Genomic DNA, 57,671 nt, shown 5'->3' with positions numbered 1-57,671 from the left:
GATTATGATGACCTTACGCTGATAGCGGCCGAAATTTGTGATGCCCCCATAGCTCTAATCACCTTGATTGATGAAAACAGGCAGTTTTTTAAATCAAGAATAGGGGTTGATATCGAAGATACACCCAGGGAATATTCTTTTTGTTCTCACGCGATTAACTTGCCAGATCAGCTGATGCAGGTAGAAGATACTTCCATGGATCAGCGATTTGTAGATAACCCTTATGTGATCGGTGAACCAAAAATAACATTTTATGCAGGAGTTCCTTTAGTCAATCCGGAAGGTTACGCCTTTGGTACCCTTTGTGTTTTGGATAGCAAAGCCAAGAGGCTAAATGAAAGACAGGAAAGGGCATTGAAAAGTCTGGCCAATCAGGTGATGCATCTTTTGGAATTAAGGAAGAAAAATAAGGAGTTGGAGCTTTCACGGAAAAAGGTGGATGCCTATGCCCGGGAAACGGAAGAGTTTGTTTATGCGGCTTCCCATGACTTAAAGGAACCGCTTCGCATGATCCGTTCCTTTTTGAAACTATTAAAGAAAAAACACAGTCAACACTTGAATGAGGAGGGCTTAAAATATTTAAGTTATGCTTCGGACGGTGTCAAAAGAATGCAAATGATGATAGCTGACATGTTGGAGTATTATCGTTTGAATATGGATGAACTGACCGCTGAAAAAGTAGACATCTCCAAACTTGTAGATGAAGTGAGTGCTTTCTACAAGAGAGAACACCAGGATGCGGAAATCAAACACAGTGGTCTTCCTGCCATTAACGCTTCCGGAAAGGATCTGAGGATGGTTTTTGAAAATTTAATTGGAAATGCGATCAAATACCGTAAGGCTGAAAATCATCCTGTCATCACCGTAAGAGCCGAGGCCAATCCAGGAGAGGACTGGGTTTTTTCGATTGCGGATAATGGTGTAGGCATTCCAGAGGACCATTTGGAAAGAATATTTGGACTATTTCAGCGCGCTCATTCCGGAAAGCAATATCCCGGAACAGGCATAGGGTTGGCCATATGCAAAAAGATAATTGAAAAAGCAGGCGGTAAAATTTGGGTGGAGTCAAAACTTGATGCAGGAAGTACATTTTTCTTTACCTGGCCTGAAAATGTATAAAAAATACCCCGAATCGGGTATTTTTAAGACCCTGCCAGTACCTACCTTTGTTTCAGGTGATAAATAAACTTTTCAAAATGGATTTTTCCATTGCAAATGGTGGGTATTATTTCAGTGATTTTTTTACCCACTGTTTTATCCTTTCCTGACCGGTATAAACGTTAAAACCATCTTTTTTCAAAAAACCGATTAAAGTCATCTTTTTATCTCTTGCCAGGTCAACTGCCAGGCTGGTTGGTGCACCAAAGGCGACCAAAAGAGGGATACCTGCTGTGACTGATTTCTGAACCATCTCAAAACTTACCCTTCCGGAAAGTAAAACCAATTTTCGTTGATCAACAGGGATATTTTCCCTTAAAGCGCCTCCGATTAATTTGTCCAGGGCATTGTGCCTGCCCACATCTTCTCTGATCAATTCCATTTTTCCTCTAGCATCATACAATACCGCAGCATGTAAGCCACCTGTGTATTTAAAGCCTGTTTGGTGCTCGTGAAGTTTACCGGACAGGGACATCAGGGTCTCCGGATCTACCTGCCATTCCGGATCCTCTGACAGGCTTGCTGCCTTACATTTGACAGCACCAATGGCTGTTTTTCCGCATACCCCACAACTGGAATGGGTATAAAAACTTCTATCCAGCCCCAATAAATCCATTTTCGGGTTGGGTGCAAGCCTGACCAGCAATACATTTCCTTTTTCTTCCTCTTTTACCTGCCGGCAGTAACGCATCAGCAAAATGTCCTTTTCCTTACGGATAATCCCTTCTGAATACAGAAAGCCTGTGGCCAAATCAAAATCATCACCAGGACTGCGCATGGTGACCAAAAGGTCTTTTTTGTGCCAGATTCCCGATTTTTCAAACTCCAACCTGATTTGCAGGGGCTCTTCCATGGCCATCAAATCCTGAAAGGATGTAGCGTTCTCCTTTTCATACTTAACGACCAAACCATGTACTACCAAACTGCTGCTACCCATCATGCCTTCATCTTTTCCAAAAACACTTCTATATATTTGGAGGCTGGACAGTGACTTTCATCAGATTTATTGTTCAGGGCCACTAAAACATTGCCTTCGGGAAAATAGACCGCCAGGCAACCCCTGCTGATATCGTAAGGTACTACTTGAAAACCTTCCAGAACCCTTTTTTCTCCTTCGAAAACACTGGTGATTTTCACCAGATCACCGGTTTGACATCCCGTATTTTTCATGTCTTCCCGGTGCATCATGACCACCTCTCTGCTGTTTTGAATACCCCTGTACCGGTCGTCGTAACCGTAAACGGTGGTATTGAACTGGTCGTGGCTTCTTACCGTCATCAGAATAAAGGGAATTTTTGAGGACTGCCTATTGGATAAGAGGTTGACCGTGAATTGCGCTTTGTTATCAGTTGTATTAAATATACCCTCCCTGGCTCCATTGGGTAAATAAAATCCTCCGGGAACCCTGATTTTTTCATTGTAATCATCAAACCCTGGAATTACTGCTTCGATTTTTTCCCGGATAACGTCATAATCGGCTGCCATGCCTTCCCAATCGGTAGGGTTTTCCCTGCCCAATACCTCTCTGGCAAGGCCACAAATAATACCAACTTCACTTTTTAGTTCTCCTGAGGCAGGCTCAAGGTCGCCGGAAGACATACGGATACGTCCGGCAGTATCTTCTGTACTTACAAATTGTGGGCCTTTTGCCGTAATGTCTGATTCGGTTCTACCCAGGCAGGGAAGAATCAGGGCTGTTTTACCATGTACCAGGTGGCTGCGGTTTAATTTGGTGGAAACATGTACTGTAAGGTCACATTGTCTCATTCCTTCAAATACTTTATTGGTATCGGGAGCTGCCAGAACAAAATTGCCCCCCATGCCAAAAAACACTTTTGCCTGACCTGTTGCCATTGCCTGAACAGCGCCTACCGCATGAACTCCGTGTTGCCTGGGAGGATTAAAGTCAAAAGCCTTCCCCAATTTATCCAGAAATGCATCTGGCATTTTTTCCCAAATACCCATGGTCCTGTCGCCTTGTACATTGCTATGACCACGAACGGGCAGCGTTCCGGCTCCTTTTCTGCCGATAGACCCTTTTAACAACAAGAGGTTGACGATTTCCCGGATGGTGTTTTCGGCATTGCGGTGTTGGGTAATTCCCATGGCCCATGCAATGATGATGTTTTTATTTTCAGCCAACATTTGCACAGCCTCCCTGACCTGATTTTCTGAAAGTCCACTTGCGGCGATGAGCTCATTTAAGTTGCAGGCTTCCAGGTGTTGGAAAAGCGCCTCATGGCCACTTGTGTTTTCTGCTATAAAAGCATGGTCAAGTATTTTGCCCTTATTTTTCTTGTCGGCCTCCAAAAGTAATTTTAGCATGGCTTTTAGCAGAGGCAGGTCTCCATTTACTTTTACCTGCAGGTGCAGGTCATGCAAAGTGGTGGGTTTGCCCAGCCATTCCCAGGGTTTCTGGGGGTTCCTAAACTGTATCAGCCCTGTTTCTGGCAGGGGATTGACCGAAATGATTTTGCCCCCATTTTTCTTGAGTTGTTCCATGGCAGTCAGCATTCTGGGAGCATTGGTGCCAGGGTTCTGACCCAATACCAGTAACAGGTCTGCATGCCGGATATCGTCCAGAATAACGGAGGCTTTGCCTATGCCCAATGTTTCACTCAAAGCCTTTCCGGAGGCTTCATGGCACATATTGGAGCAGTCGGGCAGGTTATTGGTCCCAAATTGGCGGACAAAGCATTGGTAAAGAAAAGCAGCTTCATTGCTAGTTCTTCCGGAGGTATAAAAAATAGCCTGGTCAGGATTTTCCAATTCATGGAGCTTTTTCGCTATCATTGAAAAGGCAGCATCCCAGGAAATGGGGCTGTAATGGCTGGCATTTTCTTCCAGGACCATGGGTTGAGTCAGGCGGCCTTGCTTTTCCAGCCAATGATCCGATTTTTCTACCAATTCCTTGACGCTGAATTGCTCGAAGAAGGAAGGTGTTATTCTTTTGTAACCACTTTCCCAGGCCACAGCTTTGGCGCCATTTTCGCAATATTCTGCAATTTTAGATACATTCTTTGGGTCAGGGTCCGGCCAGGCACAACTTGGGCAGTCAAAACCCTGGGGCTGATTGATTTTGAACAGCGTTTTCACTCCTCTGCCCACATGTGTTTCCTCCCAGATAGCCCGGGCTACGGATTGGATGGATCTGGGCCCGGCGGCGATCTGGCCGGGCGGGCTAATTTTTACCTTTCTTTTTGGGTTCATGTTTTCAGGGTCGTTTTAGGGTTTTGACTGGAGCTGTTGAAGGGAGTTCGACCTAATTTCCTGATAAATACTTAATTCCGAGGCTCAGAGGGGGTTTTTGAAGAGGAAACCTGTGGAATCCCTGTTTAAACAGGACTGCCACACCCTTTGCTCCTTATGCAACCCACAAAAAAGGCCTGGCAGTGACGTAATAGCCGATTTTTCGGAGGTTCTTAAACCGAACTCACATTGTTTGTAATAAAGAAACGCAATCTTTCTAAAAATCCCATTGATAAACCAAAAAAAAATAATCCTGTTGATTTTTAAATAAAGGATAAAGGTCATGCAAAGGGTTGAACAGGTTTAATTGAGACTTGGTAGGACGAAAATTTAAATTTTTGGGATTGCCACCGTGATGCTTTCCTGTACATTTACCACCATACGGTCAGCCTGCTTTTCATATTCGGTTTTTAGTATACTAGTTTACAGCCACCACTTCTTCTTTAAGGTTATGGAGTAAAGCAGGAGGCAACTGTAAATATTCCAAATTGGTTACCCAAATCCTTTTCAGGTAGGGATGTAAACCCACTAAGCTGAGAAACAGTAAATACCCATTACTCTCAGGTTGTGAGAAATAAAACTTCTCAACCCAACCCTTTCCCTTGTTGAGCCTTTTGTTAAAATCGATTTTATATCAACTCCTCCTCACTGAAAAATCATTTTTCCTACATTTAATGGATTTAGATCTTTTTAAAAGAAATTGCACTTCTCCCTTATAAATCTACTATTTTTAGTTTTTAAAATCTGTTATACTATGAAAACCCACTTTGCGCTCTTCCTTTTCACCCTGGCCATGGCCTGCTCTCCCAAAAAAGAAAAACAGGATGCTGCTCCACAATTTTCCGGAAATCCCATTTTCGAAGGTTGGTATGCCGATCCGGAAGGGGTGGTTTTTGGAGAGGAATACTGGATTTATCCGACTTTTTCAGCTCGCTTTGAAAACCAACTTCATTTCGATGCTTTTTCATCCAAGGATTTGGTCAATTGGGAAAAGCACGATCGAATTCTCGATACTGCTGCCATCAAATGGGCAAGGCAAGCCATGTGGGCTCCTTCCGCCATCCAAAAGGAGGGTAAATATTTTCTATTTTTCGCCGCAAATGACATTCTTACCCCCGAACGGCCCGGATATGATCCCAATAATGATATCAACCATACCGGAGGAATCGGTATCGCTGTCAGCGATTCTCCTGGAGGCCCATTTAAAGATTATCTGGGTAAACCTTTGCTTTCGGACTTTTATCATGGAGCTCAGCCGATTGATCAATCTGTCTTTAAAGATGTAGATGGAACCCATTATTTCTTTTATGGAGGTTGGGGGCATTGCAATTTGGGGAAACTCAATGCGGATTTCACCGGGTTTGATCCTTGGGAAGATGGGCAGTTTTTTCATGAAATCACGCCCGAGGGTTATGTTGAAGGGCCCTTTATGTTTCTCAGAAACGGCATTTATTACCTGATGTGGTCTGAAGGTGGCTGGACAAATGAGAGCTACAAAGTAGCCTATGCCATGGCCGACAAACCAACAGGGCCCTTCGAGCGTATCGGAACCATTTTAGAAAAGGACAGTATCGCAACGGGAGCGGGGCATAATTCGGCGATAAATAAACCCGGTACAGATGACTGGTACATCGTTTACCACCGCCGACCCATTCCTAACGAAGACCGGGATCACCGTGTCACTTGCATTGATGTGATGGAATTTAATGAAGATGGCACCATCAAACCCATTGTAATGACTTTTGAAGGTGTGGCTGCTAATCCTGTTGAATAAGGATAAGTTGATATTGTGGAACTTATTATATCGGGAATCATGCGCTATGTTGACCGGAGAGGCAGGAGGTAGTTCGTTAGACAGGGATTGGAGGGATTGATCATAGTGAGAGCCAATTGAATCCACTTTTCATCAACAGTTTTCTCTTCATAAAAGGTCCGTCATTCCCCTTCAGGCACCCCCGGGATCCGATACCCTTAAATTCAAATTAAGACCAATCCGTTTATAAAAAGTCCCGGAGACCCGGTGCTGCAACACGAGCTTATCATTTTAAGAAGGTGCAGGTCTAAAAATTGAAACTCAGAATTTCCCCGTTTAACACAGCATTATTTTAATTTTACTGATTTCCCCCTATATTTAACCCTGTACTTCACCCTTATTTCAGGATTAATATTCATCCCAATGACCAAAACCTTTGTACTTGCCCTTTGCTGTTTAAGTTTTTTCCTTTTATTTTCCTGTAAGGGGCCAGCCGCCGAAAAGAAGCCCTACAATGTCCTTTTTATTGCCATTGACGACTTGCGCCCCGAACTGGGGGTATATGGCAATGATATCATCCAGACGCCAAATCTGGATGCCATTGGCCTGCAAGGCACCCTATTTGAAAATCATTATGTACAGGTGCCTACCTGCGGAGCCTCCCGCTGCAGCATATTGACCGGCTTATGGCCCCGGTCCAGGCAGCACCTGCAGAATTCCGCAATAGAACAGTTTATGTCCAATGAACCTGAAAGGGAGCGGCCGGAAAGTTTTGTGCATCACTTTAAAAGAAATGGCTACTATACCGTAGGCATCGGGAAAATCAGCCATTCGGTGGATGGCCTCTGGTATGGCTACGAAGAAAGCCCGGAAGGGGCCAAAATGGAAATGCCACATAGCTGGGATGAGATGCTCTTTGATCCAGGAAAATGGGAAACCGGATGGAATGCCTTTTTTGGCTATGCAGATGGCTCCAACAGGCAGGGGAAAAACAAGCAGGTCAAACCCTATGAAGCCGGAGAGGTAGATGACCTGGGTTATCCGGATGGCCTTTCTACCCAACTGGCCGTAAGAAAGCTAAAAGAACTTTCAGATAAGGACCAACCCTTTTTTATGGGATTGGGCTTGTTTAAGCCCCATCTGCCCTTTACAGCACCGAAAAAATACTGGGACCTGTATGATAGGGAGGATATCCCACTTTCACCTTTTCCCGAATTGCCGGAAAACGTACACCCCAACAGCCTTCAGGAGAGCGGGGAATTCAATTCTTACCAATTGGGAGAAGAGAAGGCAGGCCTGGACCAAAAACTTACGGATGATTATGCCCGAAAACTCCGTCATGCCTACTATGCCGCTGTCAGCTACAGCGATGCACTGGTAGGGAAAGTGCTGGAAACCCTGGAATCCGAAGGGTTGGCAGACAACACCATCATCGTGGTCTGGGGAGACCATGGCTGGCATTTGGGAGACCACCGGATTTGGGGCAAGCACACCAATTTTGAAATGGCGCTTCGTAGTCCCCTTCTGATCAAAGTTCCAGGAATGATCCCCAGAAGAATCGGGACGGAAATGCCGGTCAGTAGCATTGACCTGTATCCCACCCTGATGGAACTCACCGGCATTCCAGTTGATTTCCCGCTGGACGGCCAAAGTCTGGTTCCCCTGATTACGGCTGGGGAAGACGGTGCCAGAGCCGCCCAGGCTTTCAGCTACTTTAGAAACGGTATCTCCATGCGTACACAACGGTACCGGCTCGTTAAGTATTTCAGGGAAGCCGAGCCGACCATAGAACTTTATGACCACCAAAACGATCCCATGGAGACAGTAAATGTGGCAGCTGAACATCCTGAAATCGTTGCTCAATTGATGCCGCTCCTGGAAAAAGGAAATACCGGCTTGTATGCCGATTCCTCCAACTAAATAAATAACTCAATATGGAAATCCAATTGCAACAGATTACTGCTAAATTTTTGGTATTTGCCCTGCTATCAGTAGGGGTGGCTGCCTGCGGGCCGGCGACCGAAAAGGCAGAGGATCCGGATAAAAAGCCCAATATCATTTATATCCTGGCCGATGACCTGGGTTATGGAGACCTGAGTTTTCTAGGACAGAAAAAATTCCAGACGCCCCATATTGACCAACTTGCGGCCCGGGGAATGGTTTTTACCCAGCATTATGCGGGATCCACGGTTTGCGCCCCCTCACGCTCTGCCTTAATGACCGGTTTCCACACGGGGCATACCCAGGTCAGGGGCAATCGGGGCCTGAATGGAGGGCAGTTTCCCCTGGCTACTGGTACCCAAACCCTACCTAAGGTCCTTAAAAAGGCAGGCTATGTCACCGGTGCTTTTGGCAAATGGGGATTGGGCTATCCAGGATCCAGCGGAGATCCGCTAAAGCAGGGGTTTGATGTTTTTTTCGGTTACAACAGCCAGACCATTGCCCACAATTATTATCCCAGGGAGCTGTTTGACAATGAGAACATCCTGACTCTCGAGGGAAACCAGGGGACCGATGAAGGTCAGTATGCACCACTTTTGATTCAGCAGCGGAGAATTGAATTTATAAAAAACAATCGAGATACGACCTTTTTCCTGTATATGCCATCCATCATACCTCATGCTGAACTGAAAGCACCTCAGGAATATATGGAGAGGTTTCTTAAAAGAACTACACCAGAGCCACCCTACCAATTTGAAAGTTTGCTTGGCCCCGAACGTCCCTATCAAGGCCTGGATGACCCGGAACATCCTCGCTATAAAATGGGCGGATATGGCTCCCAAACTTATCCCCATGCAGCCTTCGCAGCTATGGTTACTTTATTAGACAATCAGGTAGGGGAGATTGTAGCCAGTCTTGAATCCCTTGGTATTTTGGAAAACACGCTGATCGTATTTACTTCCGACAACGGTCCCCACCTGGAGGGAGGGGCAGATCCCGATTTTTTTGACAGCAATGGTCCCTTTCAGGGTTACAAGCGGGATTTACATGAAGGGGGCATTCACGTACCCATGATAGCCAGCTGGCCTGCTAAAGTAAAGGCGGGAAGCCAAACGGATCATATCAGTGCTTTTTGGGACATTTTGCCCACTTTTGCGGATCTGATTGGCGTTGAATTGGAAAAAAGTGTGGATGGCATTTCGTTTTTGCCCACACTTCTGGGTGAAGGGCAGCAGGAGGCACATGATCGCTTGTATTGGGAATTTCACGAGCAAGGTGGCAAGCAGGCCATTCGGAAAGGCAAATGGAAGGGGATCAAATTGAATGTTTTTGAAGGCAATGAAGACATCCTTTTATTTGACCTGGAAAACGATCCCGGTGAAAAAAATGACCTGAGTGAAGCGCATCCGGAATTGGTAACTGAAATAAAGGCCCTGATGGAGGAGTCAAGGGTGGAGGATCCGGAATGGCCCTTCGAAGAAAAAATCCAATCTGCGAATCAACCCTGATATTAATGGAGCTAATTACACGGATTGCAGGGTAGAGGAAAGGAAGGTATCTTTTTTTCCACCAGTCTGCTTAAATTTTGGCCCTGATGAAAAAATAGGTGCATTTGGTTTTGGTCACTTAATTAAAATATTATGAATACTATGCCAGTAAAGAGCTCTCTAATCCTGATGTTGGCCCTGATTGCTCTGGGCTGTTCTACCGGTAAGCAGGAAGATATCCATCAGACCTGGGAACACTACAGGGGATCTAAAAGCGCTGTCCAATATTCCGGTTTGCAAACCATCAACAAAGACAATGTACACCTGCTCCAACCCGCCTGGACCTTTCATACCGGGGATAAACGGGAACGCACCCCCATGGAATGCAATCCCATAATTCTTGGCAACACCATGTATGTCTCCTCTCCCCAATTGGATTTAATTGCTTTGGAAGCATCGAGTGGAAAAGAACTGTGGCGTTTTGACCCTGAGGCATTTGGGGTATCGGGTGGTGTCAACAGAGGTGTAACGGCTTTTACCGATGGGGGCAAAACCCGGATTTTTATGCCCGTAGGTCATTGGTTGTTTGCTCTGAATGCCGAAACCGGGGAACTGGTGGAGGAATTCGGTGAAGGTGGAAAGCTGGATTTAAGGCAGGATTTGGGCAAAGACCCCGAATCCCTTTCCATTGGATTAAATACTCCCGGAATCATTTACAAAGATTTGCTGATCATTGGGTCCGCTACCGGTGAGGGTTACAATGCCTCACCCGGCCATATCAGGGCCTATTCGGCTAAGACAGGGGAATTCCAATGGATATTCCATACCATTCCCCAGGAAGGAGAATACGGCCACGATACCTGGAGATGGGTGGAGGAAGAAAACTATGGCGGTACCAATAACTGGGGAGGCATGAGCCTGGATGAGGAAAAGGGATGGGTCTATGTGTCCACCGGATCTCCTACCTACGATTTTTATGGGGCAAACAGACTGGGAGAAAACTTGTTTGCCAATTCCATAATTGCGCTGGATGCAGGTACTGGCAAGCGGCAGTGGCACTACCAAGCAGTTACCCATGATGTATGGGATTATGACCTGCCCTGTGCGCCTACCCTTGTGGACTTCTCCATGGACGGAAAGACCGTTCATGCCCTGGTACAACCCAGCAAAATGGGAGAGTTGATCTTGCTGGATCGCATTAGCGGCAAGCCTCTGATGGAGGTGAAAGAAAAGGCTGTTCCTCCGTCTTATGTTCCCGGGGAAGTGGCCCATCCAACCCAAAAGTTTGATCAAGGCATTACCATTGTACCTCAGGGACTGGACAGCAGCTATTTGACCAACATTTCTGAAGCTGCAGCGGAATATGCAAAGGCTGAATTTAAAAAATATCGCAATGAGGGTTTTTATACCCCACCCAGCCTGGAAGGGACACTTACCTTCCCAGCCACCCGGGGAGGTATGTTGTGGGGAGGATTGTCCTATGATCCTGTCAATCAGATGATCTATGTCAACGCCAATGAAATCCCCATGATTTTGCAATTGAGGAGCCTGTCAGAAAATCAGGAAGAAGGGGCTTTCAATAGTTTAAGTCCGGGTCAGCGCATTTACCTGTCCAACTGTGCCAATTGCCACGGAGCGGACCGGCAGGGCTTGGGAGAAGCCTACCCGGCACTCACCGGGCTGCCTGACAGACATGACCGGGAATCAGCCAGGACTATCATCACCGGCGGAAATGGGGTGATGCCTGCTTTTAGTGGCTTCGATACACAGGAGTTGGAGGCACTTTTGGATTACTTGCTGGAAGTGGAAACTGGTAGTTCTAATCAGGAGCAGGTAGCCGTTGAAACACCCTTGGACCGCTATGTTTTGCAGGGTTTCCGTATTTTCACAGATGAGGAAGGCTTTCCTGCCAGCAGGCCTCCCTGGGGAACGCTGAATGCGATAGATTTAAAAACCCAATCCATCAAATGGAAGGTGCCTCTCGGAGAGTATCCCGAGCTGAAAGAAAGGGGAGTAGCCCCTACCGGTACGCAGAATTTTGGGGGTTGTGTCGCTACAGCTGGCGGGATAGTTTTTATTGGAGGATCTGCCGATGAAAAGTTCCGTGCCTTTGACGCAGACACAGGCGAAGTGTTATGGGAATACCAATTACCCGCCGGAGGTTACGCAGTTCCTTCGGTGTATGAGGTGGAAGGCAGGCAATATGTAGTGATTGCCGCAGGAGGAGCCAATCGCCTGGGCACCCCTGCCGGAGATGCTTATGTGGCCTTCGCTTTACCGGAGGAATAAAATTAAAAAATCGAACATGCCAGGATATAAACAAAATATTTCACCACAAATGGACATAGATTAGCACAGATTTTTTTCAAAAGGCTTGACTTCCAGCAGCCCGAATACATTACCCAATTTCAGCAAAAAATTCCCTTTTCAGAAAATCCCCCTTTCCCAAAGGGGGCTGGGGGATTTCTTTCGCAACTGTCAGGTAATTCCGCAACCCTTATTCACTGATATTTCCATTCTCGTCAATGCTGAGCTCTTTCCTTTCTCCGTCTTTTTCCAGGCGAACATTGAAATGCAATATGTCATCTTCTCTTCTTGCTGACACTCGGGTGACTTCATGCCCGGGATATTTTGAGAGCAGGATCGATTCCAGATTTCCCGGGAGAGGATCTTCGTAGGGAATGGTGTTGGAAAACCTTTTTTCCTCAACCGCTTCGGATTTTCTTTCGATAAATTTATTGGTGCCATCTTCCTGCTTTTCCAGATCAAAAGCATCATAGAGCTCTCCAATGGCCGTGTATGATTCAAAACTCAGCTTATCTCCTTCAATGTTGATGACCTGAAAAAGTTGGGTGTTTTCTGCAGCGCGATCCCTTTCGGCTTCATAATCCTCCCAGGCATTTTTTTTCAATCCGTACATTTTCCCCCCGCTCACAGAAACCACATATACGGTTCCTGTTTTGTCCCTGGCATTGACCCCATCCATCACATTGTCTTCCGGAGAGACCCTTCCCCGTGCATAGCTGTGGTCGTGTCCCTGCAAGGCCAGATCCACCTGGTATTTGTCAAATAGCGGTTTCCAGGCTTCTCTGAGCCGGGTGTTTTCCCTGCCCTCTGAAGCTGAAAATAAAGGATGGTGATAAGTGACAATGGTCCATTTCTTTGGATTCTCTGACAGGACCTTCTCCAGCCATGGGATTTGCTCTGCCTGAAATACATTGCTATTCAGGACAATAATCCTCGTGTTTTGGTAATCCATATAATAGACCGTTTCATCCAATTCAGCCACATTTTCGGGCCCATTTTCTGGCAATGTAAATTGAGGCCTCCATTGTACCGACAGGCGGCGATCTGCATCCTCTCCGTCCAGCTCAGGGATACTGCGGTATTCATGGTTTCCCGGAGTTACTACAGAAGGTACCATGCTGTGGATAAAACCTCCGGCTGTAAACCATTCATGCCATTCGGTTTCCCTGTGCGCCACATTGACCAGATCACCTGCATGGATGATAAATTTGGCATCTGGTGCCTTTCGGTAGCCTTCCCGTATCAGCCTGGCCCACAATTCCAATATATAATTCTGTGTATCTCCCACATAGAGGAAGGCAAAAGGACTTTCCTTGTCCTCAGAAGCAGTACTAAATTGAATCCATTCCGACCAGGTTTCTCCATCACCCACACGATAGGCGTATATGGTACCTGGATTCAAGTCCTTAAAACTCACCGAATGATAGTGGGCCTGTACATTGGCCACCTCTACGTCACTGGCATCCAGCAATTCCGTTTTCGCTTCAAAAGTCTTGGCACTTCTCCAGAATTTTGGTGCCCCATCGGCTACGGCGATTTCCGCATAGGCATTTTCTATACTCGTATCTGTTCTCCAGGTTACGCTAGCCTGGCTGGAGGGATCCTCTCCAAAATTAAGGACAATTCGGTCGGGGTAATAGGTAGGCTTGCTCCATTCCTCTCGGAAGGTAGGAGCCTTGTATACCCGGTACTCTTGAGCCAATGCCACTTGAAAGGCCACTATCAAGATCAGGGAGAAAAGCAGGTTTTTCATTTACTTTGGATTTTGTTTGGGCAATAGGTGTTGTAAGTTACGAAATTCAGTTATAGGTTTCAAACCGGGCTTTATTGAGTTCTCCGGGATAAAGCACCTATGCTTATAATCTACTGTCATTTAATAAATGGGACTACCGACAGGGTGATATTTTGGCCCAATGTAATAAGTTTCTCCGCCTGTGCAGTTAATTTTTTGATAAGTTTTGGTTAAGAAGGAAAAATGATTCACCACGGATTGACACAGATGAGCACAGAATTTTTTTAGTGGGATGTTTTTGATAGGAGGAGGCAAGGCTGACCTGTAATCCTTCAAGTGGTCAGACAAGATGCAAAACAGGAACCGTAAACTTTCAACTTTGATGGGTCGTACCTACGGCACTCTAAGGTAGACGGTTGGCGAATAACCATGGGCTGAACCCCATGGTTATTATATCGGCCGCTCCTAACGGAGCTTGTCGCAGCGAGGAAGGTTGACATTGTATCCTTATAGCGGTAATACCAGATGCAAAACCAGAAGCAAACTTCCAAATTTGAAAATCCATACTCCCTCCGCCGCGGCGGAGGGATCAAGGGGGATTTTTACGTAAATTTTACAAAAATTTTTCTCCAAACTCAGAATTTAATCATTTCCGGGGCAAAGGATATGGGTCGTACCTACGGCACTCTGATGTGGGTGGCTGGCCATTAACAATGGGCTAAAACCCATTGTTATTACATCGGCCGCTCCTAACGGAGCTTTTTTGAAGGGGGCATCGAATATAGACAAATTGATCCATCTAAAGATTTACACAGAAATAGTACAGATTTCTTCGAATGGGATCTATCTATTTTCAGGGTGTTTTGTGCCTGGAAGGCTTGGTTAAATAAAAGAGTTGTAGCCAAACTAACAGGAAATCAATCAGTATTTAGAAAGCTTATTTGGGTAAACCGCAAGCGAAATTAGTCTGCACCCAAGCACTGAAAGTGCGCAATATCGAAACCCAGGGTGAAGCCCTGGGATAGTATCCGCTATCGTAGCCCAAGCCCTGTAAGGGCGAAATATGTTCGACGATCCGTACATCAGACCCCGAAAAAAATATCCCGCTTTTGCACTCCTATTTCTTCCTTTTGACACCGCTCACAGCCTGTGCTTCCCAGGGATCATCCGGCCAGTGGTGTTTGGGGTACCTTCTTTTTAGTTCTTTCTTTACCTCATGATACGTTTGATTCCAGAAATTCTCCAGGTCCCGGGTGACTTGTACCGGTTTAAAGCCGGGTGACAAGAGATGTACCAGCAAGGGAGTTTTGTTCTCATTGATCCTTGGTGTTTTACTCCAGCCAAAAAGCTCCTGTAATCTGGCAGCCAGGACGGGTGGTTCTCCGGAGGAGAAATACGAAACCTTTGCATAGGACCCGCTCGGCAGGTGTATTTTTTCCGGAGCCAATTTATTGAGTTCCTGTTGCTGGGTATAACTGAGGCTGTTTTGTAATATTTCCTCCAAAGGTAGCCTGGAAAGCTCCTGACCGGATTTCACATCGCTCAGGTAGGGTTCAAGCCAGTTATCTACCGTTTTTAACAGCTGTATTGTACTCACGTCCGGCCAGTAATCCGGCCCATTCCATACCCGTAGGCTCAGGATCCGGTTCTGCCATTGCTCCACCTTATCGTCGAATTTCAGCCACTTTTTGCCGGAAATTTTTAACATTTCCAAGATAGCCTGCATTACCTCAGCCTTGTCAGGGGAGGCTAGTCTTTTCTTTTGAAGCAGAATCTGACCGATTTTCCATTCCTCTACCGCCAGGACCATTTCCTCCTGCTCGTCCCAGTATATCCGGGGTTTTATTTTGATCATGGGCTTCAAATCCTGGGGAGAAAGCACTGAGGCCAGAAAAATTTTCCCCACTCCTGTTCCTTCATGTAGCTGAGCAATGGCAATCCAGGGTTCCCGGGCCAGGTCATCCTTTCGGTCCATGGCGGCAATTTTCCCATTGGCCAGCTGAAAATGTGCCTGGTTTCCCGGCCTGGCAGAAGCGATCCTTTCCGGAAATGCCTGGGCCAGCAGGATACCTGTCATGTAGGGGTCCACAGGTTTATTGGAGATAGGAGCCCCCAGGATTTTCCGGTAAGCTTGTGCTACTTTCTCAATTTTACTAAAAGCGCTTTGCTTGCCGGAAGATTGCCTGTATCTCCTTAATCCCTCAATTCTCAGATTGATATCCAATCCCAGAGAAGAGGGAAGGGGATCTTTTTCTTCCAGCAAAGCAGCCAGATCAGTGGCCAGACTTTCCTGTCCGATCTCCTGGCTGTAAACCAAAAGATGGGCAATTCTGGGATGTGCGGGAATGACATGTAAGGCCAATCCATGGGGAGTGATCCTTCCATTTTCAATGGCTCCCAGGTGCTCAAGTGAGGATACAGCCTGCTGCCAATGCCCCTGGGGTGGAGGACTGATCCATTGCAGGTGTTGATAATCGTTTATGCCCCATTTGTGAAGCTCCAATGCCAGGGAAGCCAGGTCGGTTTCCAGGATTTCAGGTTGCCTGAAAGGGAGCAGTTTTTCCTGGCTTGCTTTGGACCATAGCCGGTAGCAATGTCCGGGACCAATCCTTCCGGCGCGCCCCGCTCTTTGGGTGGCAGTATCTTGCGTTAGGGGAAGTGTAATCAGCCTGTTGAGTCCGGAATTGGGATTGAAGGTAACTGTGCGCATAAAGCCCCCATCGACCACGATCTGAATCCCCTCTATGGTAAGGCTGGTTTCTGCTATGGCTGTGGCGAGCACGATTTTTCTCCTACCCTCCGGATCTGGGAGTAGGGCAGCTTGCTGTCGGCCAAAAGCGATCTGCCCGTATAAGGTGTAAACTGCCAGTCCGGGAAAGCGAGCTTTTACTATTGCGGCCGCTTTTTTGATCTCTCCCTGTCCGGGAAGAAAGGCAAGCACATCCCCCGGATGGGCAGCCATGGCTTCTCCTATCACTTCCTGGATATTATCCGGTAAATGAAACAGGTCCGTCCCAGGCCTGTAATGAATGGTTACGGGGAACTCCTTTCCTTTACTGGAAATCAGGGGACAGTCTAGCTGATCTGCCAAAACTTCACTGTCCAGGGTGGCGGACATGATCAGCAGCTTGAGGTCGGGCCGCAGGATTTGCTGGATTTCCCGACACAGGGCCAGACCAAGGTCCGCATGGATGCTCCTCTCGTGGAACTCGTCAAATATGACAAGCCCAACACCTTCAAGGGCATTGTCCTGCTGCATCATCCTGGTTAAAATACCTTCGGTGATGACCTCTATCTTGGTTTTTTCTCCCACACAGCTGTCAAACCTCACCCTGTAGCCGATGCGCTGGCCTGCTGTTTCCCCCAAGAGATGGGCCATCCTCTGGGCGATACTTTTGGCGGCCAGTTTCCGCGGTTCCAGCATCAATATTTTTTTGTCGCCTAGCCAGTCTTCATCCAGTAAGGTCAATGGCAAAAGGGTGCTTTTTCCTGCTCCGGGAGGGGCGTGAAGCAGCAGGGTGGGATTTTGTTGGAGATGCTGTTTTAATTCCGGAATGACCTCCAGAATGGGTAATTTGGGGAAAGCCTTCAATGGTGGGAAACGATTATTGGAAAGGGTAAAGATAAAAAAATAAAAAGGCAGCCGGGGATTCCGGCTGCATTGAAATATTATTCTATACCTACTTTGGCCTGGCCATATTCCCATTTGACGAGCATTCCGTCATCATGGATCTCATAGGTCAGGTTTTCTGTAAGAGAACTGGTTTCCTGAGAGGGAACATTTACCCTGAGTGCATCCTGGCTTTCATCGTACTGTGTACCCCATTGGCCGGTTTGCTTGTTGAAAATAAAGGTGCTGCTACCTTCATTGGGGATGATGAAAAAGCTGTACTTTCCGGCAGGCAAGGATTCACCAGCTACTTTAATGTCCTTGCTCGTTTCAAATAGGGTCGCCTCATTGGCACCCGCTCTCCATACTTTTCCCAGAGGAACCAGTCCACCGAAAATTTCCCGGCCTTTTACACCCGGGCTACTGTAATTGACAGTTATTTCGGCTCCGTTTATGGTTCCTTCTGCCGTTTTTGGAGGACTGGCAGGGGTCTGAGCCTTTGAAAGGAATAGGACTGACATCATCAGTAATCCCGAGAGTCCAAGCATTTTAATGGTTGATGTTTTCATTTTGGTTTTTCATTTGGTTTAAAAACAATTTAATAACGACTTAATCCAGCTTTGGGTTATTACCGAACCATTAAATTTTCACCCAGGCTTGTTTTTTATGGCTTTCAATAATGCGTTCACAAATCAACAATTCCCTGTAGCCATCTTCAAAAGTTGGATAAGAGGGATTTTCAGGTTGTTTTCCTTCACTGATGGCCGCATAAACCTCCTTAAACATTTGCTTGGAGGTATCCGGAAACCCCTCGTTGTGCCCTCCGGGAAAACCAATCAATTTCGCCGCTTCCGGTGTAAAGAGTGCAGGGTCCTTCATCAGCTGCTGGTTGGCAGTTTCCCGCTTTCCTATCCAAAGTTCGTTGGGTTTTTCACTGCACCATTCGAAATTGGCTTTAGAACCGGCAATTTCTATGTTCAACCTGTTTTTTCGTCCGGCGTTTACCTGGCTTACGGTAACAGAACCTTTGTGGCCATTGTCAAATCGCAGCATGACGGTGGCGTGGTCTTCCGTATTGATAGGCACCTCCTCATAATCCGATTCCTGCAGCATTTTGCCGCTGTAAGTCTCTATGGCTTTCAGGGGTTTGAGCCGGGTTTTATGCACGGTAGTAAAATCCGCCATTACCTCGGTGATTTTTAAACCGGTCACGTACTCGGTCAGGTCCAGTAAGTGGGACCCAATATCTGCAATGGCCCTGGAATCACCGGATTTGTCCGGCTCCAGCCTCCAATTGTAGTCCGTTTGCAGAAACAACCAATCCTGCAGGTAGGAACCCATAATGCTGTAGATATCTCCCAGCTCACCACTTTCCCGCATGGTCTTCATCTGCCTTACCATGGGATAATAGCGCAGGTTAAAATGAACTGCGTTGACCAGTCCCGATTTTTTGGCCAGCTTGACCAGTTCCTCTGCTTCCTCTATTCTGGTGGCCAGAGGCTTTTCGCAGACCACATGCTTGCCCGCTTCCAGTACGGCTTTGGATTGGGCATAATGCAGAAAATTGGGCGTACAGATATGTACAGCCTTGATGGAAGTATCCTTGAGCATGTCCTCAAAAAGCATGGCTTTGGCTATACCCAGTTGGGCAGCTTTTGCTTTGGCCAGTTCCTCATTCACTTCACAAAGGGCAGCTACTTCAATGTTGGGGTTTCTTCTAAGGGCTTCAATATGGGCAGGACCAATAAATCCGGTACCTACTACCGCTACTTTAATTTTTTCCATGATGTTAGGTTTATTTTAAAAGATTAGCCTTAAAGATAGAAGGTACTTTTGTATTTTTCAATGATAAACCCCTTTTCTGCCGCTGATACCTCAGTACCGTTAAGGCTTTTGGATGTATTTGCTTTTCTTTTTCAGTGCCTTACTTCTGACAATAATGGTCAATGTTTTATTATAGTATCGGATATATGCGGGCTGTTCGACATTTGCAATGTCGAACCCAGATAACCCAGGATTTGCAATCCTGCTTTCGTATCCGTCCGATCGAACGAGAGCCGATACCCTTCTCATCTCATCTGCCAAAAAAATCTATGGAAATCCGTGGTCACCCAACAATTAAACGATTAACCAAATAACCGATTAAACAATTTTATCAGCGTTGCTTTGTCCGCAAGACCAAAATTCCAGACAGCCTCCTATAAAAATTGGATTAAAAAAATGGATAAAATTTGGTAATACAAATCCTTCGAGTAAATTTGTTACTCATACCATGTGGATTACGTGGCGAAGCTGTGAAAGGCTTCAGGTGCATCAATTTTGGATACAGATATTAATGTTTTTTACTTCTAAATTAATGCATTTTAAATTTTTAAGTTGTTTATTTTCTTCTTCCTGATAGCTCCTTGCTGGATTCGTTGATTACCTCAAAAACCAGGATCAAATTATTGGTCAAGTTCTTTTCCAATGCCGGAAACCGGGGCTATTTGCGGGGTCTGGCGGAGGAATTCAATGAGTCCACCAATTCTGTCAGGATAGAATTAAACAGGCTATCTGAAGCGGGATTGCTGCAGTGGAAAGCCAATGGCAAGACAAAAAGTTATCAGGCCAATGTTTCTCATCCACTCTATAAGGAAATCAGAAGCATTGTCAGCAAATACCTGGGTTTTGACCACCTGATCGAGCAGGTGGTCTCCAACCTGGGGAATGTTCAGAAAGCCATTATTCAGGGTGATTATGCAGAAGGAAAAGACACCGGTACCATTGAACTCACCCTCATAGCCGAAAACATTAATCTGGACTACCTTCAATTTCTGATCCGAAAAACAGAAGATAAAATCAACAGAAAACTTCGGGTAGTAGTGCTGGAAAAAGAGCCTCAACCCATGCTCAGTGGCCTGGTAGTTTTTGAAAGGAACCTGGTATGACTAAAGAAAGCAATACATACTTGTCTGTGGTAGTGCCGGTGTACCAGTCCGACAATTCCCTGGAGGCCTTGATTACCCGTTTGCGGTTAGTTCTTGCAGGTATCAGTACGGAGGTTGAACTGATTTTGGTGGATGACCATAGCAGTGACCGGAGTTGGGAGTTGATTTGTGCCGCTGCCGAAACATTTCCGGATGTAAGTGGAATTCGCCTGAGCAGGAATTTTGGCCAGCACCATGCCATTGCTGCAGGTCTGGACGCTGCCCGGGGAAAATGGACGGTGGTCATGGATGCAGACCTACAGGATTTGCCGGAGGAAATTCCCCATTTGCTGAGTAAAGCCAGACATGGTTATGATGTGGTCATGGCCCGAAGAACTAACAGGAAGGACGAACATTGGAAAATTGCCTTTTCGGCGATTTTTTACCGGTTTTTCAGGTACATGACCGGAACCAGACTGGATCCCGCCGTAGGCAATTTTGGCATTTACCACCGGAAAGTCATTCGGGCCATTTCAGAGATGAGGGAGGCCATCCGTTATTTCCCGGCTCAGGTTCAGTGGGTCGGTTTCAGACAGGGATATTACAATGTGGCACATGGAAAATCAGCAGTATTACAATCAGGTTATGGTTTTCGGTCCAGGTTTCACCTTGGCTTAAACGCCTTATTGGCCTATTCTGATAAACCCCTCCGCCTTACCATTAAGCTGGGTTTTTTTATTGCTTCTATAGGCTTTATTTTTGCTTTGGTTACACTGATTCGTTATTTTTCGGGACTGATTGTGATTCCGGGATATGCCAGCCTGATCGTTTCCCTATGGGTATTGTCCGGATTGGTCCTGATGACCATGGGTATGGTAGGCTTGTATGTAGGAAAGACCTTTGAAGGGGTTAAGAACCGGCCCCTTTATATTATTGACCAAAAAACCTGAAATGATACAATTTTTACCTTTTGATACTGCTTTGTTTGGCTACAGGGTAGGGAAGTTGCAATTAGACAAGGCCATTGCTAAGATGGAAGCTATTAAGGATCAGGCCAGCACTTTTGACCTGATTTATGTGATGGGGAAACCCGGACTGGTAAAGATGGGAGGATGGTCTCCGATCAGTACCAGAGTTGACTGGGTAAAAATCATTCAAAAAACAGATCTGGATTCACCAGATGAAAATCAGGACATCATACAACTTTCCGAACAGGAAGCTTCCGGTGCCTTGAGTTTAACAGACCAGGAGCAGCTAAGGGAGTTGGTGCTCAGCAGCGGGCAATGGTCCAGGTTCAGACAAGACCCACTGCTGGCCAATCAGGAATATGAAAAATTGTACAGCACCTGGTGGGAAACGATCAAAGCCCAGAAACACCGGGTAATCGTGGGCAGGAAGGGTGGCGATTTATTGGGCTTTATCACATTCCGTTTGTTGCGGGGCCGTGGATATGTGGATCTATTTGCGGTGAGAGGCAGCGAACAGGGTAAAGGGATAGGCCGAAAATTGATGAACAGGGTATTGCAGGAGGTGCATGCATTGGGTTTTGCCCAAATCGGTCTTTCTACCCAAAAGGCCAATAACCGGGCAATGAACTTTTATAAAAGCGCAGGCTTCCAACCGGTAAAGGAAACCTTGATTGCCCATTGGAGACCCGGTCTGAAAAATTCCCCGGACATCCACTGATTTTTGAAAAAAACCATTTGCGCTGGAAAGTTAAAGCATTTGATCCAGGATTGGAGGCAGACTGGATAAGGGTACTGCAGCAGGCCGCCAATGCCACATTAATGCACCAAAGAAGCTTTTTGGCTTATCATGAAGGACGTTTCAGGGATGCTTCCCTGATTATTTATAAAGATGGTTACCCGGAAGCGGTTTTTCCCGCCCACCGGGAAGATCGGGAGGTTTTCTCTCACAAAGGACTCAGTTATGCCGGCCTGATCCACAGGCCCTGTTCCTTTGATCAGGAATTGCAATTGTATCAACAGCTGCTTCGGTACTATGAAGGGCAGGGAGTTGAAAGGTTACAGATCAAGGCAACTCCTTCTTTCTACAGTATAGAATCAAAAGAATCCCTGCCTTATATCATGCATTTGGTTCAGGCCGAAATCCGCCAAATGGAATTGTCTCTGGCCATAAAATTGCCACTAAAGGTCAAACACAAAGGGAGGAAGGCCAATATTCGTCAGGCTTCTCAATCAGGATTGGAAATCCGGGAGGATGATGATCTTGCTTTATTTTGGGAAGAGCTACTCGAACCTAATTTGAAAAATCGGTATCAAAAAAAGCCCACCCATAGCAGGGAACAGATGCGCTATTTAAAAGACCATCATCCCGAAAATATCAGGCAATATACGGTTTACAGCAAAGGCCTTCCCCTGGCCGGTGCCACCGTTTATTTTACGCCGAATTGTTTGCATACCCAGTACCTGGCCACCAATGAAGCAGGCAGGAAGCAGCATGCGCTGGATTTCCTGATCCATTATCTCTGCACCTCCCAGGCTAGAGGCAGGGAATACCTGGATTTTGGGCATTCCAATGAATGTGGAGGAAAAAAAATCAACAGGGACCTTTTTCGCTGGAAGGAAAGTTTTGGTGCCATTCCTTTTCTCCATTCCCATTATAACATAAGCACGGGTGCCTGGCGGCAGTTGGAGAGGGTATATGACTGGCAAAACGGCGGAGGTGATGCCTAAAAGGTCAGCCATTAGTCCTTCGAGGAGGCAGGAATTGGAGGTCAGGAATGCCTTGTATGTCATTACTTGTTACCAAAATGAGTTTTATTGTGAAAATCACCCACAAGGCATTTGTCCAAGGGGCTTTTTTTCTTTATTCCTGCAAGCCCTTTATGGGATTGGTTTTGCAAAAAGGCATAAGGTTCCCTATTATGTAGATTTTGGCAATGTCAGGTATGCCTATTCCAGCTATCCGACAGATTCCGGCGCTGAGAATTTCTGGAATGAACTGGTGAATCAGGAAAAACCGAAAGGAGATTTTCATGCTGTCTACAACCAGCAATACGAAACGTTTCCGCTGAAAATATGGGCCAGGTCACATCTTAGGGAATTGAACCAAATTTTCAGGGAAGAAATTACCTTAATTGATTCACTGAAGACAAAAATTAAGAAAGTCAAAAAGAGTTTTGGTACATTTAAAGTGTTGGGAGTTCACTGGAGGAAAACAGACCACTACATGGAGGTTTCTCCTGTGCCAGAAAAGGTTTTTATGCACACATTGGAAAGAAAGTTAAAGGGTTTTGACAAGCTTTTTGTGGCGACAGATGACCAGAACTTGTTGGGGAATTTGAAAGATAGGTTTCCCGGTAAAGTTTTGGCTCACGATGTCAGCAGGTCCATCGACGGTGAACCCATTCACGATATCAAAGCGGGAAATGATGGGCCTTGCCTGGCAAAAGAAGCGTTGTTAGATTGCCTGTCCTTGTCTTTCTGTGATGAATTGGTTTTGTCCCCATCCAATTTTTCTTATTCAGCTTTGGTATTTAATCCTGAAGTGAAATATACCATTATGGAAACAGAAATGGCCAGATGGACCCGGATCAAGACATTGTTGGTGTTTTTTTTAAACAGGTGGGGCATTCGAAAATGGTAAGCCTTGATTGAAGTTTTTCCCAAATTGGAGGCACCTGAAAGCCACTGCCCTAAATGTAGTGGTTTGGGCAAACATACCGGGGAGATTTTTTTTCAGGGCATTCATATTTTGGCCATATATGATTGCTCAAATTGTACCATAAAATTTTATTTGACCTTGCCAATAGCTCATGCCGCCCTCTTTCCTGTGGTGGTTTCCCATGAAGGAAAGTATAACCGGTATGATAGGGCAAAAGGGTCCTGGATGGCTCTTCCATTGATAAAATCCTTGCAGGAGAAACCCGAAAGAGAACCGGAGATAAATTTGCTTCAGGTACAAAAAGGGAGGGAGCTGCTACTTGTCAACTGCCTGGATTCCTGCTTTGGCCATGTTTTCACCAAGATTTGGAATGTTTATCTGCTGAAAAAGAAATTCCCCACCAAAACCCTGGCGGTTTTGTTGCCGGCACGATGCAGTTGGTTGATCAATGATGAAAAAGTGGAGATCTGGGCGGTAGACCTGCCTTTGCAGGAAATAGATAAAGGGCTGAAGCATCTGGATTTCTGGGTCAAGGCTCAGTTTAAACGATTTGATAGGGTGACCCTCAGTGAGGTGCCCGTGCATGTGGATCAGGAGCAGCTGGATTTTGGTAAAATTTTGCAGGCCAAACCATTCGATTTAGTGGACTTTGGGCGCTTGCCGGTACAGCTGACCTTTATCTGGAGAAACGATCGGTTTTGGCTGAATAGCCGCCTTTTGGATTTATTGCACAAGGCATCCATTAAGTTTGGGGGCTTATCCCTGCTGAGAGGCCTGTTTTGCTACCAGCAGGCACGTTTGATGGGAAGGCTGTTCCAGAAAATCAGCAAAGTTTTGCCAGATGCCAATTTTTTTGTAACGGGCCTGGGAAAGCAGGGGAGGTTGGGCAGCGGCTGGCAGGATAGGCGGGTGGAGCAGATTGACCTGCCGGTGGAGCGGGAGTGGAATGAGATATACCGGCAAAGCCATCTGGTAATCGGCGTACACGGCTCCCACATGTTGATTCCCACGGCCCTGTCAGCGGGTTTTATAGAAATCCTGCCCCGCCACAAGCTGCCCCATATTACCGAGGACATTGGCCGGCACCACAAAGGCCGGATTGCCCATTTTATGGGCAGGTTTGTGGACGAGTTTTCGGGTCCTGGTTTGGTTGCCAGGCATGTGGAGAGTGTGTTGGGGGAGTTTGGGAGGGTTTCTGAGGCGCTATATATGGAAATTTAATAGAGAAAAAATTGAAAGTAAGGAGTAAAAATTAATTTAAATGGCATACCAAACCCTATAGATGCGTATAAGGGATTACAACTTCCAGATGGCAGTTTTGATTTTACAGCGATTTTTGGATAACGAATAGTGGTTACTTTTAGCAAAAAAACTCAGTAATAAGAAATGATTCCCGTAACAAAACCATTTTTACCTCCCCGGGAGGAATATGACCGGTTCCTGGATGGTATCTGGGAGAGGAATTGGCTGACTAATAATGGCCCACTGGTCAACGAGCTGGAACTCCAGCTTAAAGAACATCTTGGTCTTGATCATTTGCTTTTTGTTTCGAATGGTACCATTGCCCTTCAGTTGGCAATTAAAGCCCTGGGCCTTAGAGGTGAAATAATAACCACTCCCTTTTCCTACGTTGCAACGACCACCTCAATTATCTGGGAGGGCTGCACTCCTGTATTTGTTGATATTTTGGCAGACAGGTTGACCATCGACCCTGATATGATTGAAGCGGCGATTACTCCCAACACATCGGCGATTTTGGCGACTCATGTATATGGAATTCCCTGTGAGGTTGAAGGGATACAACAGATAGCTGACGCCCATGGGCTGAAAGTAATCTATGATGGAGCACATGCATTTGGCGTGAAAGTAAATGGAAAATCAATTTTCGAATTTGGGGATATATCTACCTGTAGCTTTCATGCGACCAAACTCTTTCATACAATTGAAGGAGGAGCAGTAATGACCAAATGCCCGGAAACCTTAAAAAAGATGGCGTATTTAAGAAATTTCGGACACGACGGGTTTGAAAAATTCAATGGGATTGGCATCAATGGAAAGAACTCGGAATTTCATGCAGGGATGGGTCTGGCCGTTATCCCTTATTTGGATGAAATCCAGAAGAAAAAGCAAAATCAGTTTTTTTATTATAAAGAACTACTGAAGGGCTTAAATGTTAGATATCCTGAGACGAATCAAATAGAGAATTACAATTTTGCCTATTTTCCAATTATTTTCACTGACGTTCTTCAGTTAAAAAAATGCATGCATGTTCTTGATGAGAATGGCATTGGGAGTAGAAGGTATTTCTATCCTGCTTTGAATAATATTGGGTTTAATGAGGGAATATGCCCCGTTTCGGATCGGATTTCAGATCGGGTTATTTGTTTGCCGCTTTACCATTCCTTAACAAAGGAAGAGCAACGGATGGTTGCGAGGTTGTTATTGAGGGTTCAAAATAATTGAATATGTTAATAGCTGGTGCAGGCGGACATGCATTGGAGTGTTTTGATATTCTAGCCCAAGACTCTCTTCCGGATTTGTTGGAATTTTTTGATGATATTACTTCTGAGGACCAATTCCTGCACAAATATGTTATAATCAGGGAATTTGCACAAATCGAATTTCATTTTGCCCAGGACCCGAGGTTTATCCTTGCAGTGGGCCAACCCAATTACAGGAAAATGTTTTATGAAAGGTTTATCCAAGCTGGAGGAAAAATGGTCAACCTTTCAGGGTTTCGTAACACCATCAGTCCATTCACCAAAATTGTAGGTGCAGATATATTCAGCCATTGTTTTATCGGTTCCCTAGTCCAGATCGGAAAGGGAACGTTGGTCAATACCGGGGTCCAGATACACCATTCAGTGCAGATTGGGGAGTTTTGTGAGATCAGCCCAAAAGTTGTAATTCTTGGAGATGCCAGAATTGGCAACCAAACAAGAATTGGGGCCAATACTACTGTCCTTCCTAAAATTAATATTGGAAATAATGTCATTATTGGAGCAGGTTCGGTTATAACAAAAGATGTTCCCGACGACGTTACTATAGTTGGGGTACCGGGGAGAATTATAAAAAATAAAAATTCGTGAAATTGAGTTGAAGAGAAACTAAATATTTTATAAAATAAAACTGAAATGAAACCTAAAAAAATAATGGATTTGCAAAAATCAATTTAAAGACCCAAATCATCAATAAAAAATGGTGTCAAAAGTAAGTTAATCTAAATTGAAAAACTTTTGAAAATATGGCAGAAATTAAAACAAGGTATTTTTTAACTTTTATATATCAAAGGATTTTAAATTTATAATGGAATTTTTAAAAACACAGTTTAAACAAAACTTTAAGTTCTTTTTATATTTCTATTCTATTTTAGGGTTTAGACTATTTGTTTCATTTGGATTGAGTATCGGGGTAGCATTATTAGATGGCTTGGGATTGGCCATGTTTCTGCCTTTGCTGGAGATGATGGGAGGGGGTGAGAAATCTGCTGGGTCTTTAGGCAATTTAAATTTTTTATTGGTTGGGTTAAATACACTAAATATTTCATTGACCATCACCTCCGTCTTGATGGTCATGTTATTGTTTTTTATTTTAAAAGGTATTGTTAAATTTTTTGAAGGTTACTACAAGGTAATCCTCCAGCGTCATTTTATTAGAAAAATTAGATTCTCACAAATTGATCTTTTGACAGATTACAATTACAAATCTTTTGTTTTGGATGATTCGGGTAGGATTCAAAATACTGTATCTGGTGAAGTCAACAAAGTATTGGGAGCTTACAACGGATATTTTTTTGCAATACAAGGATTTATCATGGTGATAGTGTACACCGGTTTAGCTTTTACTGTTAATCCACAGTTTACCTTACTAGTCATAATTGGCGGTATTTTAAGTAATTTTTTGTACTCTTGGATATTCAAAAAAACAAAAGCTATTTCAAAAAAGCTGACTGAAAGCAATCATGATTTTCAGGGTTTGCTTATCCAAAAAGTAGCATTTTTTAAATACCTAAAGGCTACTGGTCAAATGAAAGACTTTAGCTGTAAGCTAAAAGATAAGGTTATAGAAATTGAGGAATATCTAAAAAAAATTGGCATTCTCAGTTCATTCATTAATGGAATTAGAGAGCCATTGGTGATTATGGTTGTGGTGGCCGTGATTATTTTGGAAATAAATGTTTTTGGGGGTAGTATCAATTTGGTATTATTGAGTCTTTTGTTTTTTTATCGCGCACTGACCTATATGATGAGCTTACAAAATTATTGGAATGGGTTTTTGGCCAATCACGGTTCATTGGAAAACATGCAAGAGTTTTTGATAAAATTAGAATCTGGAAAAGAAAAAAAGGGTAGGGAAGTTTTTAGGGGAATTGAAAATGAAATTGTACTAAAGGGCGTTAGCTTCCATTACCAAGAAGCAGTGATTCTAAATAATATTTCCTTTTCTATCAAGAAGAATCATACTGTGGCCTTGGTAGGAGAAAGCGGTTCAGGGAAAACTACATTGATGAATCTTCTTTCCGGATTGGTATTGCCTGATCAAGGCACTATCACTATTGATGGAAAATCAATTGTAGATCTTGAAAGAAATACCTACCAAAAAAAAATCGGCTATATTACCCAAGATCCTGTAATTTTTGATGATACGGTTTTTAATAATGTTACTTTTTGGTCGGAGCCAGATGATGAAAACAAAAGAAAATTTTGGAAAGCAGTGGAGAAGGCATCCATATTTGATTTTGTGAAAGGGCTACCAAACTTAGAAAATACCCGTTTGGGAAATAATGGGATTATGGTGTCAGGAGGTCAAAAACAAAGATTTTCCATAGCAAGAGAATTGTACAAAGAAGTTGACTTATTGATGATGGATGAAGCTACTTCTGCCTTGGATTCAGAAACAGAAATGATTATTCAAGATCAAATTGCCCAACTTAAAGGTAGTTTGACCATCATCATTATTGCCCATCGGTTATCAACTGTAAAACACGCTGACGAAATAGTATTTATAAAAAAGGGTGAAATTCATGGTATTGGGAGTTTTAAAGATTTACAAGAAAACACAATAGAATTTAAAAAATTGGTTGAAATTCAGGGCTTTTGAAATATTTTAATGGAAGATTTAATCTGTACAAGGAGTAATAAAGAATTATTAATTAGGTTCCTTAAGGAATTGAAAAAGAGTTGGAAGAGAAATGGGCCTATTTTGAAGCAAATTTTATATTTTCCCTCTTTTATTAAATATAACAAAGATTCAAAAAAAACAGCAGTTGATTGGGAACTTCCATGGATCACTATAGAAGGTATTAATTTTTTAGAGAAAGAGATTCTTAATCCTTATATGAATGTTTTTGAATATGGATCTGGTGGATCAACTTTATTCTTTTCAAAGAAAGTAAAAACTGTTTTTTCGGTAGAGCATAATTTAGAATGGTTTACCATCTTAAGGAGCAAATTAGAAAGTAAATCGATTGGGAATGTGAATTTAATACTTTATGAACCTATTCCTGTGATGAAAGACGATTACATTGTCTATAAAACAAGGCATGAGAAGAGATATTTTGGATACAATTTTTTTGATTATGTACATTCAATTGATCAATTCAGTGATGGATTTTTTGATATAATAATGATAGATGGGAGGTCAAGGATCAGGTGTCTAAATGTTGTATTGAATAAATTAAAAATTGGAGGATTTCTTGTTTTTGATAATTCAGATAGAAGTTACTATCGAGAGTCATTGAAAAAATTTGAGCATTTATTGATTTTAAAAACATTTGGCCCCTGTATTTCTAGTTTAAGATTTACAAGTACAAATATTTACAAAAAGGAATAATTTTTTGAAAATAGCTGTTTATACCGCAATTTTTGGCGGAAAGGATTACTTATTAGATCCAATAAATTTCAAAAAAAATGTCAATTATAAAGTAGATTATTTTTGCTTTACGGATAATTTAAAATTGATTTCAAATGTATATACGATAATTTATATAAATCCTTCAATTAATAGTACAGTAAAGAAATCTAGGTTCATTAAAATTAAGGGGTCTAAGGAATTAATTGAATATGATTATGTAATTTGGCACGATGGAAATATCCAAATTAATGCAGATAAAATTGAGGTTTTGATAGAGGATTTAGGAAATAATTTTTTAGCTGTGTTTCGTCATCCATATAGAGACAATATTTTTGATGAATCAAAAGCATGCATTAAACTAAGAAAGGAAGATTTTTTTATAATTATTTTCCAATTGCTAGTCTATATGTGGAAAGGTGTGAGTACCGAGGGTAAATTATTCGAAACAGGTATTTTTGTAAAAAAAAATAATTTTAAAGAGGAGTTTTTTAATTTATGGTGGGATAATGTAAAGAAGTATTCATGCAGAGATCAAATTTCATTGAGCTATGTTGTAGAAAACACTAACGAAAAATTATCATTGCTTGATGGGGAAGGTAAAAATAATCCATATTCTACATACCATCCACATATATATAATACTATTGGCAAAAAATTATTTTGTCACAAAATAGAGATAAAAATATTTGGGTTTTTCGTAGAATTATTTAAGGTGTTTCAAAAAGGTTTAATAAGAAAATTTTTATTTTTTGATAAATGAATAAATCATCTGACATTACAGTAAGTGTTTGTATGATTACATATAATCATTCAAAATTTTTGGAAATGTCAATCGAAGGAGTCCTATTACAACAGACAAACTTCAATGTAGAATTAATCATCTCAGACGATGCGTCCCCGGACGGAACTGAAGTTATTGTTGAAAGATATTTAAATATTGCTCATGAGAATATAAATGTTGTTTATTACAAACATTCAAATAATTTAGGGGCGATACCTAATTTCGAATGGACTCTAAATAAATGTACTGGTAAATACATAGCTATTTGTGAAGGTGATGATTATTGGATTGATCCAAAAAAATTACAACTACAAGTTGATTTTTTAGAAAGTAATAAAAATTATATTTTGAGTTTTCATGACAGGTCGATTGTCAATAATGTTGGGGAAGTTTTAAAAAAAAATAGTTTACCAACTTCAATCAAAAGGGATTTGAATTTTGAAGACCTAGCTAAAGGTGTTTTCACGGTCCCTACGCAAACTGTAGTTTTTAGAAATTGTATTAAGAATTTTCCTAAAGTGTTCTCATCCGTCTTAAATGGTGATACATTTTTATTTCTTCTTTTAGCTGAAAGAGGTAAATTTTATTATGAAAAAAGGATTACTGAGACATTCTATCGGATTCATAATGGGGGAGTTTGGTCCTCAATTAATTACGAAAGAAGTTTGTTGGAGTCTTACAATACATATAATATTATTTATAATTACTTCAACAAGCACCATGGACTTGAAAAAGCATTTTTAACCAGGTGGTATGGGTTAATTTATTTTTATTGGAAAAGCAATAATTTTCCTAAATTCTCTATTAAATTTATTAAAATTATTCTTTTTGTGATTTTAAATCCGAGATTAATTTCTGTTTTTGTTCCTAAAATTTTTAAATATATTTATAAATTTTTAAATATAACTTCCAAGTAGAATCTATACAATTGGTTTTATATAAATTGTTATTTTTAAATGAAAATAATACATATAATTAGGGACGAAAAATTCTTTGATTCAGCCTACAGGGTATTTGAAGAATTACTACCAGCTATGAATCATTTTATAATTTTAGGGAAGAAGCACAAACTTTATTATATTAAGAATGCTAAAGTTAAGTTTATCAGGCCTACAATTTTTATCCTTTTCAGGAATATTTTTTTATATAAATATGATAGTGTGATTATTCATGGGTTACACAGTGAAGCTGTTAAGCTTTTGGTGACAAAACTCAATCCAAATTTAAAGGTTTTTTGGATTGGTTGGGGATTCGATTATTTTAGATTTTGGAATTCAAATGATTACAAACCAATTACACTAAAGACAATTGGTTATCCAGGTAAGGGTCCAAAATTGCGAAAAATTAATTTTTTCTTAAATGGATGTAAGCCATATGTTTCAGATGAATTATTTTTAAAGAAAGTTGATTTTTTTAGTCCGGTATTAGATATCGAGTTTGATTTATTTAAAAAATTTCATCCTAAAACAACATTTCAATTTATAGATTGGAATTATCTGACTTTAGAAGATGATATTATCAAAGGGTTTGAAGGAAGGGTTATAAATGGTAATAATTTATTATTTGGCAATAGTGCACATCCTCTTAATAACCATCTTGATGGGGTGAAAGAAATACTTAGATTTAATTTTATGATAAATAAAATCATTTGCCCATTGAGTTACGGTAACAAGATAAATAAAAATGAAACCATAAAGATTTGTTCTAATACATTTGGAAATAAATTTATTGCTCTTACCGATTTTATGGATTATGAATCTTATGTTGGTTTTTTACTTTCTTGTAAGTATGTTTTTATTAACAGTATAAGACAAGTCGCAATGGGGAATATTTTATTGATGTTGTATTTGGGTTCATATGTAATTTTAGACCCAATAAATCCTGTTTATGAATTTTTTTTAAAGAGGGGTATTAAAGTTTATTCTATTCATGAAGCTGTTAATGGAAACTTTGAAAATATTGATATCGAATCTGTTAGGACAAAATTGCTTAATATTTGGGGTCGTGAAGCTATTCTGAAAAAGACCAAGTTCCTTTTAAATTCAGTTAAAAATTGAATAGAACCTTTTTTAAGTTAAAATTTTAACTATGTTGCCCAGATTTGCGGAATTTTTCGTGAATAGTATGATAGTCTGTCTTTATTTCATTTTATTGTCTGTTTTTTTGATGATATCTTTCCTTAGCTATAGTTTATAGAAATGAAGAGAAAGATGTATATATATATATATGTAATGAGCCTTGTTCTATACAAAAATGCAGGTTAGGTAGTTATTTTATTCTACCGTGTACCAAATGAGGCCCTATTAATTTACCATTGGCTTTCATCTTTTTTACGTAGCCAAATCTCTTTTTTTAAAGTATTTTATTTTGTTTATTTTTTTTTTACTTACGAAATTCAGTCAATAACGGCTAATTTCGTATTTGAAATTAGCTCAAACAAAATTATTGCTTGGTTTTTAAGTAAAAATGTTTTTGAATCGTAACGCATTTAAAACATCCTCATTTCCTGGAAATTTGAAGTAGACTTAAACTATTTTGGCGGTTATGACTTCATGAATGAGCGAGTGGAATTGGAATTCATTATGGTGGGCAATTAGATCGAATTGGTGTTGTTTCACTTTAACTCTTGATAGTATTCAAATATTCTTTTAGATTTCTTTAGGAGGGTTTATGATTAATCATATCTATAAAGACGAAAAGATAATGACTGACTGGTGGAGCAGCCAAAAGTGTAAATATGCTTATTTTACAAGATCGGTCAACGAATGACGGGAAAAATGAACTAATTTAAATCAGATGCATAGCCAAATTGAGATGTCCGAAGCTTGCTACGGTAGATCTGTCATTCGGTTAGTGACTTCCAATTTTACATCAACGAGTATAGTTATTGATACAATTACCCTAAAATGAAAATTGAAAATCTTATTCAAAAAATGGTAGCAAAGTTACCCTATCACTACAAAACGTATTTTTGATAGGTGTCTTACTCAATTTTGATATTAAATGAACTTTAAAGTTTCGGTTATCATTCCTGTATTTAATGTTGAGTTATACTTGGAAGAAGCAATCAGATCCGCTGTAACGCTTGAAGAAGTATTCGAAGTAATTTTGGTTGAGGATGGATCGGTAGATAAGTCTTTTGAAATTTGTAATTACTGGGCGAAAAAACATAGTAAAGTCAAGCTGGTATTTCATAAGAATCATCAGAATAAAGGCGTAGCACTTAGTAGAAACTTAGGCGTGGAAAGTGCAACATATGATTTCATTTCATTTTTAGATGCCGATGATTGGTATCTTGAAAATAGATTTTCAGTTGAAAAAGCGATCTTTGATTCGAATCCTGAAGCTGATGGGGTCTATGGAGGTACAGGATTTTTTTACCAAGTTACCAAATCATTTGATCGGGAAAGGCTGACTACAATTGATAAAATAGTTAAGCCTAAGGATTTAATTTACACCTTACTCGATGGTAAAGGCGGTCGGTTTACAACAAATGCTATTACCTTTAAAAAGTCTTTCTTTTTAGCTTTAGGAGGTTTTGACAAAACGCTCGAACTTGGTGAGGATACCGACTTATGGATTAGGGCATCTGTTAGGGGTAAATTATACTCTGGCCTTATTGGCTATCCAGTTGCTATCCGAAGAGTTCACGATTTTAATAGTTCTAAAAGGATTAATCATTTAACCGATAGATTCCTATATGAAAAACTTTATAAATATTTTTTGCATAGAAAAGGTATTTCAAACAAAGCGTTTTTGATTATTTTCAAAAGATATATTGGAACAAGGTCAAATTCTATTCTGAGCCGTTATTATAATGCGATTTTTGAAATAATATGTAATCCTATTTGTATTAGAAAATTGGTGTAAAATGAGAGAAATATTTAAACATTTTGTTTTCACAAGAGTAAATCTTGGATTTAAAGATCTAATTGGTAGAGGAAATGTTAAACTTTTTAATCTGCAATCTTGGCTGGATTACAGGTTTAATATTTTTTATGCAACGTGTCTCCCTTCTATAATGAGTCAAACAAATCAAAAATTTATTTGGTATATCTTTTTGGATATTGAAACACCTCAAAAATACATCAATGAATTGCATTCCATTATCAAAGGGCATTTAAATATAGTAGTTTTACTTAAAGAAGGAAGTTTCAGCAATGTGTTAGAGCACGCAAGGAATTCGATTCTAGATTTAGGTGTTGAAAGTTTTAATTATCTTATTACGACAAGAATTGATAGTGATGATATGATTCATAAAGAATATATTAATGAAATCCAAAAAAGATTTAACTTTCAAAAATATGCTGCTATCAACTTTAACAAGGGATTTGTTTATGATTTGAGGTTTAAACTATTGGGTACTGCTATAAACAAATCTAATCCATTTATTAGTGTTATAGAAAGGGTTGACCCTTTGAATTCATTTAAAACTGTTTTCCACGTTGAACATAGTAAATTTATCTTCATAAAAGAGAGAATTTTAATCGAATCTGGAGAAAGAATGTGGGCGATGACTATACATGATCTTAATATTGATACGAAGTTTTACGGTAATCCAAAACTTTTTTCAACATTACCAAAAATTAATGGCTTTCATTTTAAATTTATAAATAATGCCCCACCTAAGCTTAAATTGAAGTTTAAAAAATTGTTTTACAAAAAGAAATTGAAGAAAGTAGTACCTTTTTTCTTAAATCAAATTAAACTACATGTGTGAACTTTATTTTTCTGTAGTCATTCCGGTCTATAATGATAAAGTTCGATTGGAAAAGTGCTTGGATGCACTAATTAGACAGCGCTTTGATCAAAGGAAATTTGAGGTGATAGTAGTTAACAATGACCCTGATGGTTCGATTGTTTTAGATGATCAATACTATAATAAATTAAATTTAGAATTAGTAAATGAAATATCCCCTGGGTCGTATTCTGCTAGGAATAAAGGAATTCAATGTTCTAATGCGGAAATTATTGCTTTTACAGACTCTGATTGTATTCCGGATTCTGATTGGTTAAGTAATGCTATGCAATATTTTGAAAACGATTATTCAAGGATAAATGGTATTGTTGCTGGAAAAGTACCTTTGTTTTTTATAAATCCTAATTCCATGAGTTTCGCAGAAATTTATGAGAAATATACTGGTTTCGATTTTGAATCCTACGTAAAAGAAGGTTCCTGTGGTGCCGGAAATTGGTTTTCGTATAAATCTGTGTTAACAGAATTTGGAGGGTTTAATTCTCAATTAAAATCTAATGGGGATACAGAGTTGTCTAAACGTATTTCTAAAAAATATAACATCATCTTTGCTCCTGATGTGATTGTTAGCCATCCTTCTCGTTATCTGATCAAAGATATCGTTTATAAATATAGAAGACTTCTTGGGGGGACTTATAACAGGAAATTTGAGAATTCTCATAAAGGTTTTTTGTTTTATATGATAAGTTTTAGTTGGAGAAGATTGAGGTTTGCAATAAAAAAGATTTTTATTATTCATCCCAAGGAGTCTGTCCCTATATTTTTTGTTTGTTTAGCAATAATAATTGGTACATGGAAAGAGTATATTCTGCTTCTTCAAGGGAATGACGCTAAAAGATAAATGAAAAAACAGGCAAATATTTTTTGTGTAGTTGTAACCTGTAATGGGATGAAATGGCTTCCAAAGCACATTGAATCTATAAAAAATTCTTTCTACCCTTTAAAATCAGTGTACGTGGACAATGGTTCTACAGATGGAACTAAAGAATTTTTAAAAAATGATTTCCCGGAAGCAATCCTTATTGAATTAAATAATAATTTGGGGTTCGGAAACGCAAATAATATTGGTGTTAAATATGCAATTGAGAATGCAGCGGATTATGTGTTTTTATTTAATCAAGATGCCTACCTTGAACCTGAAACGATAGGAAATTGTTTTAGGGGATTTGGTCTTCAAAAGAATATTGCCCTTGTGTCACCAATACATTTAAATGGAGATGGTTCCGCATTAGATATTGGATTTCAAAGGTGTATAGTTGAAGAGCTGTGCCCTGGTTTTTTGTCTGATTTGGTTTTAAAGAAAACAAGAGAAGCCTATCCTATTTATTCTGTTAATGCAGCTGCATGGCTTTTGAAAACTGAAATTGTTAATAGAATTGGGTTGTTTTCAAATGCTTTTTTTCATTATGGAGAAGACATAAACTTTCAACAAAGACTTAAATATTTTGGTTTCAAAGCTTTGGTGGTTCCTGACGCTTTTATTTTGCACGATAGGGAAGAGCGTAATGGAGAGAAATCTGAATTAGGTAAAAAGATTGAAATTAAGACCAATCAGATGACTATTTTGATGGATATTAATGAGTCCTTTACATCTACCAAGAAAAAAGTTTGGAAATATGCTGGTCTTTTGCTTTTTGAAGGTAAATTTTTGAAAAGTTTTTCATTGGTATTGGACACTTATTGGAATAGTAATAAATATCTAAAATGGAGAGAACAAATGAAGAAAGAATTAAGTCTTCAAAAATAATCAGGATTGTTCCTCTTTTGGATTTTGGTGGAGTTGAACAACGGATAAGATTAACTGTCGAAGGAATGAACAAAGTGGACCAAATTCACTTTGATATAATTGTTTTAGGTGCCGGAGGTAGAATCTCAAATGAATTAAAGGTTTGTGTACGAAATTTATGGATTCTTGATCGCGATATCAGAATACCCAATTTGTTTTTAGTTTTTGAAATTGTTCGATTGTTGAAGAAAGTAAAACCTGATGTGGTACATACTTCTGGTTCAGAGGCAAATTTTCATGGATTGATTGCTGCCTGGATTGCCAAGGTTCCTATCAAGGTAGGTGAGGAGATTGGTTTTCCAGATCACGATTGGAAGTGGCGAAGATTGTTTAAGCTGGTATACGGTTTGGCAGATCGTGTGATTGCCATTTCCTATTCGGTTAAATCCAGGATCGTCGCTTTGGGAGAAGTTGAAGAAACTAAGGTGACGGTGGTAAATAATCCGGTCGAGTTGCAGGAAACTAGTTCGGGCAAAGATAAGCTTTCCGATGTAGGCCAGAACATCCGCTCCAAAATCGGTTCCGAAAGTTTTCCAAGGGACGGTGTTTCCCGCAATACGAAGAAATCCGATCAAGATCGCTCCAATGAATTCATCTTTATTACGGTTTGTCGGCTCGTTCCGATAAAGAATTTAGATACGTTGATCCTGGTTTTTTCCAGTCTTCTTGGAGAAAATCAGGGATTCGAACCAAGGCTTTGGATTGTTGGGGACGGTGTGGACAGGGCTCGGTTGGAATCGCTTTGTAAGGATTTGTCTATAAACGAATATGTCGTTTTCTGGGGATCTCAATCCGGGGTGGGTTCATTTTTAAAGCAAGCAGATTGCTTTGTTTTGCCCTCATTTTCGGAAGGTTTTTCCATTTCACTGGTGGAAGCAATGCTCAGTAGCTTGCCCTGTATCGTCACGAATCAAGGCGGGCCTGCCGAGATCGTTGAAGATGGCGTAACGGGTCATTTAATTGACCCTCAAAACTCGCAGGATATCAAAAAGAAGATGCTTGAAGTATTGTTGACATCCGGGCGGGAACGAGCGATGATGGGGGAGCGTGCGAAACAATCCGGGAGCAAGTATTCCGTGGAAAATTACATTAAGCGTCTGGAGGAGGTATATAGCCTAGGTTGAGCGATTTCGGCGAATTGGCCGGCGATTCTGGCGTCAGTAGGGCGCTGTTCATTTCGAATTTTTTCCAAGTTGATCCAATTCGATAAAGGAGCGTTCGTCTATTGAAGGGAATTCGGATCTGTTCCTGAAAAAATTTATGAAAAAAATTCGGCTATTGCACTGTATTGAAACGATTTCCTCGGGAGGTGTAGAGCGAGTTAGACTCACCTATGCCAACCAAATGGATAAGGAAATCTACGAGTTGAAAATTGTCTGTACCCAGGCGAAAGGTAAAATCCTTTCTGAATTGAATCGCTTAGGCGTTGAAGTAATCTCCATTGGAACGTTCGCCCATCCCATGGAAGTTAGGAAATACAGGGTACTATTGAAGGTAATTCGGGAGTTTAGGCCACACATCATTCACGGAGCGGTTTTCGAGGGGAATTCCATGGCATTTGTAGGGAAGGTAATCGGTAGGGTGCCAATCGCTATTTTAGAAGAAACTTCAGACCCAATAACACGGTCAAAACGAGCTAATCGACTTTTGTCCTTTTACAGCCGGTTTGCAGAAGCAGTCATCGGTATTTCACCTGCTGTGATGGATTATTTGATAAAACTAGTGAATGTGAAGGCATCCAAGTTGACGCTTATTCCGAATGGCTTGGATATTCCCGGTAAGGCAGACCTGGAGGCCAGTAAATTACTCAAGGATAAATTAGGTATTAATGACGATGATGTGGTAGTGGGCGCCGTTGGTAGGGTATATAATCGTGTGAAAGGATTTTCTGATATCATTGATGCCCTGCATTTTTTGAACATCCCAACCCTCAAATTTTTATTGGTGGGGAATGGACCCGATTTAGAGATGTTAAAAGCAACAGTGCGAAAATTGGGTTTGGAGGCACGAGTTCATTTTGTCGGGTACCAGGAGGACCCAAACCCATTCTATTCGATTATGGATATTTTTTGTGTTCCTTCTCATCAGGAGGGGTTTGGATTGGTAGCGGTAGAGGCCATGCTTCACCGGCTACCAGTTATCGGTAGCAGAGTTGGCGGATTGAAAGACATTGTAGTGGATGGTGTAAGTGGGTTTTTAGTTCCTCCAGCGTGTTTTCAGGAACTGGCGTCAAAAATGAAGGTTTTGTTTGAAAGTCCCGAATTAAGAAAAGAATTTGGTGAAAATGGATACAAGATAGGGATCGAAAACTATAGCAGTGACTTGTATTTCAAAAATTTGGATGACCTATATCAACGGTTACTTCGGGAAAAAGGAATAATTTAAACGCTAAACATTTGTTAGATATCATTGTCATCGTAGCCTTGCTTTTGGCTTTATTCAAGTCGAATGAGAGCATATCCAAGAAGTTTAGGTTGCCGTGGAAATATCAATTGCATTTGCATTTTTTGCTGTTATATCACCTATTCTTTTCCTTATTTTTTACTTGGTATATTCTAAATTTTGGTGGTGATTCTCAGGGATACTGGTACTTCACAATGGAGCAAATATTGATCAGAGGAGATGTATACTGGGGGCGTTATTTTGGGACGAGTACCACGTTTATTTTATGGTTGACCTATATACCAAGTAGGGTGCTTGGATTGAGCTATTTGACTGGGAACATTTTGTTTGGTGCGTTAGGGTTCATCGGGATCAGGTACTTGTTTGTAATGACTGCGAGCTATTTCCCTTCTAATCATAAGGTTTTGAATATTTCGTTGTTTCCGATTATCTTTTATTTCCCAAACATGCATTTTTGGTCTGCCGGAGTAGGTAAGGATTCTATTTGTTTCTGGGGGATTGCCTGGTTCGTTTACGCGGTACAGGCATATAGAAAAAGATGGTGGCATGGTTTAGTAGCATTGTTTTTTGTTTTTATGGCTAGGCCTCATATGGGGCAGGCATTGATCGCAGGTGCAACCATTTCCATTTTGCTCGGATCTGAAATTAGAAAGGAATACAAAATTGTGTTGGGTGTTTTTGCCTTGGTAGGGAGCATTTACCTAAGTGCCACCACATTAAGTTTTCTAAAGTTAGAGGAGTTTTCGTTGGAAGAATTGGGCTCGCTTGCTTCAAAAACCGCCGGATTGTTAGCTTCGGGCCATTCAGGAATTGATGTTGCCTCTTATTCTATACCGATGCGGATTTTTACGTTTATGTTTCGTCCGATTTTCTTTGACGCACACAATGTCATGGCTTTATTGAGTTCGTTTGAAAATGCGTTGTATTTATACTTGAGTTTGTTTATTTACCGTAATTGGAGTCCTGAAGCTTTGCGCGACATGCCGGTATTTTTAAAGACGGGGATCATTGTTTTTATTCCAACGAGTTTGGCCTTTGCCAATAGTCTGGGAAATCTGGGCGCAATCATGCGCATGAAAAACATGACCATGATCTACTTTTTACTTTTCTGCTTCTACCTAATCGTACACAACAAAAAACAACGCTACCTGCGTGCATTGGATCGGAAGCGGTTTTTCCAACGCCGGCAGACCATTATTGACAGTAAAAATCAGCTGATTGATTGATTTTGTCCAAAAAAATACTTTTTCTACCCAAATATTCCAGGAAAGGGGCGAGCAGCCGCTTAAGGACCTATCAGTTTTTGCCCCTCTGGAACGAAAATGGTGTAGCTGTGACCGTGTCTTCCTTTTTTACCGAAGCCTATCTGGAAAACCTTTATGCCAATAAAAAGCCTGCATACCTGCATGTTTTGTCTTGTTATTGGCGCAGGTTAAAAATGCTGCTTACAGCAGGTAAGTATGATTTGGTCTGTGTAGAAAAGGAACTGTTTCCCTACTTTCCAGCCTTTCCCGAATGGCTGCTTGCCAGGCTGAAGGGATATTGGGTGGATTACGATGATGCGGTTTTTCACAATTACGATCAGGGAAAATACCCCTTTGTTTCCCGCTTTTTTCCGCATAAAATAGATCGGGTCATGCAATGGGCCAACGTTGTTATAGCGGGAAACGACTACCTGATGGAACGTGCCCGGCTGGCTGGTGCGGATTCGGTCATTCAACTACCCACAGTAATTGACCCAAACCGATACAAAAAAAAAGTGCATGAGAAAAAAAATGCGGTTACCATTGGCTGGATAGGCTCACCAAGCACCTTGAAATACCTGGATGCAGTAATTCCGGCTTTGGAAAACCTGCATAAAAAACATAAAATCGTGGTATTGCTGATCAATGGCAATAATCCTCCGCAGTTTTCCGGAAACCTCAAAACCGTCCCCTGGACCGAAGACGGTGAGGTGAACGCCTTGCTGCAAATGGATATAGGTATCATGCCCTTGCCGGATAACGCCTGGGAAAGGGGGAAATGTGCCTACAAACTTATCCAGTATATGGCCTGTGGATTGCCGGTAGTGGCTTCTCCGGTAGGAATGAACAGGGAAGTAGTGCAGCATGGTGTCAATGGCTTCCTGGCTGATACGGAGGAGGAATGGGTGGAATTCCTGGGTCAGCTGATAAGCAATTGGAAAATGCGTGAGGCCTTTGGTACAAAAGGCTACGAGCTGGTCATGGAGAAGTATACCCTGGCTGGCAATTTTCAAAAAATGCTGGCCCTGGTGAGTACTCCTGCAAACGAAAATGCTGAAAATACCTGAATCAATACCTTAAGTGGTTAGCAAGAGGGTTCCATAATTTTCAAAAATTATCCCTATGAATATCCTGTTTATTTCCTGGGATTCCGATCAAACCAACTACCTGGAAAACCTGTTTTTCCCCATTTTCCGGGGCATACAGGATAAGCGAAGCTGGCAGTTTCATGTCATGCAGTTTTCCTGGGCAGATGCCGCCGAAGTGGAAAGGATTCGGACTGTCGCAAAGGAAATGGGGATTGTTTACCAGCATGTTTTTGTTCACAGAAAACCCACTGTCGCCCTCGGTGTTTTGCGGACCATCAGACTAGGCAAACGCAGCATAAAAACGTACCTCCAAAATCAGCCCATTACCTGTCTGATGCCCAGGTCTACACTTCCCGCCATGATGGTCAATCAGCTCCGGGGATGGTTAAAGGGCATACTGCTTGTTTTTGATGCCGATGGTTTACCCATTCAGGAAAGGGTGGATTTTGCTGGTTTAAAACCCGGCAGCCTGCAATACCGATGGTTGAAAAGGGCGGAAACAAAAATGCTGATCCATGCCGATAAAGTGTTGACCAGAACGGAAAAAGCCATTCAATTCCACCTCCGATCAAATCCCGTTTTGAGCCCATCAAAGTTTCACAAGGTCTGCAATGGGCGGGATGCCGGATTTTTCAAACCGGATACAGCCATTAGGAGCAGGATTCGCGGAGAATTGGGCATGAAGGATAACAGCCTGCTATGGATCTATTCGGGTAGTTTGGGGCCACCTTATCAACTGGAAGAAATGTTGCGGCTTTTTTGGGCCCATTACCAATTCGATGCTGACAGCCGGATGCTGTTTCTTGTTCGAAATCACCATACCCTGTCTGCTCAAATACCAGATTATCTCCGGGGACTGGTTTGGATCAAAACGGTTCCATTTAAGTGTATTCCTGATTATTATGCCGCAGGAGACCTGGGCCTAAGTTTGCGGAAATCAGCTCCCAGCCTGGCAGGATTGGCACCCATCAAGGTGGGGGAGTACCTGCTTTCCGGCTTGCCTGTCATTGTATCCGAAGAAATTGGGGATCTATCCTATGATTTGGAAGGGGAGCCTGCCTGTTTTATATACAAGGGTAATGATGCAGCCTTGCATTCCTGGCTGGAAACCCTGGGCAGTCAATCCAAATCCGCTATCAGAAAAGTTGGAACCCATTATTTTGGACTGGACCAAAGTGTAGCAGCTTATGTAAAAGCTTTGGAAGCGAAATAGCACATGAAGGTTCTGGATTGGATGTTCATTGCCTTCATTGTTTTGTTGGTATTCTGGCTCATCAAAAAATGGTCAGGGACTCAGGGTTATTCCAAATGGGAAACCAATTTTTTACTGTTGCTGGGCTGTTATCACCTGATCATGGCCCCGATTTTTTATGGGTATCTCCTTCAATACGGGGGCGACGGTATCCGGTACTGGGAATTAAGTAGTCTCCCTCCCTCAAGGCCCGGGGAATGGTCCTCCTACTTTGGCACAGGCACAGCCTTTATCCAATGGTTCAATTACCCTTTTTTCCAACTGGCTGGTTTAGGTTTCTTGCCCGGAAACCTGCTGTATGCTGTCATTTCTTTTATGGGCTTTGTTGGTGCTTTCGAACTCATCAAAGATCAATTTCCGGATAAATGGGGCAACTGGCCCGGAAAGTATGGTCTGCTGATTTTGTTTTTGCCCAATGTTCATTTCTGGACCGCCGGAGTAGGCAAGGAAGCATTGTTATTTACTGGTTTGGTGTTGGTACTGCTGGGGGTAAAAAGCTTTCCTTCCAGGGCCTGGTATATTGTACCTGGATTGTTACTATCCCTTATTGTGCGCCCCATACAGGGGCTTGTTTTGACCATAGCGGTACTGGCTGTCCTGCCCTTCCATTCTGCCTTGAAAGCCTATCGTAAAAAATTAGTTTCCGGGGCAGCGGCCTTGATTTTTTCAATTTTCGCCTACCGCTGGATACAGGGAAGCCTGGTGTATGGCTTTAATTTTGAATGGATCGGGAGGATCATAGATTGGCAAAATGCTTACCTGAGCTCCTTTGAAGCAGGAAGCAGCATTCCTATGTGGGATTACAGCCTTCTTGAGAAATTCATGGCGGTATGGTTCAGGCCCTATCTCTGGGAAGTAAAGGGATTCTGGACATTTGCAGCAGCATTGGAAAATACCATTTTCTTTATGGCAGTCATTTTTGGGATTTGGGGAATGATAAAAAGCAAGCTGCAAGTCCGGATACCACTTTTTTACCTGGTGGTACTGATCTATGCAGCGATCATGTCCCTTATTTTTATGTTGGCACTCAATAACCTGGGCATTCTGATGCGGATGAAAAGTATCTTTGTTATTTTTGTGGTTTCCTTTTTCCTGAGTCAGGCCAAAAGGCCTTTTACGTTTGATAAATCCAATTTATAAACCAACGGTGCAGCCTGCCTTTATCATATCGCTGGATTTTGAACTTCATTGGGGCCGCTTTGACAAGGTGCCACTGAAAGGAAATGAAGCGTACTACTACCGGACCAGGGAGGTGGTTCCCAGGCTTTTGTCTTTGTTTTCAGCCTATGGGGTTTCTGCCACCTGGGCTACGGTAGGCATGTTGATGGCCCAGGATGCAGCCGAATGGGAGCATTACAGCCCCGATGAAAAGCCGGTCTTTCAAAATCAGCGGTATTCTGCTTATCAGTGGTTTAAGTCTACTCAGCCGGATCATCGTTGCCTCTTTGCCCCGGAACTGGTCAATGAAATTATCCAAACTCCCGGACAGGAGCTGGGTAGCCATACCTTTGCCCATTATTACACCAGGGTTTTGGGACGCTCGGTCGATGGCTTTAAGGAGGACTTATATGCGGCCAGGAGAATCGCCAAAGAGAAGTTTGGCAGGGATATCAGTTCACTGGTTCTTCCCCGTAACCAATACAACAGGCAGGTATTACAAACTGCCCGGGAAATAGATTTTTTAGCTATTCGTACCAACCCTACGGATTGGTTTTGGAAATACCCGGAAAAGGAAGGTTATTTCAAAAAGGGTTTTCGGGCTGCCGATTCTTATTGGTCCCTTGGAAAGCGAACCTCCTATTTACCTGCTGCTACCGAGACTGGGTTTCCCGGTTTTATTCCAGCTTCCCGGTTTTTCAGGCCCTATCAGGAAAGAATGGGCTGGATGAACCGCCTGAAGCTTGACCGGATCAGGCAAGAAATGAACGAAGCTGCCAGTAATGGGGAAGTTTATCACCTATGGTGGCATCCCCATAACCACGGTCAGCACCCGGAGCAAAGTCTGGAAGAAGTGAGGATTCTTCTGGATCATTTTTCTGAATGCAATGCGATCTACGGCATGCAATCCCTATCCATGAGTGGTATGGCTTCCCACATTTCCTCCCCTCACCAATATCCCCCCAAATCAATTTTTCCCCAAAAGGGGATTCAGTAAATTTCCTTCACAGTACCAGTCATTTTTGGAAGATATTATTCGTTGATATTTGGAAATATTGGCAAAAGCTATTAATTAGCATGATCCGATGTTAAACAATACCATTGACCTGCAACAAAACCCATAATGACCAGGAACTACTGGCACAATTGAAAGATAAGGCAGATCCAAAAGCCTTTGAAGCCATTTACGAAAGGCATTTTGATGCCTTGTTTGTATTCGTCTACAAGGTCATGCAGGACAAAGCTACAGCGGAGGACCTGGTACAGAATATTTTTTTTGGCTTATGGAAAAATGCCGCTCATTGCAAGGTGAAGGAGCTCGAACCTTACCTTTTTGGGGCCGCCCGAAAGCAGATGGCAAAGGAGTTTAGGAGAAGTAAGTATAACACAGCACAATTGGAATACCTCAGGCAGGTATGTGTCACACACAATACGGAGGAGTACCTGGAAGCTGAGGAAACGAGAAGGAAGATATTGACCATAATACAGGGCCTTCCGCAAAAATGCAGGCATGTTTTTGAGATGAGCAGATTCAAATCCTTGTCCAACAGGGAAATTGCCGGCAAGCTTGGTATATCTGTTTTTACCGTCGAAAACCACATCAAGAAAGCCCTTTCACATTTGCGGCAGTCAATAGAGTTGCTTGTTATATTGTGGTTCTGGATCAGATAGAGATAGATTATTAAGGCAGATTATTTGCTTCGCGATCGGGCTCCCAAACTTTCTTTTGAAATTTAGCTTTAATATTTGCCGGCTTCACCATTATGTATTTATTTTGGTTTTGCTTACTTAACCAACAGACATGAACCATTCAGATTTTATCCAAAGCTTGCAGCAGGAGCAGGTGCCGAAAGGCTTATCTGTTTATTTACAATCCTTATGGTTGGATAAGAAAGGAAAATGGGATCAGGCCCATGGCCTGATAGATACTTTGGGAGGGGAAGATGCTGCCTGGCTTCATGCCTACCTGCACCGCAAAGAAGGAGACCAGTCCAATGCTTCCTATTGGTACAGCAGGGCAGCCAAAAGCAAACCCAATATTAGCCTGGAGGACGAGTGGGAACAGCTGCTTGTTTATTTTTTGGAGAGGGGCGGAGCTTGAATTGTTGCCGGATTTTGATGGGTAATTCAATTTGATCATGTGGCTCTGTCCAATACCGAATTGTTTTTTAGTAACTTTACACCTTTACCGATTTAAAATTTATACGGATGAAAATAGCATTGATTGCCCATGATGGGAAAAAGGCCGATATGGTACATTTTCTCAGCCGTTCCAAGGAAGCTTTAGAGGGAATTACCCTTGTGGCTACTGGTACTACGGGAATGCACATAGAAAAATCAGGATTTGAAGTAGAAAAACTATTGTCCGGGCCCATAGGGGGGGATGCACAGATAGGGGCCATGGTTGCTCAAAAAGAGTTGGACATGGTGATTTTTTTCAGGGATCCACTTGGAAAACACCCGCATGAACCGGATGTACAGATGCTGATGCGAATCTGTGATGTACACAATGTGCCACTGGCTACCAACCTGGCCGCAGCGGAGTTAATGTTCAAAAATTTGTAAGAGGGAATATTCACATACAAACATGACAGATCAACCTATTCATATAAAAAAAATTGGGGTGCTTACTTCCGGAGGAGATGCTCCCGGGATGAATGCTGCCATCAGGGCAGTAGTGCGGGCAGGGTTTTATTACAAGTTGGAGGTTTATGGGATTTATCGTGGCTATGAAGGGATGATCAATAACGATATCCGAAAGCTCGAGAACAAATCCATTGCGCATGTTTTGGAAAGAGGGGGGACCTTTTTAAAATCCGCCAGGAGTGAAGAATTCAAAACAATTGAAGGCAGGCAGAAAGCATACGACAATTTGAAAAGCCATGGGATAGATGCCCTGGTGGTTATTGGAGGAGATGGATCACTTACAGGAGCCCACTTGTTTTATAAAGAATTTGGCATTCCGGCCGTGGGATTACCCGGTACTATTGACAATGACCTTTTCGGGACGGACCTGACCATTGGTTTTGACACGGCTTGCAATACGGCGATAGAAGCCATTGATAAAATCCGGGATACGGCCACCTCCCACGATCGCTTGTTTTTTGTGGAAGTCATGGGTAGAGATGCCGGATTTATAGCCATCAATGCCGGAATCGGCAGTGCTGCTGCAGCCATTTTGATACCGGAGAAAAAATTTCCCGTCGAAAAGCTGATTGACAGGCTTAAGTTCAGGGAGAAGGCAAAAAAAGAAAGTAATGTGGTCATCGTGGCAGAAGGTGGCAAAAGTGGGGGAGCTCAGGAAATTTCCGAGAAAGTCAAAAAAATACTCCCGACCTATGATATCAAGGTAACCATCCTGGGGCACCTACAGCGTGGTGGTGCACCCTCTTCATTTGACCGTATTCTGGCCAGTAAGCTGGGTGTTTCTGCGGTGGAAGGCCTGTTGCATGGCAAATATGATGTGATGGTGGGGATTATCAACAATAAAATTGTTTTTACACCTATCAAACGGGCCATAGTAGATGACAAACAAGTGGATGATGAAGACCTGAGAATAGCAGGGATTTTATCTACCTAAGATTATTGTCTGGTTTAATTTCACCATACAATATACCTGCAAAGATCCCGGGAGACTGGCTTGATACCTAAAAAGCCTTTTCCCGGGATTTTTATTTTTATATACTAACCCTTTAGGTTTTTATTTTTTACCTGCCCTTCATTTAAGTTGATTTGCCGTTTTTTCGGGGGATTTGAAAACAGCCTCTTCTTTCCATTTACCGGTGTTTTTGTATGTGAAAATTTCCATTTACTACAAATTTTAATCATATTGTAAGCTTTACATCAATTATCTTTTTCAATACCTCAATAAACCTATTTAACACATGAAAAAAAACATCCAGCATCTGCAGCAAAGCCATTTTGACCTGAAGCAGCAAGGTGAACCAAAAAATGAGGTCGCCAGGTCCTTTATTGATGAACCTGAAAATGACCGCAGGTCTTTTTTTAAAAAAGCAGCCTTAGGTGGCTTGAGCCTTGGGGGAATGATGATGATGCCCCTGGAAGACACCCTTGCCCATACCACATCAAAAGTAAACCGCCTTTCCAATCCTTCCGATTTGAAAATCACAGATATGCGGATTGCCCAGTATGGCAATGTACCCTTGTTGAAAATATATACCAATCAGGGAATACATGGCTTGGGAGATGTAAGGGACGGGGCCGACAAACGCTATGCCCTGATGTTGAAAAGCAGGATTTTAGGAGAGAATCCCTGCAATGTGGAGCGGATTTTTAAGAGAATTGAGCAGTTTGGCTGGCATGGCAGGCAGGGCGGCGGCGTATCCGGTATTGAAATGGCCCTTTGGGACCTGGCAGGAAAAGCCTATGGTGTCCCGCTATACCAGCTGATGGGAGGTAAATTCCGGGATAAGGTCCGGATCTATGTGGATACCCCCACAGTACAAGACCCGGACGAGTTTGCCAATAAGATGAAGGAAAGGGTGGATATGGGTTTTACCATGCTGAAAATGGATATTGGCATTGGCTTGATCAAGGACGAAAAAGATACCCTGACCAACAAGTCTCCCTGGGGCCCCATGAGGGGTTGGTCAGACCAGGATGTGATGAGCTACACCCAGACGCCCCATCAGTTTACCCATGTGCAGATAACCCCAAAGGGCCTTGAAAGAATGGTCGAATATGCTGCAAAGGCAAGGGCTAAAGTGGGTTTTGAAATTCCTTTGGCTATCGATCATTTTGGACATATGGGTTACAATGAGATGATCAAACTCGCTGAGGCTTTTGAACCTTATAATATCGCCTGGTTGGAAGACCTGGTTCCCTGGCAGAATACGGAGCATTGGAAGCGGATTACCGAGGCCATCACCACGCCTACGCTGACAGGGGAAGATACCTATCACAAAAAGAATTTTAAGGACCTGATCGAAAACAGGGCAGTGGATCTGGTGCACCCTGATCCGGGAAGTGCCGGAGGCTACTTACAGACCAAGAAAATCGGTGATTATGCTGAGGAGTACGGTATTGGAATGGCCCTGCACCATGCGGCCTCCCCCATTACTTTTATGGGGACCGTACATGCTGCGGCAGCCACCTATAACTTCATAGGACTGGAACACCATTCTGTGGATAATCCTTGGTGGGAGGATCTGGTAGTTGGAGCAGATGGGCCTCTGGTAAAAGATGGATATGTGCAGGTGCCGGAATCTCCGGGAATTGGTTTGGAATTGAATGAAGATGAAGTAAAGAAGCGATTGAAAGAGGGTGAACAGTTTTTTGCACCAACCGATGACTGGAACGAAATCCGCTCCTGGGACAGGACCTGGAGTTAAAATTATATCAAAAGCCCGGTGATAATAACCGGGTTTTTTTTTACATTTTTAATGGTTATTTTTAACCAGCAAATTATTCAGGGTATACATTTAGCAAAAATGAGCCAATCAAAAGACATCTTCTCCATTCTCCTCCAACTTGCAGTTGCTGGTCTGGTGGTTATTTTTACTGCTTATCTTCTGCCTGGTATCGTAGTAGATGATTGGATCACAGGAGTGATTATCGCTGCCTTGCTGGCTTTGTTAAATATTACCATTAAACCCATATTGATTTTTTTGACCATACCCATTACCATTGTTACCCTGGGATTGTTCCTATTGGTAATCAATGCCTTATTGGTCATGTTAGCGGCAAGCATAGTTAACGGATTTACGGTGGATAATTTCTGGTGGGCCTTGCTTTTTAGCCTGGTGCTTTCTCTTGTAAATTCCATTTTGGGCATTTCATTGGGCAGCGGATTCAGGAAATAAAAAATCAGGATAGGTCTGCCAGGTCTACCGGTAAAGACCTGTCCTTGATTCTAAGATAATATACAGGGGGCTCGTCCTTCACCTGGAAAGCATGAGGTCCGCCCATGCTTTTGGGAACGGCTACAGCAAGCACATGCTTTTCCTCCAATATTAAGGGGTCAAGCTGGTTTTGAAGCTGTAATTCAAAAACTTCAAAAGTAACGGAGAATGTAGGGTGGCAATATTTTCTAATGGCCTCATTGATCATAAAAATCTCCTCTTCAGGGTCTATGCCGATGATGTTTTTCTTGTCGGAGATGCCAACCATAATTGTCCCCCCGTCCGCATTGGCAAAAGCCAAAAGTGTTTTGGCAATTTTTCTTTGGTTGCTTATGCTTTGTTTGTAATCCAAATGTTGTCCTTCCGGTTTTGAAAGCATATTTTTAAGCCATTCATTGTTTTTTTTAGGAGAAAACATTTTTTTAAAAGGTAAAAGATTGTAAATTATAAGAAAGTTAATATGTATAATATTAATTTTTCATTTATTTGTACACGAAAACAGCTCTTTACGTTTCACCAAATACAGCTTATTGTCAAATGAAATATCAAAATGAAGGTTTTTCCCCTGAAACCGTAGCCAACTTAAGAAAAGAATTAGAGGAAACCGGTAAATCTTTTAAAATTGTCCCCAGCGAGGACAATTCAGATGAGTTTGTCAATTTTTACTTTATTGGCAAATATGACGGCAAACAAGTGGTTTACGATGCTGCCCTATATACCCTCCGATTACACTATCAGAGTGAATTGTACGAGTTGGCAGAACATGAAGCCGCAAAAAAGTTTCCGGATTACCATGGTATATCCTACGAAGAAGATGAAAATGGCAACCTCAAACCCTTAAAAAACGATGAGGAAGAAGTGGGATTGTTCATCACGGAACTGATCATGGAAATGGAAGATGAGGGAACCGTGAAAGTCCAGGAATTTGTGGATTTGGATACCCACCATGATTTTGGTATTGGTCTGGATGCTGCCCTCAATATAGAATCCATAGACGACAAAATCCTTGACAAATTTGTGACTTCTTTTAACAACGATACCCTGAAATTGGATGATACTTTTTACACTTTTGAATCAGAGGAAGAAGAAGAGGATGAATATTGAATCTGAGATTTTTTCAATAAAAACCAACAATTCCCGCATCATCAGGTTTTGAACCTATGTTGAAAGTCGCCTGGTCTCAAATTTATGCGCATCCTTTGCCTGAAGGGCATCGTTTTCCTATGGAAAAATATGAACTTCTTCCCGAACAACTGCTTTACGAGGGCACGCTCAGCGATGAAAATTTTTTTAAACCCGAAACTGCTGAAGAAAAATGGATCCTGGAAATACATGATGAAAGTTATCTTCATAAACTCAAATCCCTGAATTTAAGTCCATCAGAAATCAGGCGTACCGGATTTCCTTTAAGTAAGGCCCTGGTAGAAAGGGAAATCCATATCATGCAAGGGTCCATGATGGCTGCTACATACGCTTTGGATTCTGGTATTGGAATGAACATCGCAGGTGGCACCCATCATGCCTATAATGATAAGGGAGAGGGTTTTTGCCTGCTGAACGATATTGCCATTACGGCAGCATACCTGATCAAGGAAAAGGGATTAAAAAAGGTGCTGGTGGTGGACCTGGACGTGCACCAGGGAAACGGAACTGCCAAAATTTTTGAGGATAATCCACAGGTATTTACTTTCAGCATGCACGGTGCGCACAATTATCCCCTGCATAAGGAAAAATCTGACCTGGATGTTCCCCTGGAAGATAAAACAGGAGACAGCAGCTACCTGAAACTATTGAATCGTTACCTACCGGAATTATTGGATACAATTGAACCTGATTTTATCATTTTTCAATCAGGGGTAGATGTTCTGGAAACGGATAAACTGGGAAGATTGGGCTTGAGTATTCGGGGTTGCAGGGAAAGAGACAGGGTAGTATTGGAAGCTGCAAGGCTGCATCAGATTCCCATCATGTGTTGTATGGGGGGTGGTTACGCAAAAAAAATAAACGATATCATAGAAGCCCATGCCAATACTTTCAGGCTGGCTCAGGAAATTTTCTTTTAAAACACTTGATTAAAATTTGTGGAGAAATGAATAATCTGAAAAAGAAATGGTTGATTTTTGCGGTGGGTGGTTTGTTATTGTTGGGATCAGGTCTTAGCCTTTTTGGGGAGGCACTGCTCAGAAAATGGGACAATGCCCCTTTCCTGGAATGGTTTATTTGGGGAACTTGTTCCCTTATTGTTTTCAATGCAGGGATCTCATTATTTGGAAAGGCAGTCATCTACAGGATGAAAATAGCGCAGAAGCTAGGAGATGAATGAATAGGGTTTCAGGTAAATAAAAGGTAAGAGAAGAAATTTATTCTGTTTTTTTGGTAACCTTAATTCGATGGGGTTTCGCAAAAAAACGTTATCGGTAGAACTGACATTTTAAAAACGCAGATATCGGGATGAGGAAAATTTATATTTAAGGCAATTTTAAGGCAATTAAATTTTACCAAATTGCCAAAAAGCCTGCTTTAACCCCCAGCCAATTAAGTTGCCTCCTTAACCCTAACCAACTTTTCTGGGTGTAGTCTAAAACTACATCCCTTTTATCCATTTATTCACGAATACCAGGCATTTGTAATGCCGGCAAATCTTATGGGGTTATGGGTAGATTTAAGAAGTGCAATCGCTCTCTCCAGTACTAAGGTTGATGGTGGTAGTAACCACCAATTACTTTCGCTCTTTTTGTTCAGGGAAGGGTCTTACCATTACTATGGAAACTGAAATCTTTAAATTCTTTCATTTCAATGCATAATTGAAGATACCCAAGATTTAAGGGATTTATTGACGCGGTAAAATTTGTAAAAGCATAAGAATGCTTATATTTGCCCCGAATAATTTTAAAACAATAAGAAGTGAAAAATTTAACTACAATTATCAGCGCATTGGCAGTATTTGGATTGCTCAGTGGGGCATGCAACTCTCCTGCTCCGGAAGGAGAAGTTACCAATATTGCAGATGAGGTGAATATTGCTGATCTGAAAGTGGCTTATATCGTTACTGACAGTGTCATCAATAATTTTGAATATTTTAAGGAAAAATCTGCTGAAATCGCTGAAAAGGGCAAAAAGTACGAAGGAGAGCTTACAAACAGGGCCAGGGGATTTGAGCAAGAAGTCCAGAATTTTCAAAATTCTGCTTCCACCATGACCATGAATCAGGCCAGGGCTAAGGAAGAGGAACTGGTGACCAAAGAAAGGAACCTGGTGGCTTACAGGGAAAATATCATGCAGGAATTGTCTGCGGACGAAACCAAATTGTACAATGATGTTTATGACATGATTCAGGAATACCTCAACGATTATGCCGCAGAGAATGACCTGGAAATGATCCTTTCCTACACCAGAGGTGGTGGCGTATGGTATGCCAATAAAACACTGGATATCACGGATTCTGTTGTGAAAGGAATCAACGATGATTATAAAAATAAGGAAGAAGCCGCACCTGCCTCAGAAAATGAGGAACCTTCTGAGGAAGAGTAAGGGGATTATGATCTCATATTCAGCAATCAAGGCCCGGAAATACCGGGCTTTTTTTGTTTTTTAGTTTGAAATTGGGCAATTGGTATGCTATATTGAGTCTGTTATAGACGTACTCAAGAATTATCTACACCCGTAAATATTTAAAATTTAACCAATCAAAATGGAAATCACCAACTTTCTAAAGCACCATTACAGACATTTTAACGCAGCTGCCTTGATAGATGCAGCTGAAGCCTATAAAAGCCATTTGGACAATAATGGAAAAATGATGGTGACCCTTGCAGGAGCCATGTCCACAGCAGAATTGGGTATTTCTCTTGCAGAAATGATACGGCAGGATAAAGTCCAGATCATCACCTGTACAGGTGCCAACCTGGAGGAGGATGTATTTAATCTGGTGGCCCACGATTTTTATGAAAGAATCCCTCATTACCGGGAGTTATCCCCGGCTGAGGAACAGGATTTGCTAAACCGGCACATGAATCGGGTTACGGATACCTGTATTCCGGAAATGGAGGCCATGAGGAGAATAGAGGATGTCATTTTGCAGGAATGGCAAAAAGCCGATCAAGCTGGGGAACAGTTTTTTCCGCATGAGTTTTTCTACAAAATATTGCTCTCAGGTAAATTGGAGAAGGATTACCAAATAGATCCAAAAAACAGCTGGTTAATGGAAGCAGCAAAGAAGAACATACCCATCATTGTCCCGGGATGGGAAGATTCTACACTGGGCAATATGTATGCCGGCCATTGCATATCAGGGGATATCAGTGATGTGCATACGGTAAAAGGAGGCATACAGTACATGATATATCTGGCCGATTGGTATACTGAAAATGCCAAAGAAGAAAGCAAGGTTGGCTTTTTTCAGATCGGAGGCGGCATTGCCGGTGATTTTCCGATTTGCGTGGTACCCATGCTTCACCAGGACCTGCAGCGAGATGGCATACCTTTGTGGGGATACTTTTGTCAGATTTCAGACAGTACCACCTCCTATGGATCCTATTCCGGAGCAGTGCCGAATGAAAAAATCACCTGGGGGAAATTGGGTTTGGAAACACCAAAATTTATTATCGAATCTGATGCCACAATTGTGGCGCCTTTGGTATTTGCCATTGTTCTGGGCCAATAAAAGCCTGTTTATGGAAAGGAGAATAACCATTATCACCAAAACATGTGTCTGCCTGGTACTCGCATATTGGTTTCATTCTCCTTTGCTGGCTCAGGATGCAAAACCGGTCAATCAGATTTTTTCCCTCAATTATGATGAACATCAACCCATTTTGGGCCCGGAGGGCAGGCTCTATTTTACCATGGCCTTTCACCCTCAAAATAACAATGGGAACAATGACCCCGGGGATATTTGGTTTTCAGCAGGGGAAAGGGACGGCTTTGAAGCTCCTGAACACCTGGGCCAACTATCCACGCCTTATTATGACCTGTTGATTGGTTTTGCTCATCCGGATACCATGCTTGTTTACCATCAGAATTTCCAAAACCAGCAGGTTATTTACAGCTACTACCGTTCCGGAGCTGCCTGGGAAAGAGGAGAAGCCGTGCAGATACCTGGTTTTAAAATCAATGGGGATCAATTCAGCGCCCGGCTCCATGCTGATGGGAAAATGATGGTCATGTCGATGGATTCATTCGGGACTTATGGCAATGAGGATATTTATATTTCTTTCCGGAAGGAAAACGGGTGGTCCAGGCCCCTTAATCTGGGTTCGGACATCAATTCCTCCCTTCAGGAGTTGAGTCCTTTCCTCTCTGCGGATACCCGTACTTTATATTTTTCTACCAATGCTTCTGAGGGGGTTAAGGGCATGGAGGTTTATTTTAGTAAAAGAATGGGGGAGGAGTGGAATCAATGGAGCAGCCCGAGCCCCGTGAATCTTCCGGACATGGAAGGTTTTGACCTGTACTATTACCCGGATCAATCAAATGACAGGGCTTTTTATACCAATATACAGACCAGTGATGGGTATGGCAATATCCTGTTATTGGGTAGTTTTATATCAGGTGCTGAAGATACGCCGGATGTTTCTGCCCCAATAGAAGCAGACCCGGAACCCAATGATACAGCAGAAATGGACAATAATGAAGCAAGCTTTCCAGAGAGACCTGTTTCTGAAATGCAAACCTCTTTCGAAGAGCTCGAAACCGGGGCTTCCATGATATTGGACAAGCTTTTATTTCAAAGAAGTACTGTGGTTTTGGCTGACAGTAGCGGATTGGTTCAATTGGAGGAGCTGGCTGCTTACCTCATGGATCATCCAAAAACAGTAATTTCAGTAGATGGGCATACCGATAATTATGGTAGTTCCAGATTAAATGAGCGGCTCTCCCTAGATCGTGCCCAAAAGGTCAGGGATATTTTGGTGGAAAATGGAGTTGATGTGGAGCAGATCAGGGTCAACGGCTGGGGGGGAACGCGTCCTATCGCTTCCAACCGAACTGCCAGGGGTAGGGCAAAAAACAGGAGGGTGGAAATCAAGGTGTTAAACAAACCATAAAATCGCCCCTGAAGAAAGGGTCATAAAGTTAACAGTGGGATGATTATCAAACACCGGCCGGCAGGAGGAGAACTCCTCCGAGAGTCGGTAACCTTCAATCCGGGGGCAATTTATGGCCTTTTAAAATCAAATTATAAACAGATATAACATGAAAAACCTAGCCATCATTTTAAAAGGTAACTGGGCAATAAGCCTGTTGCTGCTCTTTTTCTGGTCATGTGGCCAGGGAAAAGTTAACGAAAGTGTCCAGGAAGTAAAATCCTCAGCCCATGAAGCCTGGGAAATGGTGCCTTTTGTGAAAATGGATGAGGTCAATCCTGTGTTGCTTCCGGGAGATTTGACCTTTGTCTGCCCTATTTTGGATGCACCTGTCAAATGGGAGGAAAAAGATGTGTTTAACCCTGCGGCATTGGTTAAAGACGGTAAAATCAACCTGCTTTACCGGGCCGAGGATGTTATTGGCAGTAACAATGGTACTTCCAGGCTGGGCCTGGCCCTTAGTGAGGACGGTCTTCATTTTGATAAATTGCCGGAGCCCGTTTTTTATCCGGAAAATGATAGCCTGAAAGCCCTGGAATGGGATGGAGGTGTGGAGGACCCCAGAATTGTAGAAAGCGAGGACGGCAGGTATATCATGACCTATACCAGCTATGATGGGGAGGTGGCAAGGCTCATGTTGGCCATATCCAGGGATCTCCAAGATTGGGATAAGTATGGACGGGTATTGACGGGCGATTTTAAGGATACCTGGTCTAAAGCTGGAGCCATTGTTGCCGAAAGGCAGGGTGATAAAATCATTGCCAAAAAAATCAAGGGCAAATACTGGATGTACTTTGGTGATACGGATTTATTTTTGGCCCAATCAGCCGATTTGATTCATTGGGAACCCCTTACGGAAAACGGGGAGCTTAAATCAGTGATGCAACCCCGGCCCGGGTATTTTGACAGCCGACTGGTGGAGTCAGGGCCTTATGCGCTCCTGCGCGAGCAAGGGATCGTGCTGCTGTATAATGGCATGAACCTGGATGAGGGACAGGAATTGGACCCTGATCTGGATCCTGGAACCTATTCTGCCGGGCAAGCCTTGTTTTCTGCAGATGATCCCTCGAGGTTAATAGATCGTTCAGAAAATTATTTTATGACTCCAGAAAAGCCTTACGAAATAGAAGGGCAGGTCAATTTGGTTTGTTTCATAGAAGGGATGGTGCCCTATAATGGCAAATGGTTCTTGTATTATGGTACGGCTGACTCAAAAATTGCGGTCGCAGTATTTGAGGAATAAAAAAACCCGGTTGATGTTCCTTACAAACATTCAACCGGGCTACAGTTAATCGAGAGAATTAACAGTCTTTAATGTCGGGCTTAATTGGGGCCACCATTCATCATGGCTCCACCAGCTCCTCCGCCATCACCTTCTTTAAGGTCTTCATTGGTCACGCCTCTTTTCTTCCTTCTTTGTCCACCATCAACACTCAACTTGCCTATCCTGTAGGAAAAATTGATTTTAAAGTTCATGTTACGCATGCCGGTAACACTTTGCTGCATGATGGTAGGGGTGATCAACTCGTTTCTGATTTTAAATTCTGTGTGGAAAAAGTTCTCCGCACCAAAGCCAATGCTGCCTCTTTGTTCTGCAAATTGCTTGTTGATGCTCAAACTATAGATGCCAAATCCG

At 42.2% G+C, this 57,671-nt stretch carries 50 protein-coding genes (2 of these 50 cut by a window edge); 42 read left to right on the top strand and 8 right to left on the bottom strand.

All coding sequences use genetic code 11. The annotated features are described in order from the left end of the window. Positions 1-1,119: the 3' portion of a sensor histidine kinase gene (locus G9Q97_RS05465; protein WP_166143928.1), read on the top strand. Its footprint begins 87 nt before the window's first position; the window shows 1,119 of its 1,206 coding nt (coding positions 88-1,206); its start codon lies off the left edge, out of view; its stop codon occupies positions 1,117-1,119. 106 nt (positions 1,120-1,225) lie between these two features. On the opposite strand, the gene fdhD is transcribed toward G9Q97_RS05465, so the two are convergent. Continuing rightward, positions 1,226-2,098 carry a formate dehydrogenase accessory sulfurtransferase FdhD gene (gene fdhD, locus G9Q97_RS05460; RefSeq protein WP_166143926.1) on the bottom strand — a complete coding sequence of 291 codons (873 nt, stop codon included), beginning with the start codon at positions 2,096-2,098 and terminating at the stop codon, positions 1,226-1,228. Beyond that, on the bottom strand, positions 2,095-4,368 hold the full coding sequence (locus G9Q97_RS05455; protein ID WP_166143924.1) for an FdhF/YdeP family oxidoreductase: 2,274 nt from the start codon (positions 4,366-4,368) through the stop codon (positions 2,095-2,097). Before G9Q97_RS05455 ends, fdhD begins: the two co-directional genes overlap by 4 nt. Positions 4,369-5,161: 793 nt before the next feature. Here G9Q97_RS05455 and G9Q97_RS05450 point away from each other — a divergent pair. The 4 genes from G9Q97_RS05450 (at position 5,162) to G9Q97_RS05435 (ending at position 11,877) form a co-directional block, all read left to right on the top strand. Next, a complete protein-coding gene (locus G9Q97_RS05450) occupies positions 5,162-6,181 on the top strand; it encodes a glycoside hydrolase family 43 protein (RefSeq protein WP_166143922.1) in 1,020 nt (339 codons plus the stop codon). A 402-nt stretch (positions 6,182-6,583) separates the two neighbouring features. After that, complete coding sequence (locus G9Q97_RS05445; protein WP_166143920.1) at positions 6,584-8,080, top strand: sulfatase; 1,497 nt, start codon at positions 6,584-6,586, stop codon at positions 8,078-8,080. A 14-nt stretch (positions 8,081-8,094) separates the two neighbouring features. Then, the gene (locus G9Q97_RS05440) at positions 8,095-9,609 is read left to right on the top strand and encodes an arylsulfatase (RefSeq protein WP_166143918.1); all 1,515 of its coding nucleotides are present in this window, start codon (positions 8,095-8,097) and stop codon (positions 9,607-9,609) included. 141 nt (positions 9,610-9,750) lie between these two features. Continuing rightward, a complete protein-coding gene (locus tag G9Q97_RS05435; RefSeq protein WP_166143916.1) occupies positions 9,751-11,877 on the top strand; it encodes a pyrroloquinoline quinone-dependent dehydrogenase in 2,127 nt (708 codons plus the stop codon). Between the two features lie 208 nt (positions 11,878-12,085). On the opposite strand, the gene G9Q97_RS05430 is transcribed toward G9Q97_RS05435, so the two are convergent. The 4 genes from G9Q97_RS05430 to G9Q97_RS05415 form a co-directional block, all read right to left on the bottom strand. Then, complete coding sequence (locus tag G9Q97_RS05430; RefSeq protein ID WP_166143914.1) at positions 12,086-13,648, bottom strand: purple acid phosphatase family protein; 1,563 nt, start codon at positions 13,646-13,648, stop codon at positions 12,086-12,088. A 1,096-nt stretch (positions 13,649-14,744) separates the two neighbouring features. After that, positions 14,745-17,219, bottom strand: coding sequence for an ATP-dependent helicase HrpB (hrpB, locus tag G9Q97_RS05425; RefSeq protein WP_246255440.1), 2,475 nt, complete (start codon positions 17,217-17,219; stop codon positions 14,745-14,747). A gap of 77 nt (positions 17,220-17,296) precedes the next feature. Then, the gene (locus G9Q97_RS05420; RefSeq protein WP_166143910.1) at positions 17,297-17,806 is read right to left on the bottom strand and encodes a DUF2911 domain-containing protein; all 510 of its coding nucleotides are present in this window, start codon (positions 17,804-17,806) and stop codon (positions 17,297-17,299) included. Positions 17,807-17,876: 70 nt separating this feature from the next. Then, positions 17,877-19,022, bottom strand: a complete 1,146-nt coding sequence (locus tag G9Q97_RS05415) for a Gfo/Idh/MocA family protein (RefSeq protein WP_166143908.1) — start codon at positions 19,020-19,022, stop codon at positions 17,877-17,879. A gap of 662 nt (positions 19,023-19,684) precedes the next feature. Between G9Q97_RS05415 and G9Q97_RS05410 the strand changes: the two genes are divergently transcribed. The 30 genes from G9Q97_RS05410 to G9Q97_RS05265 all read left to right on the top strand — a co-directional run bounded on the left by G9Q97_RS05410 (position 19,685) and on the right by G9Q97_RS05265 (position 49,913). Beyond that, positions 19,685-20,164: an ArsR family transcriptional regulator gene (locus G9Q97_RS05410; RefSeq protein WP_317168721.1), complete on the top strand. Its 480-nt coding sequence runs from the start codon at positions 19,685-19,687 to the stop codon at positions 20,162-20,164. After that, the gene (locus G9Q97_RS05405) at positions 20,161-21,093 is read left to right on the top strand and encodes a glycosyltransferase family 2 protein (protein WP_166143904.1); all 933 of its coding nucleotides are present in this window, start codon (positions 20,161-20,163) and stop codon (positions 21,091-21,093) included. Before G9Q97_RS05410 ends, G9Q97_RS05405 begins: the two co-directional genes overlap by 4 nt. A 1-nt stretch (position 21,094) precedes the next feature. Next, positions 21,095-21,829, top strand: coding sequence for a GNAT family N-acetyltransferase (locus G9Q97_RS05400; protein WP_166143902.1), 735 nt, complete (start codon positions 21,095-21,097; stop codon positions 21,827-21,829). 17 nt (positions 21,830-21,846) lie between these two features. Then, complete coding sequence (locus G9Q97_RS05395) at positions 21,847-22,839, top strand: GNAT family N-acetyltransferase (RefSeq protein WP_166143900.1); 993 nt, start codon at positions 21,847-21,849, stop codon at positions 22,837-22,839. Beyond that, entirely contained in the window at positions 22,832-23,752 is a 921-nt protein-coding gene (locus G9Q97_RS05390; protein WP_166143898.1) for an O-fucosyltransferase family protein, read from the top strand. The genes G9Q97_RS05395 and G9Q97_RS05390 overlap by 8 nt, the downstream gene beginning before the upstream one ends. Before the next feature lie 156 nt (positions 23,753-23,908). Then, entirely contained in the window at positions 23,909-24,991 is a 1,083-nt protein-coding gene (locus tag G9Q97_RS05385; RefSeq protein WP_166143897.1) for a hypothetical protein, read from the top strand. Positions 24,992-25,156: 165 nt separating this feature from the next. Continuing rightward, positions 25,157-26,233, top strand: coding sequence for a DegT/DnrJ/EryC1/StrS family aminotransferase (locus tag G9Q97_RS05380; protein ID WP_166143895.1), 1,077 nt, complete (start codon positions 25,157-25,159; stop codon positions 26,231-26,233). Positions 26,234-26,235: 2 nt separating this feature from the next. Continuing rightward, positions 26,236-26,859, top strand: coding sequence for an acetyltransferase (locus G9Q97_RS05375; protein WP_166143894.1), 624 nt, complete (start codon positions 26,236-26,238; stop codon positions 26,857-26,859). Positions 26,860-27,076: 217 nt separating this feature from the next. Beyond that, the gene (locus G9Q97_RS05370) at positions 27,077-28,870 is read left to right on the top strand and encodes an ABC transporter ATP-binding protein (protein ID WP_166143892.1); all 1,794 of its coding nucleotides are present in this window, start codon (positions 27,077-27,079) and stop codon (positions 28,868-28,870) included. Positions 28,871-28,879: 9 nt separating this feature from the next. Further along, the gene (locus tag G9Q97_RS05365) at positions 28,880-29,602 is read left to right on the top strand and encodes a class I SAM-dependent methyltransferase (protein WP_166143891.1); all 723 of its coding nucleotides are present in this window, start codon (positions 28,880-28,882) and stop codon (positions 29,600-29,602) included. A gap of 4 nt (positions 29,603-29,606) precedes the next feature. Further along, on the top strand, positions 29,607-30,383 hold the full coding sequence (locus G9Q97_RS05360; protein ID WP_166143889.1) for a glycosyltransferase domain-containing protein: 777 nt from the start codon (positions 29,607-29,609) through the stop codon (positions 30,381-30,383). Next, complete coding sequence (locus G9Q97_RS05355) at positions 30,380-31,321, top strand: glycosyltransferase (RefSeq protein WP_166143887.1); 942 nt, start codon at positions 30,380-30,382, stop codon at positions 31,319-31,321. The genes G9Q97_RS05360 and G9Q97_RS05355 overlap by 4 nt, the downstream gene beginning before the upstream one ends. Before the next feature lie 39 nt (positions 31,322-31,360). Beyond that, positions 31,361-32,461 (top strand): TDP-N-acetylfucosamine:lipid II N-acetylfucosaminyltransferase, encoded by a 1,101-nt coding sequence (locus tag G9Q97_RS05350; protein ID WP_166143886.1) that lies wholly within the window; start codon positions 31,361-31,363, stop codon positions 32,459-32,461. A 946-nt stretch (positions 32,462-33,407) separates the two neighbouring features. Further along, on the top strand, positions 33,408-34,274 hold the full coding sequence (locus G9Q97_RS05345) for a glycosyltransferase family 2 protein (protein WP_166143884.1): 867 nt from the start codon (positions 33,408-33,410) through the stop codon (positions 34,272-34,274). Position 34,275: 1 nt separating this feature from the next. Next, a complete protein-coding gene (locus G9Q97_RS05340) occupies positions 34,276-35,124 on the top strand; it encodes a glycosyltransferase (protein WP_166143882.1) in 849 nt (282 codons plus the stop codon). Beyond that, entirely contained in the window at positions 35,117-36,001 is an 885-nt protein-coding gene (locus G9Q97_RS05335; RefSeq protein WP_166143881.1) for a glycosyltransferase, read from the top strand. The genes G9Q97_RS05340 and G9Q97_RS05335 overlap by 8 nt, the downstream gene beginning before the upstream one ends. Beyond that, complete coding sequence (locus G9Q97_RS05330; RefSeq protein WP_166143879.1) at positions 36,002-36,907, top strand: glycosyltransferase family 2 protein; 906 nt, start codon at positions 36,002-36,004, stop codon at positions 36,905-36,907. It abuts the gene before it with no gap. Further along, positions 36,865-38,070 (top strand): glycosyltransferase family 4 protein, encoded by a 1,206-nt coding sequence (locus G9Q97_RS05325; protein ID WP_166143877.1) that lies wholly within the window; start codon positions 36,865-36,867, stop codon positions 38,068-38,070. The genes G9Q97_RS05330 and G9Q97_RS05325 overlap by 43 nt, the downstream gene beginning before the upstream one ends. Positions 38,071-38,206: 136 nt before the next feature. Next, entirely contained in the window at positions 38,207-39,331 is a 1,125-nt protein-coding gene (locus G9Q97_RS05320) for a glycosyltransferase (protein ID WP_166143875.1), read from the top strand. A gap of 212 nt (positions 39,332-39,543) precedes the next feature. Further along, positions 39,544-40,575 carry a hypothetical protein gene (locus G9Q97_RS05315; RefSeq protein WP_246255438.1) on the top strand — a complete coding sequence of 344 codons (1,032 nt, stop codon included), beginning with the start codon at positions 39,544-39,546 and terminating at the stop codon, positions 40,573-40,575. Further along, on the top strand, positions 40,572-41,660 hold the full coding sequence (locus G9Q97_RS05310; protein ID WP_222851924.1) for a glycosyltransferase family 4 protein: 1,089 nt from the start codon (positions 40,572-40,574) through the stop codon (positions 41,658-41,660). Before G9Q97_RS05315 ends, G9Q97_RS05310 begins: the two co-directional genes overlap by 4 nt. A 55-nt stretch (positions 41,661-41,715) precedes the next feature. Further along, on the top strand, positions 41,716-42,894 hold the full coding sequence (locus G9Q97_RS05305; RefSeq protein WP_166143873.1) for a glycosyltransferase family 4 protein: 1,179 nt from the start codon (positions 41,716-41,718) through the stop codon (positions 42,892-42,894). 3 nt (positions 42,895-42,897) lie between these two features. After that, positions 42,898-44,073, top strand: a complete 1,176-nt coding sequence (locus tag G9Q97_RS05300) for a hypothetical protein (protein ID WP_166143872.1) — start codon at positions 42,898-42,900, stop codon at positions 44,071-44,073. Then, positions 44,054-45,088 (top strand): polysaccharide deacetylase family protein, encoded by a 1,035-nt coding sequence (locus tag G9Q97_RS05295; RefSeq protein ID WP_222851923.1) that lies wholly within the window; start codon positions 44,054-44,056, stop codon positions 45,086-45,088. The genes G9Q97_RS05300 and G9Q97_RS05295 overlap by 20 nt, the downstream gene beginning before the upstream one ends. Positions 45,089-45,192: 104 nt before the next feature. Continuing rightward, the gene (locus G9Q97_RS05290) at positions 45,193-45,762 is read left to right on the top strand and encodes an RNA polymerase sigma factor (RefSeq protein ID WP_166143870.1); all 570 of its coding nucleotides are present in this window, start codon (positions 45,193-45,195) and stop codon (positions 45,760-45,762) included. Positions 45,763-45,892: 130 nt separating this feature from the next. Continuing rightward, positions 45,893-46,192 (top strand): hypothetical protein, encoded by a 300-nt coding sequence (locus G9Q97_RS05285; RefSeq protein ID WP_166143868.1) that lies wholly within the window; start codon positions 45,893-45,895, stop codon positions 46,190-46,192. Between the two features lie 107 nt (positions 46,193-46,299). Further along, positions 46,300-46,656 carry a methylglyoxal synthase gene (locus G9Q97_RS05280; RefSeq protein ID WP_166143867.1) on the top strand — a complete coding sequence of 119 codons (357 nt, stop codon included), beginning with the start codon at positions 46,300-46,302 and terminating at the stop codon, positions 46,654-46,656. A 22-nt stretch (positions 46,657-46,678) separates the two neighbouring features. Then, entirely contained in the window at positions 46,679-47,671 is a 993-nt protein-coding gene (pfkA, locus tag G9Q97_RS05275; RefSeq protein WP_166143865.1) for a 6-phosphofructokinase, read from the top strand. A 304-nt stretch (positions 47,672-47,975) separates the two neighbouring features. Next, complete coding sequence (locus G9Q97_RS05270) at positions 47,976-49,442, top strand: mandelate racemase/muconate lactonizing enzyme family protein (protein WP_166143863.1); 1,467 nt, start codon at positions 47,976-47,978, stop codon at positions 49,440-49,442. Positions 49,443-49,541: 99 nt separating this feature from the next. Beyond that, positions 49,542-49,913, top strand: a complete 372-nt coding sequence (locus G9Q97_RS05265) for a phage holin family protein (RefSeq protein WP_166143862.1) — start codon at positions 49,542-49,544, stop codon at positions 49,911-49,913. Between the two features lie 4 nt (positions 49,914-49,917). On the opposite strand, the gene G9Q97_RS05260 is transcribed toward G9Q97_RS05265, so the two are convergent. After that, positions 49,918-50,331 (bottom strand): AlbA family DNA-binding domain-containing protein, encoded by a 414-nt coding sequence (locus G9Q97_RS05260; protein ID WP_246255435.1) that lies wholly within the window; start codon positions 50,329-50,331, stop codon positions 49,918-49,920. A gap of 158 nt (positions 50,332-50,489) precedes the next feature. Between G9Q97_RS05260 and G9Q97_RS05255 the strand changes: the two genes are divergently transcribed. The 7 genes from G9Q97_RS05255 to G9Q97_RS05225 all read left to right on the top strand — a co-directional run bounded on the left by G9Q97_RS05255 (position 50,490) and on the right by G9Q97_RS05225 (position 57,278). After that, positions 50,490-51,056 (top strand): hypothetical protein, encoded by a 567-nt coding sequence (locus tag G9Q97_RS05255; protein ID WP_166143859.1) that lies wholly within the window; start codon positions 50,490-50,492, stop codon positions 51,054-51,056. 56 nt (positions 51,057-51,112) lie between these two features. Beyond that, complete coding sequence (locus G9Q97_RS05250) at positions 51,113-52,015, top strand: histone deacetylase family protein (RefSeq protein ID WP_166143857.1); 903 nt, start codon at positions 51,113-51,115, stop codon at positions 52,013-52,015. A gap of 26 nt (positions 52,016-52,041) precedes the next feature. After that, positions 52,042-52,275 (top strand): hypothetical protein, encoded by a 234-nt coding sequence (locus tag G9Q97_RS05245; RefSeq protein ID WP_166143856.1) that lies wholly within the window; start codon positions 52,042-52,044, stop codon positions 52,273-52,275. Between the two features lie 581 nt (positions 52,276-52,856). Then, on the top strand, positions 52,857-53,483 hold the full coding sequence (locus G9Q97_RS05240) for an OmpH family outer membrane protein (RefSeq protein WP_166143854.1): 627 nt from the start codon (positions 52,857-52,859) through the stop codon (positions 53,481-53,483). A 160-nt stretch (positions 53,484-53,643) separates the two neighbouring features. Further along, a complete protein-coding gene (locus G9Q97_RS05235) occupies positions 53,644-54,615 on the top strand; it encodes a deoxyhypusine synthase family protein (protein WP_166143852.1) in 972 nt (323 codons plus the stop codon). A 10-nt stretch (positions 54,616-54,625) separates the two neighbouring features. Further along, positions 54,626-55,996 carry an OmpA family protein gene (locus G9Q97_RS05230; protein WP_166143850.1) on the top strand — a complete coding sequence of 457 codons (1,371 nt, stop codon included), beginning with the start codon at positions 54,626-54,628 and terminating at the stop codon, positions 55,994-55,996. 148 nt (positions 55,997-56,144) lie between these two features. Next, positions 56,145-57,278, top strand: a complete 1,134-nt coding sequence (locus tag G9Q97_RS05225) for a glycoside hydrolase family 130 protein (RefSeq protein WP_166143849.1) — start codon at positions 56,145-56,147, stop codon at positions 57,276-57,278. Between the two features lie 80 nt (positions 57,279-57,358). Here G9Q97_RS05225 and G9Q97_RS05220 read toward each other — a convergent pair whose 3' ends face one another. Beyond that, on the bottom strand, positions 57,359-57,671 hold the end of the coding sequence (locus G9Q97_RS05220; RefSeq protein ID WP_166143847.1) for a TonB-dependent receptor domain-containing protein. The gene runs 2,216 nt beyond the window's last position; the window shows 313 of its 2,529 coding nt (coding positions 2,217-2,529); its start codon lies off the right edge, out of view; the stop codon is at positions 57,359-57,361.

The organism is Cyclobacterium plantarum (assembly GCF_011290685.1).
GTDB lineage: Bacteria > Bacteroidota > Bacteroidia > Cytophagales > Cyclobacteriaceae > Cyclobacterium > Cyclobacterium plantarum.
The sequence above is the reverse complement of the archived record's forward strand: the minus strand, read 5'-3'. Positions and strand labels throughout refer to the sequence as shown.

What these genes read in the sequence shown, in the direction of transcription:
- G9Q97_RS05430 (WP_166143914.1), bottom strand. Translation starts at nt 13,648, where the DNA reads ATGAAAAACCTGCTTTTCTCCCTGATCTTGATAGTGGCCTTTCAAGTG.
- G9Q97_RS05235 (WP_166143852.1), top strand. Translation starts at nt 53,644, where the DNA reads ATGGAAATCACCAACTTTCTAAAGCACCATTACAGACATTTTAACGCA.
- G9Q97_RS05435 (WP_166143916.1), top strand. Translation starts at nt 9,751, where the DNA reads ATGCCAGTAAAGAGCTCTCTAATCCTGATGTTGGCCCTGATTGCTCTG.
- G9Q97_RS05260 (WP_246255435.1), bottom strand. Translation starts at nt 50,331, where the DNA reads ATGCTTTCAAAACCGGAAGGACAACATTTGGATTACAAACAAAGCATA.
- G9Q97_RS05225 (WP_166143849.1), top strand. Translation starts at nt 56,145, where the DNA reads ATGAAAAACCTAGCCATCATTTTAAAAGGTAACTGGGCAATAAGCCTG.
- G9Q97_RS05265 (WP_166143862.1), top strand. Translation starts at nt 49,542, where the DNA reads ATGAGCCAATCAAAAGACATCTTCTCCATTCTCCTCCAACTTGCAGTT.
- G9Q97_RS05400 (WP_166143902.1), top strand. Translation starts at nt 21,095, where the DNA reads ATGATACAATTTTTACCTTTTGATACTGCTTTGTTTGGCTACAGGGTA.
- G9Q97_RS05320 (WP_166143875.1), top strand. Translation starts at nt 38,207, where the DNA reads ATGAAAAAAATTCGGCTATTGCACTGTATTGAAACGATTTCCTCGGGA.
- G9Q97_RS05420 (WP_166143910.1), bottom strand. Translation starts at nt 17,806, where the DNA reads ATGAAAACATCAACCATTAAAATGCTTGGACTCTCGGGATTACTGATG.
- G9Q97_RS05370 (WP_166143892.1), top strand. Translation starts at nt 27,077, where the DNA reads ATGGAATTTTTAAAAACACAGTTTAAACAAAACTTTAAGTTCTTTTTA.
- G9Q97_RS05315 (WP_246255438.1), top strand. Translation starts at nt 39,544, where the DNA reads ATGGAGCAAATATTGATCAGAGGAGATGTATACTGGGGGCGTTATTTT.
- G9Q97_RS05305 (WP_166143873.1), top strand. Translation starts at nt 41,716, where the DNA reads ATGAATATCCTGTTTATTTCCTGGGATTCCGATCAAACCAACTACCTG.
- G9Q97_RS05255 (WP_166143859.1), top strand. Translation starts at nt 50,490, where the DNA reads ATGAAATATCAAAATGAAGGTTTTTCCCCTGAAACCGTAGCCAACTTA.
- G9Q97_RS05280 (WP_166143867.1), top strand. Translation starts at nt 46,300, where the DNA reads ATGAAAATAGCATTGATTGCCCATGATGGGAAAAAGGCCGATATGGTA.
- G9Q97_RS05445 (WP_166143920.1), top strand. Translation starts at nt 6,584, where the DNA reads ATGACCAAAACCTTTGTACTTGCCCTTTGCTGTTTAAGTTTTTTCCTT.
- G9Q97_RS05375 (WP_166143894.1), top strand. Translation starts at nt 26,236, where the DNA reads ATGTTAATAGCTGGTGCAGGCGGACATGCATTGGAGTGTTTTGATATT.
- G9Q97_RS05350 (WP_166143886.1), top strand. Translation starts at nt 31,361, where the DNA reads ATGAAAATAATACATATAATTAGGGACGAAAAATTCTTTGATTCAGCC.
- G9Q97_RS05330 (WP_166143879.1), top strand. Translation starts at nt 36,002, where the DNA reads ATGAAAAAACAGGCAAATATTTTTTGTGTAGTTGTAACCTGTAATGGG.
- G9Q97_RS05450 (WP_166143922.1), top strand. Translation starts at nt 5,162, where the DNA reads ATGAAAACCCACTTTGCGCTCTTCCTTTTCACCCTGGCCATGGCCTGC.
- G9Q97_RS05365 (WP_166143891.1), top strand. Translation starts at nt 28,880, where the DNA reads ATGGAAGATTTAATCTGTACAAGGAGTAATAAAGAATTATTAATTAGG.
- fdhD (WP_166143926.1), bottom strand. Translation starts at nt 2,098, where the DNA reads ATGATGGGTAGCAGCAGTTTGGTAGTACATGGTTTGGTCGTTAAGTAT.
- G9Q97_RS05340 (WP_166143882.1), top strand. Translation starts at nt 34,276, where the DNA reads ATGAGAGAAATATTTAAACATTTTGTTTTCACAAGAGTAAATCTTGGA.
- pfkA (WP_166143865.1), top strand. Translation starts at nt 46,679, where the DNA reads ATGACAGATCAACCTATTCATATAAAAAAAATTGGGGTGCTTACTTCC.
- G9Q97_RS05325 (WP_166143877.1), top strand. Translation starts at nt 36,865, where the DNA reads ATGGAGAGAACAAATGAAGAAAGAATTAAGTCTTCAAAAATAATCAGG.
- G9Q97_RS05345 (WP_166143884.1), top strand. Translation starts at nt 33,408, where the DNA reads ATGAACTTTAAAGTTTCGGTTATCATTCCTGTATTTAATGTTGAGTTA.
- G9Q97_RS05230 (WP_166143850.1), top strand. Translation starts at nt 54,626, where the DNA reads ATGGAAAGGAGAATAACCATTATCACCAAAACATGTGTCTGCCTGGTA.
- G9Q97_RS05270 (WP_166143863.1), top strand. Translation starts at nt 47,976, where the DNA reads ATGAAAAAAAACATCCAGCATCTGCAGCAAAGCCATTTTGACCTGAAG.
- G9Q97_RS05355 (WP_166143887.1), top strand. Translation starts at nt 30,380, where the DNA reads ATGAATAAATCATCTGACATTACAGTAAGTGTTTGTATGATTACATAT.
- G9Q97_RS05245 (WP_166143856.1), top strand. Translation starts at nt 52,042, where the DNA reads ATGAATAATCTGAAAAAGAAATGGTTGATTTTTGCGGTGGGTGGTTTG.
- G9Q97_RS05405 (WP_166143904.1), top strand. Translation starts at nt 20,161, where the DNA reads ATGACTAAAGAAAGCAATACATACTTGTCTGTGGTAGTGCCGGTGTAC.
- G9Q97_RS05455 (WP_166143924.1), bottom strand. Translation starts at nt 4,368, where the DNA reads ATGAACCCAAAAAGAAAGGTAAAAATTAGCCCGCCCGGCCAGATCGCC.
- G9Q97_RS05300 (WP_166143872.1), top strand. Translation starts at nt 42,898, where the DNA reads ATGAAGGTTCTGGATTGGATGTTCATTGCCTTCATTGTTTTGTTGGTA.
- G9Q97_RS05250 (WP_166143857.1), top strand. Translation starts at nt 51,113, where the DNA reads ATGTTGAAAGTCGCCTGGTCTCAAATTTATGCGCATCCTTTGCCTGAA.
- G9Q97_RS05285 (WP_166143868.1), top strand. Translation starts at nt 45,893, where the DNA reads ATGAACCATTCAGATTTTATCCAAAGCTTGCAGCAGGAGCAGGTGCCG.
- G9Q97_RS05390 (WP_166143898.1), top strand. Translation starts at nt 22,832, where the DNA reads ATGCCTAAAAGGTCAGCCATTAGTCCTTCGAGGAGGCAGGAATTGGAG.
- G9Q97_RS05335 (WP_166143881.1), top strand. Translation starts at nt 35,117, where the DNA reads ATGTGTGAACTTTATTTTTCTGTAGTCATTCCGGTCTATAATGATAAA.
- G9Q97_RS05415 (WP_166143908.1), bottom strand. Translation starts at nt 19,022, where the DNA reads ATGGAAAAAATTAAAGTAGCGGTAGTAGGTACCGGATTTATTGGTCCT.
- G9Q97_RS05380 (WP_166143895.1), top strand. Translation starts at nt 25,157, where the DNA reads ATGATTCCCGTAACAAAACCATTTTTACCTCCCCGGGAGGAATATGAC.
- G9Q97_RS05440 (WP_166143918.1), top strand. Translation starts at nt 8,095, where the DNA reads ATGGAAATCCAATTGCAACAGATTACTGCTAAATTTTTGGTATTTGCC.